The 51,894-nt window shown below is 62.2% G+C and carries 65 protein-coding genes and 1 pseudogene (1 of these 66 only partly in view); 49 read left to right on the top strand and 17 right to left on the bottom strand.

The window, feature by feature from the left end; genetic code table 11:
- The 8 genes from CAG33_RS09140 to CAG33_RS09105 all read left to right on the top strand — a co-directional run.
- Positions 1 to 480 carry the 3' portion of a hypothetical protein gene (locus CAG33_RS09140; protein ID WP_085637972.1) on the top strand. Its footprint begins 138 nt before the window's first position, so 480 of the gene's 618 nt are visible here — the last part of the coding sequence; its start codon lies off the left edge, out of view; it ends in the stop codon at positions 478 to 480.
- A 65-nt stretch (positions 481 to 545) separates the two neighbouring features.
- The gene (locus CAG33_RS09135) at positions 546 to 1,379 is read left to right on the top strand and encodes a Rha family transcriptional regulator (RefSeq protein WP_085637969.1); all 834 of its coding nucleotides are present in this window, start codon (positions 546 to 548) and stop codon (positions 1,377 to 1,379) included.
- Positions 1,379 to 2,161 (top strand): DnaT-like ssDNA-binding domain-containing protein, encoded by a 783-nt coding sequence (locus tag CAG33_RS09130; protein WP_085637967.1) that lies wholly within the window; start codon positions 1,379 to 1,381, stop codon positions 2,159 to 2,161. Before CAG33_RS09135 ends, CAG33_RS09130 begins: the two co-directional genes overlap by 1 nt.
- Positions 2,158 to 2,871: a replication protein P gene (locus CAG33_RS09125; RefSeq protein WP_085637964.1), complete on the top strand. Its 714-nt coding sequence runs from the start codon at positions 2,158 to 2,160 to the stop codon at positions 2,869 to 2,871. The genes CAG33_RS09130 and CAG33_RS09125 overlap by 4 nt, the downstream gene beginning before the upstream one ends.
- Positions 2,868 to 3,332, top strand: coding sequence for a hypothetical protein (locus tag CAG33_RS09120; RefSeq protein WP_085637961.1), 465 nt, complete (start codon positions 2,868 to 2,870; stop codon positions 3,330 to 3,332). Before CAG33_RS09125 ends, CAG33_RS09120 begins: the two co-directional genes overlap by 4 nt.
- Positions 3,329 to 3,799 carry a hypothetical protein gene (locus tag CAG33_RS09115; RefSeq protein ID WP_085637958.1) on the top strand — a complete coding sequence of 157 codons (471 nt, stop codon included), beginning with the start codon at positions 3,329 to 3,331 and terminating at the stop codon, positions 3,797 to 3,799. The genes CAG33_RS09120 and CAG33_RS09115 overlap by 4 nt, the downstream gene beginning before the upstream one ends.
- Complete coding sequence (locus CAG33_RS09110) at positions 3,796 to 4,380, top strand: recombination protein NinG (RefSeq protein WP_085637956.1); 585 nt, start codon at positions 3,796 to 3,798, stop codon at positions 4,378 to 4,380. The genes CAG33_RS09115 and CAG33_RS09110 overlap by 4 nt, the downstream gene beginning before the upstream one ends.
- On the top strand, positions 4,377 to 5,054 hold the full coding sequence (locus CAG33_RS09105; protein WP_085637953.1) for a hypothetical protein: 678 nt from the start codon (positions 4,377 to 4,379) through the stop codon (positions 5,052 to 5,054). The genes CAG33_RS09110 and CAG33_RS09105 overlap by 4 nt, the downstream gene beginning before the upstream one ends.
- A 159-nt stretch (positions 5,055 to 5,213) precedes the next feature.
- Here the strand turns inward: CAG33_RS09105 and CAG33_RS09100 are convergent, their stop codons facing one another.
- A complete protein-coding gene (locus CAG33_RS09100) occupies positions 5,214 to 5,639 on the bottom strand; it encodes a type II toxin-antitoxin system HicB family antitoxin (protein ID WP_085638272.1) in 426 nt (141 codons plus the stop codon).
- Between the two features lie 68 nt (positions 5,640 to 5,707).
- Positions 5,708 to 5,890, bottom strand: a complete 183-nt coding sequence (locus CAG33_RS09095) for a type II toxin-antitoxin system HicA family toxin (RefSeq protein ID WP_085637950.1) — start codon at positions 5,888 to 5,890, stop codon at positions 5,708 to 5,710.
- Between the two features lie 100 nt (positions 5,891 to 5,990).
- On the opposite strand from CAG33_RS09095, the gene CAG33_RS09090 reads away from it, so the two are divergent.
- From CAG33_RS09090 to CAG33_RS09065, 6 genes are all read left to right on the top strand, one after another.
- On the top strand, positions 5,991 to 6,329 hold the full coding sequence (locus CAG33_RS09090; RefSeq protein ID WP_085631545.1) for an MFS transporter: 339 nt from the start codon (positions 5,991 to 5,993) through the stop codon (positions 6,327 to 6,329).
- Complete coding sequence (locus CAG33_RS09085) at positions 6,326 to 6,673, top strand: hypothetical protein (RefSeq protein WP_085637947.1); 348 nt, start codon at positions 6,326 to 6,328, stop codon at positions 6,671 to 6,673. Before CAG33_RS09090 ends, CAG33_RS09085 begins: the two co-directional genes overlap by 4 nt.
- A gap of 53 nt (positions 6,674 to 6,726) precedes the next feature.
- Positions 6,727 to 6,942: a hypothetical protein gene (locus CAG33_RS09080; protein ID WP_085637944.1), complete on the top strand. Its 216-nt coding sequence runs from the start codon at positions 6,727 to 6,729 to the stop codon at positions 6,940 to 6,942.
- An 82-nt stretch (positions 6,943 to 7,024) separates the two neighbouring features.
- Positions 7,025 to 7,255 (top strand): hypothetical protein, encoded by a 231-nt coding sequence (locus CAG33_RS09075; RefSeq protein WP_004573849.1) that lies wholly within the window; start codon positions 7,025 to 7,027, stop codon positions 7,253 to 7,255.
- Between the two features lie 8 nt (positions 7,256 to 7,263).
- Positions 7,264 to 7,530, top strand: coding sequence for a hypothetical protein (locus CAG33_RS09070; RefSeq protein WP_085637941.1), 267 nt, complete (start codon positions 7,264 to 7,266; stop codon positions 7,528 to 7,530).
- Positions 7,527 to 7,955, top strand: a complete 429-nt coding sequence (locus CAG33_RS09065) for a proteasome subunit beta (RefSeq protein WP_085637938.1) — start codon at positions 7,527 to 7,529, stop codon at positions 7,953 to 7,955. The genes CAG33_RS09070 and CAG33_RS09065 overlap by 4 nt, the downstream gene beginning before the upstream one ends.
- Here CAG33_RS09065 and CAG33_RS09060 read toward each other — a convergent pair.
- A complete protein-coding gene (locus tag CAG33_RS09060; RefSeq protein WP_085637935.1) occupies positions 7,952 to 8,281 on the bottom strand; it encodes a hypothetical protein in 330 nt (109 codons plus the stop codon). The two genes, CAG33_RS09065 and CAG33_RS09060, sit on opposite strands and share 4 nt — an antisense overlap.
- Positions 8,282 to 8,354: 73 nt before the next feature.
- Here CAG33_RS09060 and CAG33_RS09055 point away from each other — a divergent pair, with 73 nt between their 5' ends.
- The 19 genes from CAG33_RS09055 to CAG33_RS08965 all read left to right on the top strand — a co-directional run bounded on the left by CAG33_RS09055 (position 8,355) and on the right by CAG33_RS08965 (position 24,339).
- Positions 8,355 to 8,978, top strand: a complete 624-nt coding sequence (locus CAG33_RS09055; RefSeq protein ID WP_085637932.1) for a putative metallopeptidase — start codon at positions 8,355 to 8,357, stop codon at positions 8,976 to 8,978.
- A 31-nt stretch (positions 8,979 to 9,009) separates the two neighbouring features.
- Positions 9,010 to 9,486, top strand: coding sequence for a DUF2280 domain-containing protein (locus CAG33_RS09050; protein WP_085631558.1), 477 nt, complete (start codon positions 9,010 to 9,012; stop codon positions 9,484 to 9,486).
- Entirely contained in the window at positions 9,458 to 10,759 is a 1,302-nt protein-coding gene (locus CAG33_RS09045) for a terminase large subunit domain-containing protein (RefSeq protein WP_085637929.1), read from the top strand. Before CAG33_RS09050 ends, CAG33_RS09045 begins: the two co-directional genes overlap by 29 nt.
- Positions 10,756 to 12,174, top strand: a complete 1,419-nt coding sequence (locus CAG33_RS09040; RefSeq protein ID WP_085637926.1) for a DUF4055 domain-containing protein — start codon at positions 10,756 to 10,758, stop codon at positions 12,172 to 12,174. The genes CAG33_RS09045 and CAG33_RS09040 overlap by 4 nt, the downstream gene beginning before the upstream one ends.
- Positions 12,149 to 13,237, top strand: a complete 1,089-nt coding sequence (locus tag CAG33_RS09035; protein WP_085637923.1) for a minor capsid protein — start codon at positions 12,149 to 12,151, stop codon at positions 13,235 to 13,237. The genes CAG33_RS09040 and CAG33_RS09035 overlap by 26 nt, the downstream gene beginning before the upstream one ends.
- Before the next feature lie 90 nt (positions 13,238 to 13,327).
- Complete coding sequence (locus CAG33_RS09030; RefSeq protein ID WP_085637920.1) at positions 13,328 to 14,092, top strand: hypothetical protein; 765 nt, start codon at positions 13,328 to 13,330, stop codon at positions 14,090 to 14,092.
- Between the two features lie 12 nt (positions 14,093 to 14,104).
- Positions 14,105 to 15,067, top strand: coding sequence for a major capsid protein (locus CAG33_RS09025; protein WP_085637917.1), 963 nt, complete (start codon positions 14,105 to 14,107; stop codon positions 15,065 to 15,067).
- 44 nt (positions 15,068 to 15,111) lie between these two features.
- Positions 15,112 to 15,705, top strand: a complete 594-nt coding sequence (locus CAG33_RS09020; protein WP_085637914.1) for a hypothetical protein — start codon at positions 15,112 to 15,114, stop codon at positions 15,703 to 15,705.
- 55 nt (positions 15,706 to 15,760) lie between these two features.
- Complete coding sequence (locus CAG33_RS09015) at positions 15,761 to 16,264, top strand: DnaT-like ssDNA-binding protein (RefSeq protein WP_085637911.1); 504 nt, start codon at positions 15,761 to 15,763, stop codon at positions 16,262 to 16,264.
- A gap of 16 nt (positions 16,265 to 16,280) precedes the next feature.
- A complete protein-coding gene (locus CAG33_RS09010) occupies positions 16,281 to 16,649 on the top strand; it encodes a hypothetical protein (RefSeq protein WP_085637908.1) in 369 nt (122 codons plus the stop codon).
- Entirely contained in the window at positions 16,646 to 17,299 is a 654-nt protein-coding gene (locus tag CAG33_RS09005; protein WP_085637904.1) for a hypothetical protein, read from the top strand. The genes CAG33_RS09010 and CAG33_RS09005 overlap by 4 nt, the downstream gene beginning before the upstream one ends.
- Positions 17,296 to 17,712 (top strand): phage tail terminator-like protein, encoded by a 417-nt coding sequence (locus CAG33_RS09000; protein WP_085637901.1) that lies wholly within the window; start codon positions 17,296 to 17,298, stop codon positions 17,710 to 17,712. The genes CAG33_RS09005 and CAG33_RS09000 overlap by 4 nt, the downstream gene beginning before the upstream one ends.
- A 70-nt stretch (positions 17,713 to 17,782) precedes the next feature.
- A complete protein-coding gene (locus CAG33_RS08995) occupies positions 17,783 to 18,439 on the top strand; it encodes a phage tail protein (protein WP_085637898.1) in 657 nt (218 codons plus the stop codon).
- 9 nt (positions 18,440 to 18,448) lie between these two features.
- Positions 18,449 to 18,835 carry a phage tail assembly chaperone gene (locus tag CAG33_RS08990; protein WP_085637895.1) on the top strand — a complete coding sequence of 129 codons (387 nt, stop codon included), beginning with the start codon at positions 18,449 to 18,451 and terminating at the stop codon, positions 18,833 to 18,835.
- Positions 18,805 to 19,152, top strand: a complete 348-nt coding sequence (locus CAG33_RS08985; protein ID WP_371857674.1) for a DUF1799 domain-containing protein — start codon at positions 18,805 to 18,807, stop codon at positions 19,150 to 19,152. The genes CAG33_RS08990 and CAG33_RS08985 overlap by 31 nt, the downstream gene beginning before the upstream one ends.
- Positions 19,149 to 22,478 carry a phage tail tape measure protein gene (locus tag CAG33_RS08980; protein WP_085637889.1) on the top strand — a complete coding sequence of 1,110 codons (3,330 nt, stop codon included), beginning with the start codon at positions 19,149 to 19,151 and terminating at the stop codon, positions 22,476 to 22,478. The genes CAG33_RS08985 and CAG33_RS08980 overlap by 4 nt, the downstream gene beginning before the upstream one ends.
- On the top strand, positions 22,478 to 22,816 hold the full coding sequence (locus CAG33_RS08975; protein ID WP_085637886.1) for a phage tail protein: 339 nt from the start codon (positions 22,478 to 22,480) through the stop codon (positions 22,814 to 22,816). Before CAG33_RS08980 ends, CAG33_RS08975 begins: the two co-directional genes overlap by 1 nt.
- Positions 22,817 to 22,825: 9 nt before the next feature.
- Positions 22,826 to 23,575 (top strand): phage minor tail protein L, encoded by a 750-nt coding sequence (locus CAG33_RS08970; RefSeq protein WP_085637883.1) that lies wholly within the window; start codon positions 22,826 to 22,828, stop codon positions 23,573 to 23,575.
- Positions 23,576 to 23,577: 2 nt separating this feature from the next.
- Positions 23,578 to 24,339, top strand: coding sequence for a C40 family peptidase (locus CAG33_RS08965; RefSeq protein ID WP_085637880.1), 762 nt, complete (start codon positions 23,578 to 23,580; stop codon positions 24,337 to 24,339).
- Positions 24,340 to 24,350: 11 nt separating this feature from the next.
- On the opposite strand, the gene CAG33_RS08960 is transcribed toward CAG33_RS08965, so the two are convergent.
- Complete coding sequence (locus tag CAG33_RS08960; RefSeq protein WP_085637877.1) at positions 24,351 to 24,641, bottom strand: HigA family addiction module antitoxin; 291 nt, start codon at positions 24,639 to 24,641, stop codon at positions 24,351 to 24,353.
- Between the two features lie 23 nt (positions 24,642 to 24,664).
- On the bottom strand, positions 24,665 to 24,943 hold the full coding sequence (locus tag CAG33_RS08955; protein ID WP_085638269.1) for a type II toxin-antitoxin system RelE/ParE family toxin: 279 nt from the start codon (positions 24,941 to 24,943) through the stop codon (positions 24,665 to 24,667).
- 604 nt (positions 24,944 to 25,547) lie between these two features.
- Between CAG33_RS08955 and CAG33_RS08945 the strand changes: the two genes are divergently transcribed.
- The 8 genes from CAG33_RS08945 (at position 25,548) to CAG33_RS08910 (ending at position 33,591) form a co-directional block, all read left to right on the top strand.
- Positions 25,548 to 26,156: a tail assembly protein gene (locus CAG33_RS08945; RefSeq protein ID WP_085637871.1), complete on the top strand. Its 609-nt coding sequence runs from the start codon at positions 25,548 to 25,550 to the stop codon at positions 26,154 to 26,156.
- Positions 26,157 to 26,213: 57 nt separating this feature from the next.
- The gene (locus CAG33_RS08940; protein WP_085637868.1) at positions 26,214 to 29,819 is read left to right on the top strand and encodes a DUF1983 domain-containing protein; all 3,606 of its coding nucleotides are present in this window, start codon (positions 26,214 to 26,216) and stop codon (positions 29,817 to 29,819) included.
- Complete coding sequence (locus CAG33_RS08935) at positions 29,819 to 30,115, top strand: hypothetical protein (RefSeq protein ID WP_085637866.1); 297 nt, start codon at positions 29,819 to 29,821, stop codon at positions 30,113 to 30,115. Before CAG33_RS08940 ends, CAG33_RS08935 begins: the two co-directional genes overlap by 1 nt.
- Positions 30,116 to 30,124: 9 nt before the next feature.
- Positions 30,125 to 30,850, top strand: a complete 726-nt coding sequence (locus CAG33_RS08930) for a hypothetical protein (RefSeq protein ID WP_085637863.1) — start codon at positions 30,125 to 30,127, stop codon at positions 30,848 to 30,850.
- 61 nt (positions 30,851 to 30,911) lie between these two features.
- Entirely contained in the window at positions 30,912 to 32,177 is a 1,266-nt protein-coding gene (locus tag CAG33_RS28215) for a hypothetical protein (RefSeq protein WP_139832998.1), read from the top strand.
- Between the two features lie 4 nt (positions 32,178 to 32,181).
- Positions 32,182 to 32,601, top strand: a complete 420-nt coding sequence (locus tag CAG33_RS08920; RefSeq protein WP_085637858.1) for a hypothetical protein — start codon at positions 32,182 to 32,184, stop codon at positions 32,599 to 32,601.
- 61 nt (positions 32,602 to 32,662) lie between these two features.
- Positions 32,663 to 33,088 (top strand): cell wall hydrolase, encoded by a 426-nt coding sequence (locus tag CAG33_RS08915; protein ID WP_085637855.1) that lies wholly within the window; start codon positions 32,663 to 32,665, stop codon positions 33,086 to 33,088.
- On the top strand, positions 33,088 to 33,591 hold the full coding sequence (locus tag CAG33_RS08910) for a lysis system i-spanin subunit Rz (RefSeq protein ID WP_085637852.1): 504 nt from the start codon (positions 33,088 to 33,090) through the stop codon (positions 33,589 to 33,591). Before CAG33_RS08915 ends, CAG33_RS08910 begins: the two co-directional genes overlap by 1 nt.
- A 40-nt stretch (positions 33,592 to 33,631) precedes the next feature.
- Here the strand turns inward: CAG33_RS08910 and CAG33_RS08905 are convergent, their stop codons facing one another.
- From CAG33_RS08905 to CAG33_RS08890, 4 genes are all read right to left on the bottom strand, one after another.
- A complete protein-coding gene (locus CAG33_RS08905; RefSeq protein ID WP_170929966.1) occupies positions 33,632 to 34,171 on the bottom strand; it encodes a DUF4145 domain-containing protein in 540 nt (179 codons plus the stop codon).
- 186 nt (positions 34,172 to 34,357) lie between these two features.
- Positions 34,358 to 34,702 (bottom strand): hypothetical protein, encoded by a 345-nt coding sequence (locus tag CAG33_RS08900; RefSeq protein ID WP_085637846.1) that lies wholly within the window; start codon positions 34,700 to 34,702, stop codon positions 34,358 to 34,360.
- Between the two features lie 79 nt (positions 34,703 to 34,781).
- Entirely contained in the window at positions 34,782 to 34,991 is a 210-nt protein-coding gene (locus tag CAG33_RS08895) for a hypothetical protein (protein ID WP_085637843.1), read from the bottom strand.
- A 354-nt stretch (positions 34,992 to 35,345) separates the two neighbouring features.
- A complete protein-coding gene (locus tag CAG33_RS08890; RefSeq protein ID WP_085577449.1) occupies positions 35,346 to 35,552 on the bottom strand; it encodes a hypothetical protein in 207 nt (68 codons plus the stop codon).
- 129 nt (positions 35,553 to 35,681) lie between these two features.
- Here CAG33_RS08890 and CAG33_RS08885 point away from each other — a divergent pair, with 129 nt between their 5' ends.
- Together CAG33_RS08885 and CAG33_RS08880 are read left to right on the top strand one after the other, a co-directional pair.
- Positions 35,682 to 36,908 (top strand): RtcB family protein, encoded by a 1,227-nt coding sequence (locus CAG33_RS08885; RefSeq protein WP_085634095.1) that lies wholly within the window; start codon positions 35,682 to 35,684, stop codon positions 36,906 to 36,908.
- Positions 36,909 to 37,032: 124 nt separating this feature from the next.
- Positions 37,033 to 37,362: a hypothetical protein gene (locus CAG33_RS08880; RefSeq protein WP_085577447.1), complete on the top strand. Its 330-nt coding sequence runs from the start codon at positions 37,033 to 37,035 to the stop codon at positions 37,360 to 37,362.
- A 54-nt stretch (positions 37,363 to 37,416) separates the two neighbouring features.
- Here CAG33_RS08880 and CAG33_RS08875 read toward each other — a convergent pair whose 3' ends face one another.
- From CAG33_RS08875 to CAG33_RS08855, 5 genes and pseudogenes are all read right to left on the bottom strand, one after another.
- Entirely contained in the window at positions 37,417 to 37,830 is a 414-nt protein-coding gene (locus CAG33_RS08875) for a VOC family protein (protein ID WP_085637839.1), read from the bottom strand.
- 156 nt (positions 37,831 to 37,986) lie between these two features.
- Positions 37,987 to 38,574 carry a hypothetical protein gene (locus CAG33_RS08870; RefSeq protein ID WP_256575770.1) on the bottom strand — a complete coding sequence of 196 codons (588 nt, stop codon included), beginning with the start codon at positions 38,572 to 38,574 and terminating at the stop codon, positions 37,987 to 37,989.
- A gap of 51 nt (positions 38,575 to 38,625) precedes the next feature.
- Positions 38,626 to 39,561 (bottom strand): alpha/beta hydrolase, encoded by a 936-nt coding sequence (locus CAG33_RS08865; protein ID WP_085577445.1) that lies wholly within the window; start codon positions 39,559 to 39,561, stop codon positions 38,626 to 38,628.
- Positions 39,562 to 39,673: 112 nt separating this feature from the next.
- On the bottom strand, positions 39,674 to 40,672 hold the full coding sequence (locus CAG33_RS08860; protein WP_085577444.1) for an NAD(P)H-quinone oxidoreductase: 999 nt from the start codon (positions 40,670 to 40,672) through the stop codon (positions 39,674 to 39,676).
- Between the two features lie 45 nt (positions 40,673 to 40,717).
- Positions 40,718 to 40,912: pseudogene (locus CAG33_RS08855) on the bottom strand (MFS transporter); the annotation flags it as partial.
- A gap of 108 nt (positions 40,913 to 41,020) precedes the next feature.
- Here CAG33_RS08855 and CAG33_RS08850 point away from each other — a divergent pair.
- Together CAG33_RS08850 and CAG33_RS28735 are read left to right on the top strand one after the other, a co-directional pair.
- Complete coding sequence (locus tag CAG33_RS08850; RefSeq protein WP_085577443.1) at positions 41,021 to 41,896, top strand: LysR family transcriptional regulator; 876 nt, start codon at positions 41,021 to 41,023, stop codon at positions 41,894 to 41,896.
- A 229-nt stretch (positions 41,897 to 42,125) separates the two neighbouring features.
- A complete protein-coding gene (locus tag CAG33_RS28735; RefSeq protein ID WP_256576724.1) occupies positions 42,126 to 42,896 on the top strand; it encodes a hypothetical protein in 771 nt (256 codons plus the stop codon).
- 44 nt (positions 42,897 to 42,940) lie between these two features.
- On the opposite strand, the gene CAG33_RS08840 is transcribed toward CAG33_RS28735, so the two are convergent.
- Positions 42,941 to 43,663 carry a pirin family protein gene (locus CAG33_RS08840; protein WP_085637836.1) on the bottom strand — a complete coding sequence of 241 codons (723 nt, stop codon included), beginning with the start codon at positions 43,661 to 43,663 and terminating at the stop codon, positions 42,941 to 42,943.
- Between the two features lie 214 nt (positions 43,664 to 43,877).
- On the opposite strand from CAG33_RS08840, the gene CAG33_RS08835 reads away from it, so the two are divergent.
- Together CAG33_RS08835 and CAG33_RS08830 are read left to right on the top strand one after the other, a co-directional pair.
- Positions 43,878 to 44,828: a GlxA family transcriptional regulator gene (locus CAG33_RS08835; RefSeq protein WP_085577441.1), complete on the top strand. Its 951-nt coding sequence runs from the start codon at positions 43,878 to 43,880 to the stop codon at positions 44,826 to 44,828.
- A 90-nt stretch (positions 44,829 to 44,918) separates the two neighbouring features.
- Positions 44,919 to 46,391, top strand: coding sequence for a winged helix-turn-helix domain-containing protein (locus CAG33_RS08830; RefSeq protein WP_085637833.1), 1,473 nt, complete (start codon positions 44,919 to 44,921; stop codon positions 46,389 to 46,391).
- On the opposite strand, the gene CAG33_RS08825 is transcribed toward CAG33_RS08830, so the two are convergent.
- Positions 46,353 to 49,247: a winged helix-turn-helix domain-containing protein gene (locus tag CAG33_RS08825; protein WP_085637830.1), complete on the bottom strand. Its 2,895-nt coding sequence runs from the start codon at positions 49,245 to 49,247 to the stop codon at positions 46,353 to 46,355. The genes CAG33_RS08830 and CAG33_RS08825 overlap by 39 nt on opposite strands.
- A gap of 321 nt (positions 49,248 to 49,568) precedes the next feature.
- Between CAG33_RS08825 and CAG33_RS08820 the strand changes: the two genes are divergently transcribed.
- The gene (locus CAG33_RS08820; RefSeq protein WP_085577438.1) at positions 49,569 to 50,138 is read left to right on the top strand and encodes a flavodoxin family protein; all 570 of its coding nucleotides are present in this window, start codon (positions 49,569 to 49,571) and stop codon (positions 50,136 to 50,138) included.
- Positions 50,139 to 50,145: 7 nt separating this feature from the next.
- Here the strand turns inward: CAG33_RS08820 and CAG33_RS08815 are convergent, their stop codons facing one another.
- Positions 50,146 to 50,547, bottom strand: coding sequence for a helix-turn-helix domain-containing protein (locus tag CAG33_RS08815; protein ID WP_085577437.1), 402 nt, complete (start codon positions 50,545 to 50,547; stop codon positions 50,146 to 50,148).
- A gap of 210 nt (positions 50,548 to 50,757) precedes the next feature.
- On the opposite strand from CAG33_RS08815, the gene CAG33_RS08810 reads away from it, so the two are divergent.
- Positions 50,758 to 51,681, top strand: coding sequence for a LysR family transcriptional regulator (locus tag CAG33_RS08810; RefSeq protein WP_085577436.1), 924 nt, complete (start codon positions 50,758 to 50,760; stop codon positions 51,679 to 51,681).
- Positions 51,682 to 51,894 lie beyond the last annotated feature (213 nt).

The following is a 51,894-nucleotide window of genomic DNA, read 5'->3' as shown; positions in this document are numbered from 1 at the left end:
GTGCCGGAGGTGAAGATCAAGGACGCCAAGGTTCCAGACTTCGCTGAGTTGGCGCGCTTGAACGACGTTAGCGAGTTCGTGAAGGCGACCGGCCGCTGGCTGAAGCGCGTCCAGCGCTGGCTGTCTGGCGAGCAGGAAATGCCGTCGTGGCTCGAGGAGTCCTGGGTGAATGCGCTGGAGCCCGAGTTTCGCGACCACTGCATCAACGAGCTGGCCGGCCGCCACGGCTTGACCGGCGCCCGCCAGATGCAGAGCGAGCAGTGCGCCAACAAGAGCTTCGGTGCGCTGATCCGCGCGCTGGGCGATGTGATCGACACCGGCAGCGAGGTCTTCGACGACCAGAAGATGTGTGAGGAGGACCTGCCGCACCTGCCGGCGTTCGCCAAGCAGTGCCGCCAGGTCGAGGCGCGGGCGGGTGAGCTCGGACGGAAGGCCGAAGCCCTGCTGGCGAAGCACAAACCGAATTTGAAGATCGCCTGAATCCCGGGCACAAAAAAGCCGGGATTGCGCCCCGGCTGATTCGTTAACACCTGATGAGGCCGATTATGCAGAGCCATTCCCAATTCAGCAATACCCCAACCAATGTCGCGACACGTTTTTCGGATTATGAAAACGTGTCGCGTACCACCATGTCCTCCCGCGAGATCGCCGAACTGACCGGGAAGCGTCATCCGGATGTGAAGCGAGACATCCAGTCAATGGCAAAAGACCTTCTGGAAGATGTGAGCAGTTTTGCTCACATCTATCTGGACGGGATGAACCGCCAGCAGACCGAATACCTCCTTGACCGCGAGCACACCGACTGCCTGCTGACCGGCTACAGCGCCGCGATGCGCATGGCGGTCATCAAACGCTGGCGGGAACTGGAGGAGGGGGCCGGCAAGGTAATTGCCACGCTCCCGAACTTCGCGGATCCGGTCGCCGCGGCCCGCGCTTGGGCTGATCAGGTCGAGCAGAAGCAGGTCGCCGAGCATGCCCGCCTGCAGCTCGCAATCCAGGTCGAGGCCCAGGCCACGAAAATCCACTCCATGGAGAACCTGTTCAAGGAGGGGATGACCCCGGCCCAGTTCTGCAAGGGCCTCAATGGGGTCAACGTCATGCAGGTCAGCAAGTACCTTGAGGGCCGCAACTGGCTCTACAACGAGAGCAAGAGCGGCCTGCGCTTTCGTGTGGCGTCCTACGCCCGCGACAAGTACATGACAGAGCACCAGCAGGAGATCACCCCGCACGGCCGGGAACCCTTCATCAGCTACACCCCTGTGCTGCTGCGCAAGGGAGCTGTGCGCCTGTACGACCTCTACCTCGCCGGCGAGCTGCCCATGAAGAAGACCTGGGACGGCCTGTTCACCCACGACAAAGCACTCAAGGGGGCCGCGTGATGGCTCGTATCCGTACTGTGAAGCCTGAATTCTGGTCGAGCGAGCAGGTGATGTCCTGCCGTCCGCTGGCTCGGCTGCTGTTCATTGGTCTCTGGAACTTCTGTGACGACGGCGGCAACCACCCTCTGGCGCCGCGCACCATCAAGGCGTTGGTCTTCCCGGGCGACGACATCACCGCCGACGAGGTGAGTGGATTGCTCGGCGAGCTGGAGGGGGCCGGCCTGATCCAGAGCTACTGGGTCGACGGCAAGAACTACTTCCACGTGCGCGGCTGGAAGCACCAGAAGATCGAGAAAAAGAACTTCAAATACCCTGGTCCGCCATCCGAATTCGACGACCAGTCGGCGAATGATCTCCAACCAGTCGTCGAGGAGTCGTCGACTGGTAGCCGACCGCTCGACCCCGTAAGGGAAGGGAAGGGAATAGGAGAAGATCAACACAACACTCAACGCGCAGGCGAGGAAAATTCGGCCGACCCAAAGTCTCCAACCGAGATGACCCTTGACTGGGTTCCCGACGAGAGGCTGCTGAAGGCCTACGCGACGCGCATGGCGATCCCCATCGACGCTTTCACCAGCGAAGCCACGGCAGCCTTCGTCTGCCACTACTCGGCCTCTGGCCGCTTCGAGACGCAGGCGTCCTGGGTGAGCCTCCTGGTGAAGTGGGTGAAGCGCGACCGAGCCTCGGAAAGCAATGTTCACCCATTCCCGCAGCGACGAACGCCTTCCGAGCCTGACTTCGACAGCACCGGTTGGGCCCGTGACCTTGTGGTGAGCCCATGAAGCCGGCCAACCAACTGATGGCGACCATGGGCAACCTTCCGCCAGCCAATCACGTCCAGCCGCTGCAAGTGACTCCGCAGACGGCCGAAGTGGTGAACGACCTGTTCCGTCGCCTGCGGGGGATCTTCCCGGCTTGGCGCCAGGCCTGGCCATCCACCGAAGCGTTGGACGCTGCCAAGGCTGAATGGATCAAGGAATTCGCCGATTCCGGCATCCGCTCCTTGGAGCAGATCGAGTTCGGTATCCAGAAGTGCCGCAAGCTCAAGAAGCCTTTCGCGCCGAGCGTTGGTGAGTTCATCGCCATGTGCGCGCCCAGCCCGGAAGATTTCGGCATGCCCACGCCGGCCGATGCCTGGCTTGAGGCGCTGATGGGCACCTACAGCCATGAAGCCGTGAAGCTCGCGGCGGAGGCTACCGGCCTGTTCGACCTGCGCGCGGCAAAGCAGGAAGACAAGGGGCTGCGCGCCAGGTTTGACCGCAACTACGAGGTCATCCTGCGTCGAGCCCAGGCGGGCCAACCCATTGACGGCAAGATCGCCACAGGCATCGGCCACGACAGTCAGAAGAGCGAACTGGAGCTCGCCGAGGAATTCGCCAGCCAGCGCCAAGCACGGCTGCTCGCCACTCAGGGCGTCCCAACCACTGGCGCCGCGGCGCGGGCGCAACTGCTGGCCAAGTTCGGCAGGAAGAACAAGGAGCAACGGACATGACCATCGACAAACAGAAACTCCAGTCCCTGCTGTGGAGCGAGGTCGCTTCCTGGAAGGCTGACTGCGCGGAGTGGAAGCGCAGCACCGAGGCCCTGCAGGAGTTCCTCGGGGAGAAGACCGTGGAGGAGGTGGCGCTGGAGCTGCTGGCCGAGAACGAACGGCTTACCGCTTCGCCTCAGCATCAGATCATCCGCGCGGCGGTCACTGAAGCCGTGAAGGGCATTGCTGATGCCGCGGCCGCCGATACCAAGGCTGGGACGCTCAAGGTGATTGAGCAACTCAAGGCCGAGAACGAGGCGCTGCGCAAGGACGCCGAGCGGTATCGGTGGTTGCGGGATGGGACAGCAGTGGGCCCGAACATCCAGGTCGCCGAATGGCATGGCCCTCATGAGTACCCGATGGCTGGTGTTGAGCTTGATTCTGCTATCGACGCCGCCTTGAGTGAGGCGGTGCGGACATGACCGACAAGATCAGCGTCAACTGCCAGGCCAAGCTCTCCGAGGCCATCACCAGGCTCAGCGCAATGTTCCGCGACAAGAAGTTCGTCGTGGTGTCGCTGCGCCCGGGCAAGGACCGCACGCTCGACCAGAACCGGTTGTGGTTCGCGATGTACAAACGCATCGCCGAGTCGACCCAGATCGGCGACGAGGCCGACGCCCGCCGTTACTGCAAGCTCCACATCGGCGTACAGATCCTGCTGAACGAGGACGCCGGGTTCCAGGCCGAATGGTACAGGGTCATGCGTCACCTGCCATACGAGACGAAGCTGGCCATGATGGGCGGCTGCCACCTGTTCGGCCCGGATGGCTTCCCGGTGACCAGTCTGTTCAATCGTGCCCAGGGCGTGGCCTACACCGACCGCATCGTGGCGCGCTTCGCACCTGAGGGCGTGCACTTCGATGACCTGCTGAGCCAGGAGGCCGCATGACCATTGAACGGAAGCCGCCTCGGCCCAAGAAGTGCCGCGTGCCAACCTGCAGGGCCTCATTCGTCCCTGAGCGCATGGGGCAAGCGGTTTGCAGCCCCGCATGCGCGCTGAAGGATGCGCCGCGGAATGAGCAGAAGGCGAAGAAGGCCATCGACCAGCGCGAACGCCGCGAGATCAAGGTGCGCAAGGAGAAGCTGAAGAGCAAGGCAGACCATGCCCGCGACACCCAGCAGGCCTTCAACGAATGGGTGCGCCTGCGAGACGCCGCGCTGCCATGTGTGAGCTGCGGACGCCATCACGACGGCCAATACCACGCCGGGCATTACCGGACGGTTGCAGCCAACCCAGAGATCCGGTTTGAGCCGTTGAACGTCCACAAGCAGTGCGCACCCTGCAACAACCACAAGTCAGGCGACATCCTGAATTACCGGATCGAGCTTCTGAAGCGGATCGGCGCCGAGGCGCTCGCCTGGCTCGAGGGCCCGCACGAGCCGAAGAAGTACACCACTGAAGACCTGAAGGCGATCACCGCCGAATACCGGGCCAAGGCCCGTGAACTGAAAAAGGGGCAGGCAGCATGAAATTGATCAACGCTCGTCAAGCGTGGACAGACGCACAGCATGAGTCGAACGCCTCAATCAGCGCGGCGGCGGCTGACCGGGCCAAATCCGCAACCGTCATCAGGAAGGAGAAAGCCGCGCTCCGGGAGATCATCTTCGCCGCCCAGGGCGAGGACAAGGAAGCGCGCATCATGGCTGTTCGCCAGAAGATCAGCATTGCCGAAACGCGCCGCACACCTATTGGTCGCTCGACACATCGAGCCGCTCACCTGGTCACCATGGGGAAGGTGCAGAAAGCAATCGAGTCGCTGCCATTTCAGGTGCAGCAGCTAGGGCACTACCTCTACCACCCATGCATGACCGTCGTGCACATGCTCAACGCCGAAAAGCTGATTTGGTCGGATACGGACTTTAGCTCGCTCACCGACACGAAGGCGGCGAAGGTACATTGCCTGATCACCTGCGCGCTGCAGTCCTACAAGGCCGAAGCGAACGGGGGTAGCGCATGGGGGCCGGCTCGGGTGTCCGACGCCATGATGAAGCTGTACGGCATCACCATCCAGCCCAAGCACTGGGATCGTGATTGGCTCGACATATGGAATTTCCTGCGCAAAGCGATCGAGGAAGTGGATATTCAGGCACAGCAGCCAGTTTGGCAGGTTATTCACGCAGAAAAATCAGAGGATGCGGCATAAAGGTGTTGCTATGGTGGGGAATTTGATGTACTTTTCCCACACTGCGCAACTTACCTCCAGCGCACGACAACATCGAAACCCGGCCACCGCGCCGGGTTTTTCGTTTCTGATCCTCGCTGCTCCGTGCTGCATTTGGCCGCCACCTGACGGCCCTTTTATTCACGCTGCCTCGACAGACACCTTAAGGCGTTTGCCCAGGGCGGCCAAAGCGTTCTCGATGGCTTCCATCTTCGATGTGTGCAGGAAGTCGACCAGGCGATCACCCTGGGTCTGAGCCAAGCCAAGAAGGCGGCACAAATCAGCTTTGCGCATATCGCGAGCCATCATCTCGTTCCAGAGAACGATCTTGGCGACGGTTACCGCCGGCAGGCGAACAACATGCTGGCCCGGTTTTGGTTGCGATGCTGGTGGAATTGCACGGCGTTGGTCGACATAGATGGACAGTGCCGTCTCGATGCCGTCCACCGACTCTCGCAGCGCATCGGCGATATCGTCGCCCGCGCTGTTGAATTCTGGTAGGTCGTCGCAGGTAACAGCGACACCTGGGTTTTCGTCTTCGTGAATAGTTACTGGATAGTCAAACATTTCTAGCCCTCCAATCGGCGGCTCTCTGTTGAATGTTTGGTGGGTGATGAATGCGAGTGAGCTGGGGCTCATTCAAGCCCCAGCTGTTTGATGATTCCTTTACGGGTTGGCTCTTTCATTTCTTTTGAGCCGTGGTCCGCAAAGACCGTCTGCTTGCCGTTGTAGTAGATCTTGAAGTGGCTACCACCTTTGCCTGCTTCGAAGATCACCCCTCGGGCCTTCAACCATCGCCTGAACTCGCTGTATTTCATCACCTCGCCTCGTTGCTTGGATGAGGCCAGTTTACCACTATTTTGTGGTAATACAACTAATTTGTGGTATTTCTCTAATCATGCCCACGGAGTCGAGCGCATGGAGTTATTGCAGCGCCTGCTCGACAAGATCGACAGGTTGGAATTGCTGATCGCAGGACTGGTCGGCGCTGTCGTCGCAAGCTGGTGGCACAAAGACGACCTGGCGGACTGGCGCGCCTGGCTGATCTTCCTGATCACCGGGATTGCCTGTTCGCTGTACCTGACCAGCATGGTCAGCGCCTACCTGGGCGTGACGGAGCCGAGGATTGTGGCCGGCATCGGCTTCCTGCTCGGCACCTTCGGTGGATCGCTGCTCGCCGCCATCAACCGGGCCATCAAAGCCGCCGACCTCTGGGCGCTCATCCGCCAGCGGTTCGGGGGAGGCAACCCACCATGAACATCGAACTGATCAACTCCATCGCTTGCGGCTTGATTGCCTTGTGGGCGACCTGGTGTGTCCTCAGCGGTCGAGTGCGGGACGGGATTGTCGGCAAGCTGATCTATTCGACGATCGCCATCAGCGGCTTCGTCGTGATGAACCGTGACCAGAACATCTTCATGATGGGGCAGACCACTGCCGGGATCACGCTGCACGTTGCCCTGGCGCTGGCCGGCATGCGCCACATCTTCATGGTCATCTGGTGGCAGCGGGTGAAGGCCTGGCTGTGCCGGACGCTGAACTGTGAACACTGCCTGCGCTGCGAGAAGGCGCCAGGCGGGATCGACCGGCGGGCCAAGTAAGGCGCGCCACTTAACCAACGCGCCGAACCGAGGCGCACATAAAGGGAATTTCTATGAACATCAACACAACCCAGATCCACTACAACGACATCAAGCTGAACCTGTCTGCAGATGACCTGAAGGCAGCGCTGGTCGCCAAGTACGGCGATGCGGCTTCGCAGATTCAGGGCCAGGACGTTGTCCTCGTGGCTGCCGGCTACGACCAGTTCTATCCGGAGTCGGGCGTGACGCTCACCTTCGCCCAGCCGCTGGAAGGCCATAACGGCTGATCGGTTCATCAACGAGCGGGGATGTCGCGACACGTTTGTCGAATCAGAAAATTGTGTCGCGACACGCGACGAGGAGAGCAGCATGGATAACCAGCACAAGAAGATCACCGGCTACCGCGATTTGACCCAGTCGGAAATCGACGGCATGAACTCGATCAAGGCTCTGGAAGCTGACGCCGGCGAACTTTTCAAGCAGATCGGTCAGATCGAGGGCGTTGATCCGCGACTGTTGGCGTTGGCCAAGACCAATTTGCAGCAGGGCTTCATGTGGTTCGTTCGCTCGATCGCCAAACCCGCCGACCCTTTCAGCTGAGGTGAGCCATGGCCGACGAATCTGGCGAACACGTCCATTCCTGGGATGATGGCCGTGGCTGTCGCGAAGTGATCATCGACGGAAAGCTCGCGACCCATGTGATCTGGTGCGACACGAAAGCTGGTGTCGCCGTGGTCGCCGATCAACCCCTCAAGGCATCCGATGGCGAGACCATTGACGTCCATCCTGTATGGGGGGAGATCCGGGTCATCTACTGCGGTGGCTACACGCGGGGCAAGCAAGTATTCCGATTCGGGGAGGCTCCAATCATATGACGACCATTGCCTACAAAGACGGCGTGATCGCCTACGACTCTCGCGTCACTCGCGGCTCACTCATCGACCACGATGACTACGAGAAGCTGATCTACAGAAATGGGCATCAGTTCCTGTTCACGGGTTGCAGTGCGGACTTTGCTGCCCTGATGGATGAGTTCTTCGGCGTGAAGGTCAGCGATAAGCCTCTCGACGCGAGCGGGCTGGTCGTCACCAATGGACGGCTTTGCCAGATTGGCCGGGATGCAGAAAGTGGATTCTGGTTGGACGATGTGTGGATGGAGCGCCCGTTTGCCATCGGCAGCGGACGCGACTTCGCGCTCGCAGCGATGGATATGGGGGCAACTGCCAAGGAGGCAGTTGAAGCCGCGGCAAAACGTGACACCTATACCGGCGGCACCATCAGGACGCTCAGAGTGATTTAGTCGCGGTAAGGCTCGATTGTTTGTCGCTTAACCGGGAACCAAAGCCACTCGCCTTCTTGTATCGGTGTGTGGAAGTTACGCTTCACCTCACACATGCAGTCCGTGCCCTTGTTGCCGGTAACCGAGAGAATTTGAGCCGAATACCAGCCATTGAAAGGCTCGGTTTTCAGTCCGAGCCATGCAGTGCCTTGGACTGTACCACCAGGCCCGTCGGCCCCAACGTAGAGAGAGCGCTCGCCGGGGTTGAAGAAGATTGGCACCGCAGTGAGCCTGATTTGGCTATCAGATCCTTGGTCAACATCAATTTCAGCTGTTTCGAAATCCACTTTACGGCTCCCGCGTTGAGTTGATCGTTACCAATACCGGCAGCGCTCCATTATTTCAAGCTCAAGGTGATCCATGGACAGGCCATACCCACCAGTGTCACTGCTTGATCTGTCCGACCTGTCCAACTTCGGCATCCGCCTAACGCCGGCGCCTGAGGTCTGGGAATGGCTCCAGGCGGAGATCCTCGCCGACACCGGCAGCATCCACAACGAAGAGCATGCCCATCTGATCGATGCGGACATTCGTGTGCTGTGGGCGTCTGCCGCCTTCACCAAGAAGGGACGGACAGTTGTCGGCCAGGCTGAGCAGGTGGCGTTCCGCGCCGGCGGTTGGCAGAAAGCCCGAATGGAGCAACAGATGCGTGACTGGTTCGGCGACGTGCCGGCCTACATCATCACCCTGGCCGCCGACTACTGCTCCCAGTGCTCCGACGCCGACTTCTGCGCGCTGGTTGAGCATGAGCTGTACCACATTGCACAGGCGACCGATAAGTACGGCCAGCCAGCATTCACCCAGGAAGGCTTGCCCAAGCTGGAGATGCGCGGACACGACGTTGAAGAGTTCGTCGGTGTCGTCCGCCGCTACGGCGCGAGCACGGCTGTCCAGGAGTTGGTGGACGCTGCAAACAATCCTGCCGAGGTGGGGAAAATGAACATTGCGAGGGCCTGCGGAACCTGTCTGCTCAAGTCGGCCTGATTCTGGACAGGCCCAGGACGGATGAAAATCTATGGCAGCCCTTCAAAGCGACGTGAAGGCCTTTATCGTTCAGGCCTTGGCGTGCTTCGACACGCCTTCACAGGTTGTTGAGGCCGTCCAAAAGGAATATGGGATCGCGGTGACTCGCCAGCAGGTGGAGACGCACGACCCCACAAAGACATCAGGGAAGGGCCTGGCCAAGCGCTGGGTGACGATGTTCGAAGATACCCGGAAGCGGTTCCGCGAAGAGACGGCCGAGATCCCGATCGCCAACCGCGCTTTCCGGCTCCGCGCCATGAACCGGTTCGTGGAGAGGGCTGAGTCGATGAAGAACATCGGCCTGGCCATGCAGATCCTGGAGCAGGCTGCGAAGGAGGTCGGTGACGTCTACGTCAACCGGCAGAAGAAGGTCGATGACGACGGCGAGCCCGTTGTGCCGACCTCAGTGCAGGTCCAAGTGATTGATGCGAGGAAGCGGGATGCCGAGCCTGAATGTTCCGCAGGCTGAGTTCCTCCAGCTTCCGCATAAGTTCCGCGGGTTCGTCGCGGGGTTCGGCTCCGGCAAGACCTGGGTCGGCTGCGCGGCGCTGTGCAAGCATGTCTGGGAATGGCCGGGGATCAACTCCGGCTACTTCGCTCCGACCTACCCACAGATCCGCGACATCTTCTTCCCGACCATCGAGGAAGTGGCCTACGACTGGGGCCTGAAGGTCAAGACGAAGGAGAGCGACAAAGAGGTCGACTTCTACAGCGGCCGGCAGTACCGCAGCACGACGATCTGCCGCTCGATGGAGAAGCCGCAGACCATCGTCGGCTTCAAGATTGGCCATGCGCTGGTGGACGAGCTTGACGTTCTCCCGTCGGTCAAAGCACAGCACGCCTGGCGCAAGATCATTGCCCGGATGCGCTACAACGTGCCCGGGCTGAAGAACGGCGTGGACGTGACCACGACCCCGGAAGGGTTCAAGTTCGTCTTCCAGCAGTTCGTGAAGCAGATCCGTGAGAAGCCGGCGCTGGCCGAGATGTACGGCCTGGTGCAGGCCAGCACGTTCGACAACGAGCTGAACCTGCCAGGCGACTACATCCCATCGCTGATGGAGTCGTATCCCGAGCAGCTGATCCGGGCATACCTGAACGGCCAGTTCGTCAACCTGACGTCCGGTTCGATCTACCACGCCTACGACCGCAAGCTGAACCAGTGCTTTGACACCGTGCAGCCTGGCGAACCGCTGTTCATCGGCATGGACTTCAACGTCGGCAAGATGGCGGCGATCACCCACGTCAAACGCGAACAGGGTCTGCCGCGCGCCGTGGACGAGCTCATGGACGGCTACGACACGCCGGACATGATCAAGCGCATCAAGGAGCGCTACTGGCGGCACAACGGCAACGACTTCGAGAAGACCTGCGAGATCCGGATCTACCCGGACGCCTCGGGCGATTCGCGCAAGTCGGTAAACGCCAGCGTCACCGACATCGCCATGCTCAAGCAGGCCGGCTTCACGGTCATTGCGCCGGCGGCCAACCCGCCGGTGAAGGATCGGATCAACGCCATGAACGCCATGTTCTGCAACGCGCAGGGCGAGCGGCGTTACCTGGTCAACCCATTCACATGTCCGACTTATGCCGACGGCCTGGAACAGCAGATCTGGGCGTCGAACGGCGAGCCGGACAAGAGCCAAGGCAACGACCACGCCAACGACGGCGGCGGTTACTTCATCCACCGCGAGTACCCGATCATCAAACCGGTCACCGCCATCAAAATGGGATACGCCCGATGAGCAACGACGTCTCCTTCAAGCGGGCGGATTACATCGAAGCCCTGGGACGCTGGGCCACTGTGCGCGATGTGTGCGCCGGACAGCACAGGGTTGTCGATCGCCTGCCGTACATCAACGCTCACGACTTGACGCAGGAGAACAAGGATCGCAACAAGGCCTACCGCGAACGGGCTGTGTTCAAGAACGCCACCGGGCATACGCGCAACGGGCTGTTGGGGTTGGCTTTCCACAAAGATCCGACGCTGGCCGTGGCGAAGAAGCTGGAATACCTGCAGGACAACGCCAACGGTTCAGGCGTGAGCATCTACCAGCACTCCCAAGGCACGCTTGAGAAGGTGCTGGAGGCTGGACGACACGGTCTGTATGTCGACTATCACCAGGACGACGGCGCCGGCGGCCACGCGGTGATCCTTTCGTACTGCGCCGAGGACATCATCAACTGGCGCACGGGGATGGTGAACGGTCATTCCGTGCTGAAGCTGGTGGTGCTGCGCGAATCGCCTGAAACCGAGGATGGTTTTGGGATCAAGACCATCGAGCAGTACCGAGAGCTGGCACTGGAGCCGGAAGGGTTCGTCTGTCGCGTCTGGCAACGCTCTGGTCCGAAGGGCGGTGGGCCGCTTAAGGTGGTTGAGGAATTCAAGCCTGCAGGCAGCTCCGGGCGCCTGAAGGAAATCCCGTTTACCTTCGTCGGCGCGCAGAACAACGACCCTAGCATCGATGAGTCACCGCTCTACGACATCGCCATGATCAATTTGGGCCACTACCGGAACAGCGCCGACTATGAGGACAGTGTCTTCTGGTGCGGGCAGGCTCAGCCTTGGATCTCCGGCCTGGATGAGCAGTGGGTCAAGCTGCTGGAGGAGAAGGGCGTTTACGTCGGCTCCCGGGCACCCATGCTGCTCCCGGTCGGCGGCCAGTTCGGCTACGCACAGCCCGTACCAAACACACTGGTCAAAGAGGCCATGGCCGACAAGAACCAGATGATGATCGAACTTGGCGCCCGGATGGTGGTGGCCTCCGTGGGCACCAAAACAGCGACAGAGGCCCGCGGTGATCAGTCTGCATCGACATCGGTGCTTGCCGGCTGTGTTGCCAACGTCAGCGAGGCTTACACCCGGGCGATCATGTGGTGCTGCACCTACATGGGGGTGGCAGATGCCAAGGTCGCGTACCAGATCAACCAGGAGTTCGTGGAGCTGACGGCCGATCCGCAGATGATTACCGCACTGGTCGGCCTCTGGCAGAACGGCGGTTTCGCCAAGGCAGACCTTCGGGCCTACCTGCGCAAACTGGGCCTGATTGCGCCAGAGCGCACCGACCAGCAGATCGATGGCGAACTGGCAGAGCAGGCCGACGGCCTGGGCCTGGATGACGAGGGCGGAATCGATGGCAGCAAACCAAGCAATCCTTGACGCCACGATCCGGCACGCAGTCTTCCTCGAAAAGCTGAAAGCTGGGGAGGTGGGCAAGTTCGCCCCCTTCCTCAAGGAGATTGACCGCTCGATCCGCGACCGGCTCACTCAGTCGAATCTGACCGAGTACAACGTGAAGCGTCTGGAGGCCTTGCTGAAGGACGTCGACAGCCTGCTGCTGGGCATCTTCGACCGATACAGCGATCTGCTGAATCTCGACCTGATCGACATCGCCAACTATGAGGCCGAGTTTGAGGCGACCAGCTTGGCGAGGTCGGCGCCGGTGGGGGTGTCGCTCGACGTGGTAGCGCCGACGGCAACGGCAATCCGCACGGCTGTGTTGACCAACCCGCTCAGCGTGCGCGGCACCGGCGGCGGAAAGCTGCTGAAGGCCTTCATCAAGGGTTGGACTGGCGCCGAGCGCGAGCGCGTCACCGGCGCAATCCGGCAGGGCTTCTTCGAGGGGCAGACGAACTTCCAGATCATTCGCAACATTCGCGGCACCAAGGCTGCGGGCTACAAGGACGGCATCCTCGCCACTACCAACCGCAACGCCAGTACGGTCGTGCACACCGCGATCCAGCATGTGTCGTCCCAGGCGCGCATGGAGGTGGCCAAGGCCAACACGGACATCGTGTCCGAGATCGAAATGGTCGCCACGCTGGACAGTAAGACCAGTCAGCAATGCCGGTCGATGGACAAGCGCCGGTTTCCGGTCGATTCCGGGCCCAGGCCGCCATTTCACCCAAACTGCCGAACGACCTTCGTGATGCTGACCAAGCTCAGCGAGATGTTCTCCAAGGGCGCCACACGGGCGGCCGTCGGGGCTGGCGGTGCGGGCCAGGTCAGTGCGAGCCTCGACTACTACCACTGGCTTCAGCAGCAGCCTGCGGCGTTTCAGGACGTTGCCATTGGGCCGGTTCGGGGCAAGCTGTTCCGGGAGGGCGGGCTGTCCGTGGAGCGTTTCGCGGAACTGCAGCTTGATCGCAACTTCGCACCGCTGACACTTCAGCAGATGAAAGGGCTGGAGCCTCTGGCCTTTGAGCGCGCAGGCATCAACTGATCCGCGCCACGAACACACTTCACGCCTCGGCACAGCCGGGGCTTTTTTATGCCCGTCAGGCGGGCCAACTAATCCCCAGGGGATCGCACCATGCCTTTTGATTTTGATCCGGCCGCCCATGGCCTGAACCTCGATGAAACCCAAGTTGCCGCACTGAAAACTGCCCTTGGTGGCGAGGTACAGAAGTACTTGGATGTCGAGGTGACGGGCCTAAAGTCCAAGAATCAGGAACTGATCGGCTCAAACAAGACCATCAAGGGCGAGCTGGACAAGCTGAAGGGCCAGTTCGAAGGCCTGGACATCGACGCGGTTCGTGGCCTGCTTACCAAGGCGGGCCAGGACGAAGAAACCAGGCTGCTGACCGAGGGCAAGGTGGACGAGGTCTTCAATCGTCGTACTGAGCGTTTGCGTGGCGATTACGACAAGCAGTTGAAGACCGTCACAGCGCGCGCCGAGAAGGCCGAAGCATTCGCCGCCAAGTTCCAGGGCAAAGTCCTGGGCGATTCTGTACGCGGCGCAGCACTGAAAGCGGGCGCTCTGCCGGAAGCAACCGACGACATCATCCTGCGCGCCAAGGGCGTGTTCTCGTTGAACGAAGAGGGTGAAGCGGTGGCCGTCGACGAGTCGGGCCAGGTCATCCTGGGTAAAGACGGCAAGACCCCTCTGACTCCGCTCGAATGGGCGGAATCCCTGCGCGAAAGCGCACCTCATCTGTGGCCCAGGGCCTCAGGAACAAATGCCCCGGGCGGGGGCGGCGGCCAGGCTGCACTCAAGCGCTCCGAAATGAATGCCGAGCAGAAGCGCGACTACCAGCGCAAGCACGGCCAAACCGCATATCTGCAATTGCCCAAGTAAGGGGATCCATCCATGGCAACGACTGTTAACAGCGACCTCGTCATCTACAACGAAGAGGCGCAAACCGCATACCTGGAGCGTGTCCAGGACAACCTCGAGGTGTTCAACGCCTCGTCCAACGGCGCGATCGTGCTCGACAACGAGCTGATCGAGGGCGACTTCCGCAAACGCTCGTTCTACAAGATCGGCGGTTCGCTGGAGCATCGCGACGTCAACTCCACCAGCAAGGTGACTGCGAAGAAGATCGGGGCCGGCGAGGCCGTTGGCGTCAAGGCTCCCTGGAAATACGGCCCGTACCAAACGACCGAAGAGGCGTTTAAGCGCCGCGGTCGCCCGGTCGACGAGTTCTCCCAGATCATCGGCGCCGACGTTGCCGACGCCACCCTGGAGGGCTTCATCCAGTACGCCACCGCCGCTCTGCGCGCCGCAATTGGCTCCAACGCGGGCATGGTGGTCTCCGCCAACATCGAGACGGACGGCAAGAAGACCCTGACTCGCGGCATGCGTAAGTTCGGCGACAAGTTCGGCCGCATCGCGCTGTGGGTCATGCACTCCAGCGCCTATTTCGACATTGTCGACGAGGCCATCACCAACAAGGTCTACGAGGAAGCCGGCGTCGTCATCTACGGCGGCCTGCCGGGCACCCTCGGCAAGCCTGTGCTGGTGACCGACACCGCGCCGGCCGACGTGATCTTCGGCCTTCTGCCCAACGCGGTGGTGATCACCGAGTCCCAGGCCCCGGGCTTCCGCTCCTACACCGTCGATGACGAGGAAAACCTGGGTATCGGCTACCGCGCTGAGGGGGTCGTGAACATCGATGTGCTGGGCTACAGCTGGAAGGACGCCACCGGCGGATCGAACCCGACTCTGGCGGCCGTCGGCTCCGCAGCCAACTGGGCCAAACACGCCGACAGCAACAAGGTCACCGCCGGCGTGATGATCACCCTGACTTCGACGCCGCCATCCGGCGGTTGATATCGGCCTTAAGGCGGCCAGCAATGGCCGCCACGGAGACTCGTATGAAACTGATTTACTCAACGCAAAATTCTGACTTCGATCCTGAAAAGCGCTACCGTAACCCCGTCCACTTTGATCGACCGGAAGCTGGCGTGAAGCAGGTCGTGGTGATGGGCGACTGGCCGAAAGTGGTTTCTGCCTATGAGGCGGTGGGTGTCGATGTTTCGGTGGTGAAGCCATTGAGCGATCCGGCGGTTGATACTGGAAGCACCGACTTCTCTGCCGAACTGCAGGAGGCGATCGATAAGCTGAATGCAGAGCGCGACGGAGTCGTTCGACTGATCGAGGCCGCCGAAGGCAAGTCGGAACTGGAACACCCGGGCGCCGGCGAACTGCCGATCCGCCTGTTCGATGCGCTGAACGCCATCCGCGAAAGCTTCGAGTCGCTCAAAGCCGAGCGCGGCAGCCTGGCGGGCGAGGCGGAGTCTCTGCGCGCCGAGGTGGCGCGCCTCAAGGCTTCATCCGACCAGTCGAACGACAGTGCCGACAAGATCGCTGCCCTCAAGGCGCAGCTCGACGCCGCCGGCGTGCAGTACCGGGCCAACGCTTCGGTGGAGTCGCTGGAGAAGGCGGTCGCCGATTTGCCGAAGGCGTGAAAGACGGGTGGCCGGGAAGCCGGCGCCCATCCCCAAATCAACAGCGAGCTGATTCATGACACTCATCATCGAGGACGGCACCGGCAAGCCTGACGCCGAAAGCTACGCATCCGCCGAGGATCTGGCCATGTACGCCGTGAAGTTCGGCGTGGTCATCCCGGCGGAAGTGCCGGCCCAGGAAGCGCTGCTGCGCCGGGCCGCCCTGACGATGGACGGAAAGTCCTGGAAGGGGCGCAAGACCAGCAGCGACCAGGCCCTGGCCTGGCCACGCCGCGGCGTCGAACTGGACTGCGAGATCAAGCCCGACAACTACCTGCCGGCGCGGATCCAGTACGGCCAGATGGCGCTGGCCGCCGAGATCCACCAGGACGACATCGACCCGCCGGAGAAGCGCAAGGGAGCGGTCACCCGCGAGCGTGTCGAGGGTGCCGTAGATCGTGAGTACGCGACGATCCCGAACACCAGCGGCCGACTGCTGCCGGCGGCGCCGGACCGGCCGAGCGCCACGCAGTTCGCCGACTATCTGCAGAAGCGAGGGCTGTTCGCCGTCCGCGCATAGCTGAACAGGAGCCACCATGGCCTTCTACGATGAAATGGCCGCGATGGCTCTGGAGATGATCACAGAGTTCGGCCAGCCCGTGCTCATCCGTGCAACGACTGTCGGCGAGTACGACCCAGAGACCGGATCGGCGGGCCCGGGCACCGTCACGGAGCAAACCGCCCAAGGCATCCTGCTCGACTTCACCGGCCAGGAGTTCCAGAACAACAGCCTGATCAAGCAGGGCGACAAGAAGCTGAAGATCGCTGCGAAGGGGCTGGCGTGGGTGCCTGATCTGCTGAACAAGGTCATCATCCAGGGCCGAACCTGGTCGATCGTCCCGCCGCTCAAGGAAATCAATCCCGCCGGCACGCCGATCCTGTACGAGCTGCAGGTGCGGTCATGAGCAAATACGCTGGCCTAAACGGCAGCTTTGCCGAGGACATCCGCCAGTTCGCCGAACAGGCTCAGGCCGGACTCGATGCCACCTTCCGAGAGATAATCATCGAGATCGGCAGCAGCCTGATCCGCATGTCGCCCGTGGGCAACCCAGAAATATGGGCGGCAAACGTCGCTCACCGACAGGCGAACACCCGGGCGGCCGACGACTACGACTTCAAGGTGGCCGTGCGGAACACGCTCATCAACCTGGACGAAAGCAATTTCACAAAGGCTGGGAAGCTGAAGCGGGGCGTGAAATACGCCAAGCCTCTGACCAAGACTGAGCGCGACCAGAATTTCAACGCGAACGGCCTGGTCGCAGGCAAGGACTACGTCGGCGGTCGATTTAGGGGAAACTGGCAGTTCTCGATCGGTACGCCGGCGGAAGGGGAGCTTGATCAAGTTGACCCGGCCGGCAACATTACACTGGCGAAGCTGAAGCTTCAGGTGGAGCAGCTCAGCATTGGCCAGACCGCGTACCTCGTGAACAACCTGCCTTACGCGGTGCCGCTGGAGTACGGGCATTCCAGGCAGGCGCCCGGCGGAATGGTTCGGATCACGCTCGCGCGTTTCCAGCAGATCGTCGATGAAGCAGTCCGGAGAAATCAGGCATGAGCCACAACATCATCGCGTCGATCTTCGAGACCAAGCTGATCGTCTGGGCGAAAGCACTGCAGGTGCCGCTGAAGGTGGTCGTGGAAAACGAGCTCTACGAGCCGGGCGACGGGGAAACGTACCTCAAGGCCTTCACGCTGCCAGGCGATACCGCGAGCAACACCCTCGGCGGCGATCACCGCCTCTACACCGGCGTGTTTCAGGTCAGCATCGTGACCCCGGCCGGGAAGTACCGCGGCGTCGCCGGCGCAATCGCCGACCAGCTCGCCGCTCTCTTCCCGTTGAACGAGCGCAACACGAAAGGTGCGCTGACGGTGGTGACCATGACGCCGGTTGACCAGGGGCCGGGCATACCAGGCGACACGAACTTCACCGTGCCGGTCTCGTTCATGTACCGGGCCGACACCAACTAATCCGCCCATTGGGCAAACCCAGAACCCGCCATCGAGCGGGTTTTGTCATTTCTGAGAAGAGGAAAATCCCATGGCCGGCATTCAAATGCCCAACGGCGCAACGTTCGAAATTGCTTCCGTTTACGGTACCGCTGTTCCATTCACCGCCCTGACCAACGCCAATCCTGCCGTGGCCTCAGCCGCCGCGCATGGTCTGGCGGAGGGTGACGTCGTCGCCGTCAGCTCTGGATGGACACGCCTGGATGGTCGTGCGGTGCAAGTCGGCGAAATCGCCAGTGGCACGTTCGCCCTGGACGGCATCAACACCACGAACCTTCAGCAGTATCCGGCTGGGTCAGGCGTCGGATCTGTGCGCGAGGTGACGGCGTTCGCCGAGATTTCGAAAATCACCGATCTCGGGTCGAGCGGCGGCGATCAGCAGTTCCTCACCTACGGTTTTTTGGCTGACGATGATGATCGCCAGATGCCGACCACCAAGAACCCGATCACGCTCACCATCACAGTTGCCGACGATCCGTCGCAGCCCTATGTCGCTGTCTGTGAGGCGGCGGACGATGACAAGCAGGCACGGGTGCTGCGCCTGAACCTGCCGGGCGGTAGCCGCATCATCTACAACGGCTACGTCTCCATCACGGCCACCCCAACCATGGGGCGCAACAACTTGATGACCCGCGTCATCAGCGTCGCGCTGACTGGTCGACCAACCCGCTACAACGCCACGGCGTAAGGAAGGATCATGGCAAAGTCAAAATTCTTGCTGGTTCCCAAACCGACCTTCAGTTCCGCCGTCATGCTTCCTGCCGTCGGCGGGGAGCCCGTGAAGGTCAACTTCGAGTTCAGGTATCGGGATCGAACCGAGCTGGCCAGCCTGTACGCAGAGTGGGGTGAACGGCACAAGGCGCTGGGCGAGAAGATCGAGGAGACAGGGCTGGAGCAGTTCACCGCGATGATGATCGATCTTCAGGTGGAACAGCTTCAGGCCATTGTCGTCGGTTGGGACATCGCTGAGACGTTCAACGAGGAGAATCTCCGAGTTTTGGTTCGCTCGCTGACTGCGGCACCCAGTGTGGTTCTGGCTGCCTATTCCGAAGCATTCCAGAACGCACGCCTGGGAAACTCCTAAGCGTCTCGCGCGCCCTGTATGAGCCCGGGCCGTCGGCCGAGGCGCTGGCAGCCTTCGGGCTCTCTCTGAATGACATTCCTGAAGTTAACTGCGAAGTCTGGCCTGATGTCTGGCCGGCCTTCAGGGTCTTTGAGGCAATGCGAACTCAGTGGCGTATAGGGATGCGCGGGGCTACCGGGCTGGATTACACATCAATTCGCCATGTTGCCAGCTTTCTCGGAATTTCCCGGGCTCAAACTGCCGACATTTTTCCGGACATCCGCGTCATGGAAATTGAAGCGCTCAGGGTTATGGAAGAGCAGGGAGACAGTCAATGAGCACTACCTTTTCGTCCCTTGGCATTGAAGTGAACTCCTCATCCGCAGCCAAGGCGGCAGATGACCTCGACAAGCTCGTAGATTCCGCGGTCGATGCCGAGAAAGCGATTGATGATCTCGGGAAGTCGGGCGAGGAGTTGGCCAACACTGGGAAAAAGATCAGCCAGGCCGAGAGCGAGGCTGCCCAGGGTATCGACAAAGCCACAGGCGCGAAGGAGCGCCAGGTCGATGCCAGCCGCAAGGCTGGCGCCAGTGCTGCCAGCGAAATCGCCATCATCAGCCAGCTCGACAAGGCGATGTCCGGCAACATCGGCAGCATGGAGCAACTGATCCAGGCTGAGGGGCTGCTGGAGCGGGCGCGCAAGGGTGGCCTTGTCACCGTCGAACAGGAAGAGGCGTACCAGAACCGGCTCGGCAAGGCGTATGAGCGGATCGAGAAAGCTGAAGCCAAGGAAATGGCGCAGAAGCAACGGTTGGTCGAGGCCGAGAACCGCCAGATCGAGGCACTGAAGCGCACGGTCAACGGGATCGATCCGCTTGTGGCGAAGTTGGCCAAGCTGGAGGCGCAGGAGAAAGCGCTCAACGACTTGCACAAGGCCGGCGGGATCGATGCCGACGCCTATGCCGATCGGCTGGCGAAGATCGGCAAAGACCGTGATGGCCTGACCGCGGCAGAAACTGCATTCGACAAGTTGAAGCTCGGCACCCGCCAGGCTCAAGAGAACGTGATGCAGCTGGCAAACGCGCTTCAGTCGGGCGACTGGGGCAGCGGGGCGAGGGCAGTCGCGCAGCTCGGCGCTGGCGCCGGAGCGTCGGCCAAGAGCCTGGCTGCCGCATTGGTTCCGGCCGGATTGCTGGCCGGTGTCATCGGGGCGCTGGGGTATGCCTACCTTGACGCTGTGAAGCAGGCGCGTGAGTTCAACGCTGCAATCAACGGCGGGTCGAACGATGCCGGGCAGAGCATTGCCAGCCTCAAGTCAATGGCTGACGCCGCTGGTGCGCTAACTGGCAACCTGACCGGCGCCCGTGAAGCTGTGATTGCCTTGGCTTCTGGCGCCGCCACCAGCGGTGTCCAGATGCAAAATTTGGCGGAGGCTGCCGCTGCCATCGGTGAGGTTACAGGGAAGGGGGCGGATGACATCGCCAAGTCGCTTGCCAGCGCGGGCGATACCGCGACAGATGCTGCCGAGAAGATCAGTGATCAGTATGGGTTGCTCACCTACGAGCAGTACCAAGTCATCAAGGCGCTGGACGAGCAGGGCGAGCATCAACGCGCGCTGGATACCCTCAGCGAAGACCTCAACCACTCGGCGCAAGAGCGGCTGAAGAATTACCGCGAATCCCTTTCGGACATCGAGCGGGACTGGGATCGGGTGAAAAAGGCTATCAAGGGCGCCTACGCGGAGATCCGGTCGGAAATCTTTCCGGATCTGGCAAAGCAGATCGAGATCACCCAGCGAGTTCTGGACACCAGGAAAGCCGGTGGCATTGCCGGCGCGGTGTCCAATGGGCTGAGCTCGCTCAATTCGTTCCTTGGGCTGGACGAAGGCGATAACGACGACTCGACGCCGGCGCTGGAAGCGAAACTAGTAAGACTGAAGGCTCTCCAGTCGGCAAGTGAAAGCAATACTGCTGCCACGGGCGAAGCGACAAAGGCAAACAAGGAGCTGATTGCCGTCCAGAAGGATTTGGACAGGCAGTTGGATAACCTGAATCCGCTGGCGAAGCGTCAGGAGGCCTACAAGAAGCTGAATGACCAGTTCACAAAGCTCTACCAGAATGCCGACAAGACCGGGCAAAAATCGCCTTTGCTTGATGGGGTGACCTTTGACGGCCAGAAGTTCGCCGGCGGAGCCTACGACAAGCTGCGCGGCAAGATCGACAAAGACAACAAGGATCCCAAGGCTGGAGCCGGCAGTGTCGACCTCTCGGGCTTCAACAACGCCAAGAACAACCTGGCCGCGATCAGCGAAGAGTACAAAAACGCCCAGAAGGAACTGGACGCAGTCCAGAAAGCCGGCCTGGTCTCCCAGGCCGACTACGCCCTCAAGCGCGAAGCCCTGATCGGGAACGAACGGGACGAGGTCACGGCCGCCCACGAGGCCGAAATCGCCGCGCTGGAGGCCGCCAAGGCCAAGAAGTCGACCACGGCCGAGCAAAGCATCCAGCTCGACCAGAAGATCGCCGACGCCCGCGCCGCGATGGTCAAGGCGCAGAAGTCTGCCGACAGCGAGCTGGAAGTCCTGGCCACGAACGAGAAGGGCCGCCTGGCCCAGCAGGAACGGTCGATCACGACCTACGTTCAGGCGCTGGCCCAGCAGCAAAGGGCGCTTGAGCTGGCCGGCCAGCGGGCAGTGCTCGGCGTAGGCCAGGGCGATCGCCAGAACGCGCTGAACAGCGAGCTGAACAACCAGCAAGACCGGTTCGCCCAGCAGTCGCTGGATCTCGCCAACCAGAAGTCCGATCCGTCCCGGAACATGTCGGAGGAGGAGTTCCAGCGCAAGTCGCAGGCGCTCGCCGACGCGAACAAGGCTGCCACCGACCAGATCCGGCAGAACTATGCGGATGTCGAGGCGGCGCAGGGCGACTGGACGAAGGGAGCGACGTCCGCTTGGGCCAACTACCTGGATTCGGCGCGCAACATCGCCGGCCAGACCAAGTCCTTGTTCAGCAACGCCTTCAGCTCGATGGAGGACGCGGTCGTCAACTTCGCCATGACCGGCAAGCTGTCGTTTGCCGACTTCGCCAAGTCGGTGCTGGCAGACATGGCGCGGATCGCGACCCGGCAGGCGAGCTCTTCCGTGCTGAGTTCGATCTTCGGCATCGCCTCGTCCGCCGCGGGTTCCTACTTTGGCGGCGGCACAGCGTCTGCCGGTTCCACCACCGCCGGCTACACCGGATCCGACTTTTCCAACTGGGTGACCACCCAGGCGGACGGCGGCGCCTGGCAGTCCGGCGTGCAGATGTTCGCCAACGGCGGGGCCTTCACCAACAGCATCGTCAGCACGCCAACCGCCTTCGGGATGGCCGGCGGCCGGGCGGGCGTGATGGGAGAGGCCGGGCCTGAGGCGATCATGCCCCTGACCAGAACCTCCAGCGGCAAGCTGGGTGTCATCGCTGCCGCCGGCGGCTCCGGCACCTCGATCAGCATCAGCGCGCCGGTGACGGTGGTGACGCAGGATCGCAGCGGCGAGGGGATGCAGATCGACCAGCAGGCCCTGTCGAAGAGCCTGCAGTCGCAGATGCAGGTCGTGGCCGAGAAAGCCGTCTCCGATTCTTGGAGACCCGGCGGAACCAGCTTCCGAAACGCAAATGGGAGGGCCTGATGGCCATAGAGACATTCACCTGGCCGACCGAGCGCGGGGAAACCCCCGACATTAATTATCGGGTGCGCACCTCGAAGTTCGGCAACGGCTATGCGCAGAGCGCCGGCGACGGCCCGAACAACAAAGAGGACTCCTACCCAGTCACCTGCGTCGGCCAGAAGGCCGTGGTGGTGAATATCATGAAGTTCCTCGACCGTCATGCCGGGGCAAAGGCGTTTCTCTGGACAACGCCGCTCGGTGAGCTCGGGCTGTTCACCTGTAAGAATCCCGCTCCCACACCGATGGGCGGCGGCGTCTTCAAACTCACCGCGACGTTCGAGCGGGCATTCCAACCATAAGGGGTAGCCATGCCGCTAATCAGCGACATCCAGGTGCTCGAGCCGGGCAGCGAGGTGCTGCTGTTTGAGCTGGACGGCACCGACTACGGCGCGGACGTACTGCGCTTCCACGGGCATTCGATCCCGCACACGTCGGCCGAGCTGATCGCCGCCGGCGCCAACGCGGACCAGCTGCCGGCGAAGGCGATCTACTGGCAGGGCAACGAATACAGCGCCTGGCCAATGCAGATCGACGGAATCGAGTCTAACGGCGACGGCACGGCGGTACGGCCCACGCTGTCGGTCGGCAACGTCAACGGGCGGATCACTGCGCTCTGCCTGGCATTCGAGGATCTGGTCGAGTTCAAGCTGACCATGCGCCACACGCTGGGCACGTACTTGGACGCGGACAACTTCCCGGCCGGCAACCCGACGGCAGACCCGACCCAGGAGACGATCGAGGTCTGGTACATCGACCAGAAGACGAACGAGGACGGGGAAACGGTCAGTTGGGAGCTGGCCAGCCCGGGCGACGTCGGCGGCGAGACCGTCGGCCGCCAGGCCACGACCCTCTGCCATTGGTGCCTCACCGGCGGTTACCGCGGGCCCAACTGCGGCTACACCGGCGGCTACGTCACGAAGGACGGCGTGCCCACCGACAACCCGGAACTGGATGAGTGCGACGCAACGCTGGGCAGGGGCTGCATCCCGCGCTTCGGCGATGGCAATCCGCTGCCGTTCGGCGGGTTCCCGGCTGTTTCACTGATCGCACGGAGCTGACCATGCGCAAACACATCCTGAACGCGGTCCAGGCCCATGCCGCCGCCGAGTACCCGAAAGAATGTTGCGGGCTGCTGCTGGCCGTGGGCCGCAAGCAGCAGTATTACCCATGCCGAAACGTCTCAACCGAGCCGAACGAAGAGTTCCGGATCGATCCGGAGGAGTACGCGGCGGCGGAGGACGTCGGCGAGGTGATCGGCGTGGTGCACTCGCACCCGGACGCCACCAGCCGGCCTTCGCCGCGCGACCTGGCCATGTGCGAGGCCACCGCGCTGCCCTGGCACATCCTGAGCTGGCCGGAGGGCGACTTTCGCACCATCACGCCGTCCGGCGAGGTGCCGCTGCTCAAGCGTCCGTTCGTGCACGGCGCCTGGGACTGCTGGCAGGTCTGCGCTGACTGGTACAAGCGCGAATGGGGGCTGGAGTTCGAGGCCTTCAAACGCGCAGACGGCTGGTGGGAGAGCAGGGAGAACATCAGCCTGTACGAGGCCAACTACGAGGCCGCCGGCTTCTGCCGGGTCGACCAGCCGCAGCGCGGCGACATGATCGTGATGGAGGTGGGGCGGACGGTTTACCCTAACCACGCAGGGATCTTCCTTGGCGCGGATCCGGCGCTGCCCGGTGAGGATGCGGAAACCTTCGGGCCTGGGCCGTTCTTGCTGCACCACCTGTACGGCCGGCCGTCGGAGGTGATCGTGTTCGGCGGGCCTTGGCTTGATAGAACGCGCCTGGTGCTGCGCCACAGAGCTTCTGCGCATAATTAGCTTGAGCGGATTTATGCGAGCTCGGGAGCGCGTTGAACTTGGTGGGCTATGTCGACGCCATGATCGATCTCGGCACGACGCAGGTCATATGTCGCTTGCAGATTGACCCAGAACTGAGCGCTGGTACCCAAACAGGCTGCCAGCCTCAAAGCTACGTCTGCTGTGATTCCGCGTCGCAGGTGCACAATTTCGAGAACGGTAGGCGGGGAAACGTGGAGCATTCGGGCCAAAGCTGTTGGCGTAATGTCCAGTGGGTGGAGGTACTCTTCCACCAGAATTTCGCCCGGGTGGACGGGGCGCATGCCGTTATTAAACACAAGTCACCTCAGTGGTAGTCTACAATTTCAACGTTTTCAGGCCCTTGAGCATCCCAGGTGAAGCAAATGCGGTACTGATCATTAATTCGGATGCTATGTTGACCCTGTCGGTTCCCTTGTAGCGCTTCCAGCCGATTGCCTGGGGGCGATCCTAAATCGTGCAATGTGGTCGCCGAGTTCAGCATCGTCAGCTTCCTCTGAGCGACAGATGATATCGCTTGCCAGCGCCTGCAGGCACCGGTCGTGTATAGCGACTCAGTATCGGGACAGCGAAAACTGATAATCATCATTAATGCTTAACGTTGTTCGTTAACGGTGATTGTAGGTCTGCCGAAAATCATAATTTATGTTTTCGACGAACGGCTTTCGCTTGGGGTTTTCGTCACGCGACTGTACCTTTTTCAGTTTTCAGGATGAGAATCGATTATGCGTGTACTTTTAGGAACGTTGGCTGTGGCGCTTTTGGCGGGGTGTGCGACGTCGCCGACGCCGTCCAGTGAGGCTCGGCAAGCCCCTGCAATTCAGTTATCTGCATACCAGAGCAAGCCAACTGGTGCCTTCGGCACACTCCAGGTCATTCGGGATGTGGGCCACACAGGCAGTCTTTGCTCAATGGCGGTTTTCATTGACGGCAAGCAAGTCGCTAAGCTTGATCCTGGCCAGAAGGCGTCTTTTTATCTTCCGCCTGATTCCGTTTCGGTCGGGGCCGCTTACACAGGGTCTGGCCTTTGTTCTATGGGGGCAGACCGGATTGAGCGAGAAGCAGTCGTGAAGGATGGTGTGATCAAAAAATATCGAATTTTCACTGGCGGCGATGGGCAGATAGACATACTCCCAACGACGCTTTGAACTGACCGCCTCCGGGCGGTTTTTTTACGCTTGGAGAAAGGTATGTGTTCAGCAATTACTTACACCCCGATGACCAGGGTTTTGCTTTCCGGGTCGCTTGCGAAGAAGTTTTTCCGCAGCAAACACTTTCTCCTTGATGGCGGCTCAGCCGGGGAGGTCTTCCGAGCGCTCAATGCGACAGTCGATGGGTTTTCCGAGGAAATAAGGCGGCTTGAGCGGCTTGGGTTGAAGTTTGTCATTTTCCGGAACCGATCGAACATCGGCATGGAAGGACTCGACATTGGCGGCACTCGTGAAGTTAGGATTGTTCCGGTGATTGGTGGTAGCAAGCGCGCCGGAGGGTTGCAGACGATAATCGGCACGGTGATGATCGCGGCAGCTTACGTGCTGTCTTTTACCCCGTTGGCGGCAGCATCTCCTTTTTTGTATGCGGCCGGCACTTCGATGGCGATTGGCGGCGTCATCCAAATGCTCAGCCCCCAGGCCTCGGGCCTTAAGCAAAGTGCGTCCCCAGACAACGCCCCGTCCTACGCCTTCGGCAGCGCCAAGAACACCACCGCCAGCGGCAACCCGGTACCGATCTGCGTCGGCGAGCGCCGGTGGGGCGGCATCATCATTTCCGCCTCGATCTTTGCCGAAGACAAAGTCTGATCAGGCCAGCAGCACAGCAACCGCCATTGGGCGGTTTTTTTACGCCTGGAGGAAAGCATGGGCGCAGCAGAAAGGATCGAGATCTACGGCGAGAAGGGCGGCAGCAGCAAGCCGAAGGCGCCGTTTGAGGCCAGCGACAGCCTGCGCTCGACGAACCTAGCGAAGCTCCTGATCGCCGTTGGCGAGGGCGAGTTCGACGGCACGCCGACCGACTACGACATCTACCTGGACAACACGCCGATCCGCGATGCCAGCGGCAACTACAACTTCCCGAACGTGCGGTGGGACTGGCGGCCGGGTTCGGTCGATCAGACCTACATCCCGGGCATTCCGTCGGTGGAGAACGAGACGTCGCTGAACGTGGAGTTGCGCAGCGATACGCCGTGGGTGCGCGCGATCACCAATACCCAATTGTCGGCGGTGCGCATGCGCTTCGCCTGGCCCGCCCTGCAGCGGGCTGACGACCAGGGCAACGTGGCCGGCTACCGCATCGAGTACGCCGTCGACGTGGCCACCGACGGCGGCGCCTATCAGCAAGTGCTGGTGGACGCCGTGGACGGCAAGACCACCACTCGCTACGAGCGCTCGCGGCGTATCGACCTGCCGCCGGCGACCACGGGCTGGCAGATCCGCGCGCGGCGGCTGACGCCGAACCAGAACAGCAACAAGATCGCCGACACCATGCTGATCGCCGGCTACACCGAGGTGATCGACGCCAAGCTGCGCTACCCGAACACCGCGCTGCTCTACATCGAGTTCGATGCCGAGCAGTTCACCAACATCCCGTCCGTGACCGTGAAGTGCAAGGCCCGGCGCTGGATGGTGCCGAGCAACTACAACCCTGAGCTTCGCACCTACACCGGGACGTGGGACGGCAGCATGAAGTCGGCGTGGACGAACAACCCGGCCTGGATCACCTACGGGATCTGCACCAATGACCTGTTCGGCCTGGGCAAGCGCATCAAGCCGTGGATGGTCGACAAGTGGGAGCTGTACCGGATCGCCCAGTACTGCGACCAGCTGGTGCCGGACGGCCTGGGCGGCGTCGAGCCGCGCTACCTGTACGACATGAACCTGCAGGGCAAGGCGGATGCCTGGTCGCTGCTGCGGGATATCTCGGCGAGCTATCAGGGCATGACCTACTGGGCCCAGGGCCAGTTGGTGATGCAGGCCGACATGCCGCGGGCCCAGGACTTCGACTACGTCTTCACCCGGGCCAACGTCATCGACGGCAAGTTCACCTACGGCAGCGCATCGGCGAAAACGCGCTACACCCGGGCGCTGGTCAGCTACGACAACCCGGCCAACAACTACGACACAGACGTGATCCCATTCGCCGATCCCGACCTGCAGCGCCGCTATGGCGATCGCCTGATCGAATTGAGCGCTATCGGGTGCACCCGTGCATCCGAGGCTCAGCGTCGCGGCAAGTGGGCAGTCCTGAGCAACAACCAGGACCGCACCGTGTCGTTCAAGACCGGCATGGAGGGCGTGATCCCGCTGCCCGGGCACATCATCCCGGTGGCGGACTCGCTGCTGGCTGGTCGTGAGGTCGGCGGGCGCATCTCGGCCGCCGCTGGGCGCGTGGTGACGCTCGACCGCGACACACAGGCGAAGGCCGGTGACCGGCTGATCATCAACCTGCCGGGCGGCCGCGCCGAGGGCCGAACCGTGCAGAGCGTCAGCGGCCGCGCCGTCACCGTGACCGTGGCCTACAGCGAGCCTCCGATCGCCCAGCTGCAGTGGGCGCTGGACGCCGACGACCTGGCGATCCCGCTGTACCGGGTGCTGCGCACTCGGCGCACGGTAGAGGGAGACTACGAGATCAGCGCCCTGCAGTATGAGCCCAGCAAGTTCCCGCACATCGACACCGGCGCCCGCCTGGAAGAGCGGCCGATCAGCGTGATCCCGATCACCGTTGTTCCGCCGCCGGCGAGCGTCACCGTCGCGTCGACCTCGTCGGTAGTGCAGGGGCTGGCCGTGGCCACCATGAACATTAGCTGGCCCGCCGTGGAAGGCACCGTCGGCTACGACGTGGAGTGGCGCAAGGACAGTGGGAACTGGATCAAGCTGCAGCGCACCGGGACGACCAGCGTGGATGTCGTCGGCATCTACGCCGGCGCCTATGTGGCCCGCGTCCGCGCGGTGAGCGCGTTCGACATCTCGTCGATCTGGCGCAACTCGGTTTTGACCAACCTCAGCGGCAAGCAGGGGCTGCCGCCGGCACTGGCTTACCTCCGAACGACCAGCAAGGTTTATGGCATCGGCCTGGAATGGGGATTCCCAGAAGGGGCCGGCGACACTCAACGTACAGAAATCTGGAATAACAAGGTCAATGACCTGTCCAGCGCCGTCAAACTGTCGGATTTTGCTTATCCGCAAGCGAACCACGAAATGCAGAACATCGTGCCAGGAACCAGCCTCTTTTTCTGGGGGCGCCTGGTAGACCGAATTGGCAACGTCGGGCCGTGGTTTCCTGCAGTGAATGGCGTGAACGGGCAAGTCAGCATCGACGAGGGCGAGTACGAGCAGTATTTCCTCGGCAAAATCCAGGAGTCTGCACTGGGCAAAAATCTTCTGGAGGAGATCGGCAGGATCTCCGGTGACGGTGAAGGTTCTGTCAACGATCGTATCGAGCAGGCCAAGCAGCAACTGGAAGACCTAATCGGCGAAATCGCCGATGCCATGGTGTATGACCCGACAAAGTCCTATGGAAAAGGGGAAGTGGTTCGTTTGGAGGGTCGGCTGTACTCGGCGATCAAAGCAGTGCCTATCGGTACTTCGCCGCCGAACGCCGAGTTCTGGTATGACATAGGGACGATTGCCGAAACGACCAACGCGCTGGCGTTACAGGTTCAGCAGCACACCACTCAGATCGATACCATCGACGGAAAGGTCACCGCCCAGGCATCAAGCATGCAAGCGCTGCAGGCTGCATGGCGTGAGGATGACGGCCATGGAGCAATGGCGGATGCGCTCCAAGGCTGGAGCAATACCGCGTCTATTGCCACCAACGACAGGGTTCGCGCTGAGGAAAATCTGGCCTCGGCCACCCGCATCACCACGCTCGATGCAGCGGTCGGGACGAATGCCGCGAATATCACATCACTCGCCACGACAGTCGCAACAGACAAGGAGGCGACGGCGCAGAAGATCGACACGCTGACAGCGAAAACAAGCGATGCAACGGCCAAGGCCGAAACGGCTAGCACTGTGGTCGCAGGGCTGAACGGCAAGGTGTCGGCGCTGACCACCATCAAGACATCTACAACAGTCGGCGGTCGCACGGTCATGGCGGGCCTGGCCATTGGTGTGGAAGGGGAGCAGCAGGAGTCACAGATCCTTGCGTTCGCCCAGCGCTTCGCGATCCTGGACGAGGTCAGCGGGCAGATGATTGCTCCGTTCGTAGTGCAGGGCGGTCAGGTGTTCATGAACACCGCGATCATCAGCCAAGCCTTCATCAAGGAACTGGTGCTCGGGATGACGCTTCGGTCTGCAGCTTTGAACAATCAGGGATTACCACTGCTGGAGATCAATATTCCGGCAGGGACATTCACTCTGCGAGGTCAGTCAGATAGCGGCTACACACTGCTGAACAACAACGGCATCTATGTCTACGACCTTAACTACATCGAGCGCGCGGCGCTCGGGAAGATGACGTAATGGATTACTACGGCGCGAGGACGAAGGACGCTGCGGGGCGCGTGACACTGGAAACGTCCACCATGACCATTCGATCGATTGTGACGAGACAGGTCACCGTCCCTCCCATCACCAGCAATTTCACCAGCTACATCAATATGCCGGAGATCACTGCGCAGTCGTTCGTGTGTGTGACCTTACCAAATCCAACAGATGAAAACTCCGTCTTACCTGCGGTCTTCTGGTCGGCGGGACAGCTCAGAGTTCGGCGCGGGCAAGGGATGGTGCTCAACGTTTTTATCCTGAGTTACCAATAGGAGAGGAGCATGGACTACGGGTTCAGGTCACGTAACGGACAGAACTTCTTTCAAATCGATAGTGAGAACAAGGTGCTGAACGTCGCTGCATCGGGTAGCTACACGATCGGGAAGCCGCCGAATGCACCCGTGACGATCACCCAGGCGGTCATTACTTACCCGGCCCCCATAACCACCGCCGAGGCGCCGCACGTTTTCCTCAATCCAACCAACCAGGGCATGTACCACTCGTTGGTGCAACTGGGGGGGGCGGGCAACTGGACAGGGTTTCGTTTTCAGCTGCACTTGATGGCGCCGTTCAATGCGTCCGACTGCAGCGGTCGCTGGCTTGTCGCGACGTTCCGGTCCACGTCGCGCGCAAGCGAGTACGACTTGCGTCTGCGCAATGCCGCTAACGAGCAGATCTTCGTGGGCGCCGACAATCTCCTCGTGATGACAGGATTTCCAATCAACGAAGGCTGGAGTCTGGACAATCGGGGTAGTGAGGTTTCCGGTATCTACTGGAGCGGTTACCAAATGCCTTGGACGGGCTCCTACGATGATTACTTTCTCGCCTCCACGCTGCTTGGCGGGAAGATCTACAACGGCAATACAACGCTTCAGACACCTTGCGGATTCCATGCGGGAGTGCGCTCAACACTCAATGGTTACGTGGGGGCAATGGTGAGTTCAGAAGGGGGAACCGCTAAAAATGGCCGAACCACTTTCGCGGCCAGACCCATGCGGCCCTTGTGATCACGACCAAAAACGACCCGCCGCTGTGCGGGTTTTTTATTGACCAAATTTAGGATATTCCATGCCTTGGCTCAGAGGTGGAACAGTAGCTGTCACCGCGGGATCAACCACAGTCGTTGGAACCAATGCGGATTTCGCAGCCAACTCACGAGTCGGAGACGCGTTTGTAGGCCCGGATGGCTTTAACTATGAGATCGGAAACATCGCCAGCCAGTCTGTGATCTCTATCATTCCGGCTTACAAGGGGCCGACAGTAAGCGGCTCGGCCTATGCAATCATGCCAGTGCAGGGCTATCCGAAAGCGTTGGCTGACTCGTTCAATACATTGAAAAACCAGTTCGGCGGCGTGATCGCGGTGCTTGGCAGTGATCCGACGCAATCCGGTGTCCGATCGGCGCTCGGCCTTTCCAATGCTGATGGATTGACCGAAGGGGTAATGAACAAATACTTCTCAGAGGCCCGGGTATGCGGTACTCCTTTGACTGGTTTGAGCCTACCAGGCAATCCCACTGCTGTAGTGGCCACTGACACGGTTCTGGCTGCGCTGGCCAAGCTCCAGGCCCAGGTAGTCGCCCGGGCGGCTAGGGGCGAAAACTCGGACATCACTTCGCTCACCGGGCTGACGACACCGCTGTCGAGGGAGCAGGGTGGTCTCGGCGGTGCTCAGGGCTTCATTGAAGGCCTTGGCTTGGTCTGGCTGTCGGGTACTACTATTGCGGTTCGTGCGGGCAGCGCTTTTGTGCCGTCAGTTGGAAAGGTCGTGACCTACGCCGGGGGCAACATCACCCCCATGGGCGTCGGGGCGGTGAACACCTTCATTCACCTGTACCTCACCTCCGCCGGCGCCATCGAGCAGTCCACAACGGCAGCGCCGACGCGCTACTACAACCAGGCCCACCAGAAGACGGGGGACGCCTCCCGGCGCTACATCGCGTCGATCCTGATCAATACCAACGCGGCCGGGGCCTATCAGTTTGTCCATAGGCTCACCGACAGCTCGATCATGTACACGGTGGCCAGCCCGGAAACCACGACCTTTCGGCTGCTCAACGGCGGCACGTCGGCAGCGGCATTCAACACGCGAACCGTCACACCGGTTACGGCGCACACCCTGGAGGCAGCCTGGCAGAACGTCGGTAGCGCTTCGGTGAGGTTCACCCCCTCCGACGCAGGGACACCGGTAGCGTCAGGCTGGATGGTGTTCGTTCCTCCAACTGCCATTTTTAACGGCCGTTGCCCAATTGCTGGGGACGGCACCATTACGTACAGCGCAACCGGCGGCGGAAGTGCCAACTGCTACGCGCTCGGCTACTACTTCGACAGGTGACGAAATGCCTTACGCAATCACCGCCGCGGGTTGGCGGGCCATCAACCCAGACATGGAACTGCTGGAAGACGAGACCTACGTCGAGGAGATCCCCCAGTCATTGCTCGACGCCATTGCCGCACAGGATCTCCTGCGCGAAACCACGGCCACTCTGAATGCCCGAACCCGCCTGGCGACGGCTCAGGTCACGGCCCTGCAAAGCCGGATCGACGCCATCAACGACGCGATCGACGGCGAATACGCGCTTCCCGAGGAGGTCGACGAGAAGCCACAGCGGGTGGCGGCGTTGGCCGACTGGAAGAAGTACCGCGTCCTGCTGGGCCGAGTGACCGGGCTCCCGGTCTGGCCGACGGCGCCGTCCTGGCCTGAGCAGCCCGAGCCGTACAACGAAGAAACCACCGTGGCCCGCGCGACTTCGGCATGAGCCGATCGCCGCGCCTGAGTCCGCCCGCCCAGCGCGGGCATTTTTTTGCCTGGAGAAAAGCATGACAGTCACCGAACAAGACCGCGACGTCCTTGCGCGTACGCTGTGGGGCGAGGCCCGCGGCGAGACCCAGGCCGGCCAAGTGGCCGTGGCCTGGACGATCCGCAACCGGGTGTTCGACGGAAAGCCCAATTCCTGGTGGGGCGAGGGCTACGCCGGCGTGTGCCAGAAGCCGTACCAGTTCAGCTGCTGGAACAAGGACGACCCGAACTTCGCCTACCTGTCCGGCGCGAAGCCGATCCCGGCCCGCGAGCTGTCCCAGGCCAGGGCGGCGGCGGACCAGGTCATCGACGGAAAGGTGCCTGATCCCACCGGCGGGGCGACGCACTACTACGCCCTCAGCATGAAGAAGCCGCCGGCCTGGGCCGCGAAGGCGAAAAAGACCCTGCAGCTGGGCGGGCACGTCTTCTTCAAGGACGTGCCGTGATGGCCGTCCCGTGGAAGGCTGTCGCCGCGGTGGTGCTGGTGCTGATCGGCGCCGGGGCCGCCTGGCTGTTCCAGGACTGGCGCTACGGGCAGCAACTGGCCGAGCAGACCCGTCAGCACGCCGAAACCCTCAACCAACTCACCCAGGCCGCCGCCGGCGCCCAGCAGGCTGAGCAGGACAAGCGCCTGGCGCTCGAGCAGCGCCTGTCGGCCAGCGAGCAAACCCACTACAAGGAACTCAGCGATGCCCAAAAAGACCAGGCGCGCCTGCGCGATCGCCTTGCCACTGCTGATCTGCGGCTGTCAGTCATCCTCGATGCGGGTTCAACCGATGGCTGTTCAGTGCCTGCCACCGCCGGCGCCGGCGGCGTGGTTCATGGCCTCGTACGAGCCGAACTTGACCCAACGCATGCTCAAAGAATTGTCGCCATCACCGACGAAGGCGACAGGGGATTGATAGCGCTGCAGGCCTGTCAGGCGTATATACGCGCACTGGCGCCGTGACCTACATTCGTGGTCAAAAAAATTAGCATCGCTTTTGATGCTAATAAACAGTTTCGAGTCGCTTATTGGTCTTTTGAATCGCATTGAGGTCCATAATGGTTTGCGCGAAATAGTTGTTGAATCTAACACGAAGTTTTATTGTCTCTGCACTGGCTTGAATCTCTACATTGTATTTCTTGAGTGCCTCGTTTATGTTGCTTGACCAGTGCTCTATGAACCTTGCGTAGTGTTCTGGAAGGCATTTAAAAATTGCTTCCGTCTTAGTTGCTACGCTTGGGGTTTCAAAGTCGGATATGATTTGGTGAGCGAATATATTTCTTATATCTCGCAATCCGTGCAATAAGTTAGCAACGCCTTCAGGAATTATTCCTAATCTAAAAGAAAGATCTATTTTGGCGGCGAAATTGTTAACAGGGAGCTTTTGCTTTCCTGAGTTTGGAATTAACCTGTCAAGTATCAAGCTCTCAAGTGCTGCCTCTGCGAATACTGCTGCAAGTAGTGCAGCACCCCTATCATTTTCAGCTTGAATCAATTCAAAGCATTTTGCGTGAACTTCTGTATCTGTCATGCCGCTGAACATAAGCATCTCCTCAGGGTCTCCAGATGAGATTATATGATCTTAAGGATGACGCTATAGCTCGTACCGTTTTTTGTACCATTCCTGCGTTTTTTAGGGGGTTTTAGGGGGTTGAATGCCCCCTGAAGCCCTTTAAAACCCCCAGACCAAAAACGCCAGCATTTACGCGCCGCTGGTGAATTCTTGAAGTCAATAGATCGTTTTAGATGGAGGAGAAAGGCCGGCAAGAATTCCGCGAAGGCTATCAGCTTCACGTTTGTAGGCATTCTCCGAGCCGCGCATGTCGTGCATTTTTCTGCGGATCTTTGCTGTTTCTGCCGCCTTCTCGCGGAGGGTGGCCATGGCCTCGTCCCGCTGCCTGATGGCTTCGGCGTGCATCTGGACAAGCTTGAAGATCCGCTCCCGCTGCTGGCGCAGCTGCAGGGTCAGTTCCTCGAACTCGTTCTCGTAGATCTTGAGCTGGTGCTGGCAGGTTTCGAGCGGCGTCGGGCAGCCGAGCCAGTCGTCGGTGTTTTCGATTTCGGAGGGGTCCACGGTAGGGGCCTTGATGTGTACTGTTTAAATACACAGTAATCGAGGTGGCCCCGGCCGACGAGAACCAGGCGACGAGCTGTCAGTCGGGCGTCATCAGGACGGCGAGGGTCATCTTGATGAACTCCTCGTTCTTGTCGATCGCCCAGAGCGCGCCGCGCACGTTGTCGGCGACTTCGGCGGATCCTCGCTGTTCAACCCAGTTCGAGAGCTCCAGGATGGCGGCCTCCAGGGCGAGCTGATTTTCGTTGATCTTGAAGAGCAGGGAAGGGAGCAGGTCGGCATTTGGCATGGGATTTCCTCGGCAGAAGAAATCAGCGTAGCAGGGGATGTGTTCGGTTGGCAGAACGCCGGAATGCAGGGACTTTCTGGCCGAAAGCCTGTAGGGACTTTTGCGGGGAAACGTGAATTACGGTAAAGCACGGTACGGCATCGATTGCAGTGGGCGCCGTTCCAAAAGACTGATCCGTATAGCTTTTTATGGCCCCTGCAAGCATGGGGTGCTAGGGGTCGAGTGTTCGAATCACTCCGTCCCGACCATTATTCCTGAGTAAAATCAGACACTTAAGCCGATCAGTCAGATCGGCTTTTTTGTGCCTGCGCAAAACGCGCGCAAAATGTCACTGTCACCCGACAAACCTTCATTTCAGTGCAACGTCACCACCTTGCGACTTTCTCCGATCCTGATTCGATCCAAGGCACGGTTCAGCGCATCCAAGGCATCCAGAAGGGCCTTTGCCTCAGCTTCCCGACCCTCCCCCCAGAGACGCTCAGCCATTTTGTTCAAGGCCTGGATAGAGCGTTCAATCTCGGCAGCGGTGGCTGCTTTGCTTTCCGGGTGTTTCTTAAGCATTGATACAACTCTGTATGCATGAAGGTGTCTGGAGCAGTCTATCTTAGCCCATGCCGAAGGGAGACTCCTGCTTCTGGGGGGTGAACGAAGCCTGAGCCCGACCGGGTGACGAAACGAAGAATAGAGACGATGAAAGAACCTACCTACCAACTGCTGGAAGTCGCTGACGGCAAGCCGATCAAACTGTGGACCGAGGGCGTCCCGGTGGAAGAGGAAGCGCGGCGGCAATTGTTGAACACCGCCAAGATGCCGTTCATTTTCAAGCACCTGGCCGTGATGCCGGATGTGCATCTGGGCAAGGGCTCGACCATCGGCAGCGTGATTCCCACGGTCGGGGCGATCATTCCGGCGGCGGTCGGGGTGGATATCGGTTGCGGCATGATCGCTGCGCGCACCTCACTGAGGGCTGCCGATCTGCCCGACAACCTGCATGGCCTGCGCAGTGCCATCGAGCAGGCCGTCCCTCACGGCAGAACCCTGACCCGCTCAAGGCGCGATACAGGGGCGTGGGATCAGATACCGCCACAGGCAGACCAGGCCTGGGCGGCGCTGTTTCCGCGGTTCAAGGCGATCACCGACAAATACCCGAAGCTCGCCGACACGAACAACCGCAATCACCTCGGCACGCTTGGCAGCGGCAACCACTTCATCGAGGTGTGCCTGGATGAGGCCGACCGGGTCTGGTTCATGCTGCACAGCGGTTCCCGCGGCGTGGGCAACGCCATCGGCAACCTGTTCATCCAGATGGCCCAGAAGGACATGCGCCAGCACATCGCCAACTTGCCGGATCGCGATCTGGCGTACTTCGAAGAGGGCAGCCGGCACTTTGACGACTATGTGGAGGCAGTCGGGTGGGCGCAGGACTTCGCCCGGCAGAATCGGGTCATGATGATGGACGCGGTGGTCCGTGCGACCCGGACCGTCATCCGCAAACCGTTCGAAGTGGCCCTGGAAGCAGTGAACTGCCATCACAACTATGTGCAGAAGGAACAGCATTTCGGTGAGGACGTATTGATCACCCGCAAGGGGGCCGTGTCGGCGAAGAAGGGCGAGTTGGGCATCATCCCAGGGTCGATGGGGGCCAAGAGCTTCATCGTGCGCGGTCTGGGCAACGAAGAGTCGTTCTGCTCCTGCAGCCATGGCGCAGGCCGAACCATGAGCCGCACCAAGGCCAAGAATACCTTCACCGTAGCGGATCAGGTTCGCGCCACCGCTCATGTCGAGTGCCGTAAGGATGCGGACGTGATCGACGAGATCCCGATGGCCTACAAGGACATCGAGAAGGTCATGCACGCGCAGCGTGAGCTGGTGGAAGTGCTGCATACCTTGCGTCAGGTGGTGTGCGTCAAGGGATAGGCAGCGTCGGACGGCGCTGACCGTACCGCCTGCCTTCAAAGTGCCAGCAGACGGCAAACTGCTGGCCCCCGGATGATCTCCGTATCGGCAAACTCGCCTTTTTTCAAAAGGTTAGGTGGGCTATATGCGGACGATTGTCATCACCGTTGCAACGCTTTCCCTGGCTGCCCTTGCGCTGGGGGCTCAAGCGAAAGAACTGAGCAAGAGCCATCGTTTTGCATGCGCGTGGGGCTCGGACATCGCCGCAGGCGCACAGCAATCGAAACTGTCGGGGATTTCCCTGTATGGCGCGCGCAAGCGCTTGCAGGTTCGCAAGTTCCAGCAGCCATGGATGCGCATGACGGCCATGGGCATTACCGAGCAGACCTACAACAGCACTTCCCGGCTCAAGCCGGCGGCGGTCAAGCAGACCTATTACGAGCAATGCGTGCGGCATGAGCTGGCGCAGCGCTGAGCACAAGGCCCGCCCTCAGGGGTGGGCTTTTTCATGCCTGGCGCCCGTGCTAAGTCACTTGTCGCTTTCGCAGTTGACCATCCAGGACACGCCGAAACGGTCCGTCAACATGCCGAAACGAGCGGCCCAGAAGGTCACCTCCAGCGGCATGTCGATGCGTCCGTCCTTGGCCAGAGCGTTGAAGACCCGTTCCGCCTCGGCGACGCTGTCGACGTTCAGGGACACCGAGCAGCCGCTCATGCCCGGGGTCGGGCGGTCGGGAGTGGTGTCCGAGGCCATGAGCATCTGGTCGCCGACCTTGAGGCACGTATGGATGATCAGGTGGTGATGGTCTTTCGGTACGTGTTCGGCGGCAGGCGTTTCGCCGAATGACATCATCGCTTCAAGCTTGCCTTGCAGGCATTGCTCGTAAAACGTGAAGGCGGCTCGGCAGTCGCCGTTGAAGATCAGGTAAGGGTTGATTTTCATGGTAGTGCTCCCGGAAGTCGAAACGCGGGCGGCGGCGATTGTTCACCCGGCAGCGCGTTCGACGCATGAACCATAGCAAAGCGTTGGACATCGGGAGCGGCGGTGTTTTTCCAGATGTTTTGCGCATGGTTGGCGCCAGCCTTATCCCTGAAGCGGTCAGTCCACGATCACCCGCTCATCTTCGTCGCCCAGGCACACGGTCAGTTGCTGCCCGTCCTTGTCGAATGCGCAATACGGCAGCGAGCGTTGCTTGGCGACCATCAGTGGCGCGCTGATGAAGAGGAGCGACAGCAGAATCGCTACCCCACTGCGGACAATCAACTTGAAGCGGGAAAGCGATGGGGCGCGCCGTGAGCGCTGGAACGCGCCCAGCAGCAAGAATCCCACGCCGATGAGCATGGCGATTTTGATTTCCTGCGGGCTGGTGCTGTAGATGAGGTTGTCGGAATCTTCAGGGTAGTTCGCCAGCCACCAGGCGCCGATGGACAGGGGCAGGAGTCCGGCGCCGATGCAGGCGGCGGTCGAGCCGGGCAGTCGCAGCAGCACTGTCAGCAGCAACCCGGAGGTTGCGATCAGCCAGCCGGTGGCGAACAGTTGCCCACCCAAGCCACCCATGAAGGTGCCGGTGACGTCGATGGGCGTGATCAGGCTCCAGTCATAAAAGGCGATGTGCGCCATCAAGGCCAGCAAGGCGAGCCAGCAGACGGGATAGTAAAACCACAGGGCAATGGGGCGGGGCAACACACGCGATCCTTTTCGTGACGTTCGGGGGGCGGCAGTATGCCCGGTCGGACGTCAGGAGTCCCGGGCGATTTGCCCTGGCGCCGAACCGGCCACCCTAGGCGCACGCATCAGGGCATCGATGGCCTTGCGATAGCTCTGCCCGCCCAGGGCCATGCTGTTGTTATGCGTCCCACCGGGCACCAGCAACAGCCGTTTGGGCTGCCGGGCGGCAGCGAACAACTGCTCACTGAACCGGGGCGGCACGAACGCATCTGCCTGGCCATGCACCACCAGCAGCGGCATGTGGATATCGGCGATCTTGTCGATGGAGTCGAATTTCTGCGACAGCAGCCAGCGCACCGGCAATGAGGTGTCGGCCACGGCGGCGGCTACGTCCGCCAAGGAGGTGAAGGTGGACTCGATGACCAGCCCGCGCACCGGCAGGGGGGTATGGTCCCTGGCGGCGTTGCGGCCCAGTTCGGCGGCCAGGTCGATGGCCACCGCGCCTCCCAGCGAGTGGCCGTAGATCAAGCGCTTGCCCGGATCGGGCTGCAGTTGTTGAAAGCGTTCCCAGGCCACTCGGGCGTCTTCATAGACGCTGCTTTCCGACGGCAGGTCGCCCTGGCTTTTGCCGAAACCCCGATAGTCGATGGCAAGCACCGAATAGCCGGCCGCGCGCAATTGTTCGATGCGGAACAGTTGGCCCGTCAGGTTCCAGCGAACGCCGTGCAGATAAAGGATGGCCGGAGCGTTGGCCCGTTCCGCCGGCCACCACCAGGCGTGAATGCTTTGCCCGGCTCTGAAGCGCTTCGGCTGCAGGTCGAGTTCTTGCACGCTGTCGGGCAAGCCGTGATACCAGCCTGCGGTGCCGGGTTCGATGCGAAACAGCAGCTTGCGCTCGGCATGCTCCAGCACGGCGCAGCTTGTCGGCAAGCCGATGATCAGGGCAGCCATGCAGGCGAACGTCAGCCGACGGCGTCGCAGACGGGTCATGAAAGCGGGGAGCATTAAGCGTTTCACCGGAGCGCGGACAAAGAACGCTTTGTACCAGAAGCCTTCGTCCGCGCGCGAGATTTTCGACCGCCGCGCACCAGCAATGATTGCAAGATGCGACGGTGGCTCAGTCCACCGTCAACACGATTTTGCCGATGTGGTTCCCCGCTTCCATGTGGGCGTGGGCCAAGGCTGCCTCGGTGAGCGGGTAGACCTTGTCGATGATCGGCAGGCAGCGCCCGGCCGCCAGTGTCGGCCACACATGTTCACGCAGTTGCGCGGCGATGGCCGCTTTCTCGTCGCCGGTGCGGGCGCGCAGCAGCGAGCCGGTGACCACCGCCCGTTTCGCCAGGATCGCCAGCAGATCGACGTCGTTGGCCCGGGCGCCCCCGAGGAAGCCGAGCATCACCAGACGTCCGTCCATCGCCAGTGCCTGGAGGTTGGCGTTGAGGTAAGAGCCGCCCATGATGTCGAGAATCACGTTGACGCCCTGGCCAGCGGTTCTTTCGGCGATGAGCGCGGAAAATTCCTGCTCGCGGTAATTGATCGGTTCACCGCCGAGTTCGCGGATGGCCGTGCACTTGTCGGCGCTGCCGGCGGTGGCGAAGGCCTCGATGCCGAATTCGCGGCAGAGCATCAGCGCGGTAGTGCCGATGCCGCTGGTGCCGCCGTGGATCAGGACTCGCTGGCCTGGCCGGGCGCCGCCCAAGCCGAACAGGTTGGCCCATACCGTGAAGAAGGTTTCGGGAAGCGCTGCCGCCTGCACCCAGTCCAGCCCCGCAGGCATCGCCAATGTCTGGCCGGCAGGCACGCTGCAGTATTGGGCGTAGCCTGCGCCATTAGTCAAAGCGCAGACCCTGTCGCCGATGGCGAACGTATCCACCCCGGCGCCGAGGGCGACGATCTCTCCGGCCACTTCCAACCCGGGGATCGGGTTCATCCCGGGCCTCATCGGATACAGGCCGGCCCGTTGCAGGGCATCGGGGCGGTTGATGCCGGCCGCGCGTACCCGGATCAGCACTTCGCCTTCCGGCACGGTCGGCAACGGCACGCGCCGGGGTTGCAGGACGTCCGGACCTCCGGGGCGGGTGATCTCGATTCGGGTCATTTCAGTGGGCAGGGTCATGTTCGGTGCCTCGCAAGGTGTGGTTCGGTGATGAAAACAGGTCGGTCAACTCAGGCAGCGGTGTCGCGCAAAGGTGTAAGGCAACCCTATCGCGGCCAGTTCCAGCAGCAGCGCCACCGCCAATGAGCCGGCGGCTGTCAAACACAGCAGCGCATGGTTGCCTCCGCTGGCCTCGAACAGTGCCGATGACGCGAACCCGGCCAGCGCCTGAAACGTGGCGAACGAAACGGTCGCGCGGTTCCTTTGCTCAAAAGGTTTATGGCGCTGAGCATATCGACTAAGGTCGCTGCACATGCGCAGCGATTTTGCTGAGTGATGATGCATTTGTGCATCAGTGGGGGAGGCAATATGAACTGGGATGATGCCAAGGTGTTTCTGGCGGTTTGCCGCGAGTCGACCTTGCGTGGTGCGGCGCGGGTCCTGGGGGTTGATCAAGCCACGGTGGGACGGCGCGTCACGGCACTCGAGCAGTCGTTGGGCGCCAAGCTGTTCCTGCGTACCTCCGATGGCTATGCGTTGACGACGGTGGGTGAGGCTGCGCTCTTGTCCGTGGAGAAAATGGAGCATTCGGCGCTGGAGTTGGAGCGCCGGATCCAGGGCATGGACGAGCGGCTGAGCGGAAACGTGCGGGTCAGCACCACCGACTCTCTGGCCATCGACTTTCTGATTCCGGCCATCGCGCGTTTGCATGAGTTGCATCCTGACGTGCGTGTGCAATTGGACGCCTCCACGCAATTCTCGAGCCTGGCCAAACGCGAAGCGGACATCGCGGTGCGCAACGCTCGGCCTGACGATCCCGACCTCATCGCGCGCCGCATCGCGCACTGGCCGGTGGGGCTGTTCGCTTCGCAGGCCTATGTCGACGCGCGAGGCGTGCCGTCGCCGGGCACTGCATTCGAGGGCCATGACCTGGTGGTGTATCAACCCTATGTGAAGGCCGGAAAAGAGGTGACGCTGGCGTCCGAACCGGTGGGGCGCGGGCGTATCGTGGCAGGTCTGAGTTCTAGCCTGTTGGTGCGGCGTTCGATTGCCGCCGGCATCGGTGTAGGAGAAATTCCCGTCTACATGGGGGAGCGGGACGGGCTGGTTCGGCTCTGGCCGGAGCGCACGCGGCCACAAGCCTATGAAGTGTGGCTGGTGACCCATGCGGATCTGCGTCACACGGCGCGGGTCAGGGCGGTGATCGAGCAGATCGTGGACGCGTTCGCACCGGAGAACGGATAGGCCAGACGCGCTGAATGCGTGGACTTGGCAAGGCTACGTCGGGTGGCGACATTGCCTACATTAAGGGCGGAATTCGCCGGCTTGTGGGTTTTCGGGCCGGGCTCTATCGTTTTCCAGACCTCGGACGAGACAAACCCCTCGTTCTGAAGGGATCAATCAGGGACGAATTGATAGCCGCAGAGGTGTGGAATTGATTGCAAGGGAAATCAGCCCGTTTCAGGAATGCGACATGTCCAGAGCCACCGACAAGACCGAATCCATGAACCACGTCAGCCGAGAGGAATTCAACGCCAGGATCGAGACCATCGAAGTCAGGATGGATGCCCGGATCGAATCCATGTCCGCGAAACTGGATGAGTTCGTCGCGGTGCAGGCGGAACGGGACAAGGCGTTCCTGGAGCGCGAAAGGGCCCGGGAGGAAACCCGTCTGGAACGTGAGCGGCTTCAGGAAAAAGCCCGGTTGGAGCGGGAGCGATCCTGGGAGCGCGCACGGCTGAGGTGGGAGCGATCTCAGGAAAGGGCTCGGCAGGAGCAGGGCGCAGCACAGGATAAAGCACGGCAAGAATGGGAAGCCGCTCAGGAAAGGGCCCGGCAAGATCGGGAGAAGGCGCGGGAGGTCGCACAGCGGGAACGAGACAAGGCACAGGAGGTCGCACAGCAGGAACGAGACAAGGCACAGTTGGAGCGGGACAAAACGCAGCTGGAGCGTGAAAAGGTCCAGCAGGAGAGAGACAAGCGCCTGGAGCTGATCGCGGAGCAAACGCTCAAGGCTGCCGAAGGGGCCCAGCAAGCGGCAAGGCAAGTGATCAATTTCAGAACCAGCTATTGGGCAGGTGTTGCCGTGCAGTTTCTGGCAGGAGTGGCCATTCTGGTGGGGGCCATCTACACCAACCAGGCCAACGTGATGGTCGCGATACAGACGACCTTGGCGGCGGTTCAGTCGGTCAAGGAGGCCAGCGCACCCGTGCCTGTTGCCACGCCGGTCACCCTGGAACAATGAAAACGGCCTTCAAATGAAGGCCGTTTTTGGGTGGTGCGTTTGTCTCAAGGCATTTCTGGCAATTCCTGGGGCCTCAAGTCAAACACCAGCACTTCGGCATCAGCACCGTTGCTCAAGGTCAGCGCCTGTTCCTCACGAACCCGCACGCCGTCGCCTTCCTGCAACTGCACGCCGTTCAGCTCAATTCTGCCGCGAGCGACATGCACGTAGGCATAGCGATGGGTCGGCAGTTCCAGCGTGGCGCTTTCGTGGCCGTCGAACAGCCCGGCAAACACCCGTGCATCCTGGCGCACCTTCAGCGAGCCGTCGGTGCCGTCCGGCGAGATGATCAGTTGCAGCCGGCCGCGTTTTTTCTGCGGGCTGAAATGCTCCTGCTGATACCGAGGCTTGGCGCCGCTCACATCGGGCACGATCCAGATCTGCAGAAAGTGCACGGGCTTGCTCGTCGAATGGTTGAACTCGCTGTGGGCCACGCCGCTGCCGGCGCTCATCAGTTGCACGTCGCCGGGGCGGATCACCGAGCCGGTGCCGAGGGTGTCCTTGTGTTCCAGTGCGCCTTCGAGCACGTAGGAGAAGATCTCCATGTCACGGTGCGGGTGCTGGCCAAAACCTTTGCCGGCGGCGACGCGGTCGTCGTTGATCACCAGCAGGTCCGAGAAACCCTGTTCGCGCGGGTCACGGTAGCTGGCGAAGGAAAAGGTGTGGAACGACTTCAACCAGCCATGGTTGGCGAGCCCGCGGTCGGAAGCTTTGCGAAGGGTCAGCATGATGGAATCTCCTGTCGGGACGTTGATTCGTCCGCTTGAGGAGAAGATTAATATTTACCGGTTTGAGCAATAAGTAGGTGAAAATTGAAATACTGTCCTGCTCAAGTTGACAGTTTTGTGCTGCGGATCACGGCGTCTTTCGGGCCGCTCGTGGTGTACTGCGGCAAAATGCGGCAATTTATGCCGAATCATAGATTTCAGTGATGTGTCTCCCATGAAAAGCGTGGCAATGGTGCTGTTTCCCGAGTTTCTCCTGCTGGACATGGCAGGCCCCCTCGAAGTGTTTTCGGTGGCCAACCGCTACCTGAAGCCCCAGAACCATTATCGGTTGACCACCCTGGGCACCGAACGCGGGCCGTTGCGTGCATCCAATGGCGTCTTGATGCACACCGACCGGTGCATCGAGGACGACAACGAGCGTTACGACCTGCTGCTGGTGCCCGGCGGGCCCGGCGCCTACAACGAAAGGCTGCCGTCGCTGCAGGCCTGGCTGCCGGGGGCGGTCGGTCGGGCGGGGTGTTACGGTTCCATCTGCACCGGGGCATTCGTGCTGGGGCATGCCGGGCTGATCGACGGCTATCGCGTCACCACCCACTGGAACTACACCGAGCGGCTGATCAAGGGGTTTCCCAAGGCCATCGTTGCGACAGACCGGATCTACGTCGAGGATCGCAACCTCATCACCTCCGGCGGCGTCACCGCCGGCATCGATCTGGCCCTGGCGGTGGTCGCCCGGGATCACGGCAAGAAGCTCGCCCAGGACGTGGCCAAGGTGCTGCTGGTGGTGATGAAGCGTCAGGGCGGACAGGCTCAGTTCAGTCCGCTGATGGCGGCGGTGGCCCCTCAGGAGACGCCGGTCACGCGGGTGCAGAACCATGTGCTGGAACACCTGGAGGAGGCCTTCAGCGTTGAGCGGATGGCCGGGATCGCGAACATGAGCCCGCGGCACTTTGCGCGGGTGTTCGCCCGGGAGGTCAGCATGACGCCCATGGAGTTCCTGCAGAACGCACGCATCGACCGTGCGCGCAATCTGCTGGAAACCAGCGACCTGCCGCTCAAGACCGTGGCGTTCAAAAGCGGTTTCGGCAGCGTGCGCCACATGCGCTTTCTGTTTGGCGAAAAGCTGGGCCTGACGCCGCTGCAGTACCGCGAACAGTTCAGCTAGAGCGTTTCTGTCCGTCCCGGGCACCCGGATGTCCGTGCTGCGCCCCGTGTGGCGGTTGTGCCGTCATGGGGGCCTGCCAAGATAGCGGGCATGAACAGCCTCGTTGATTTGAGCACGGCATCGGTCCTGCGGTTCGGCCCGTTTGCCTTTCACCTGCGCCAGCGGCTGATCCTCGAAGGGGATCGGCAATTGCGCATGGGCGGCCGTGCGCTGGACATCCTGCAGGTGCTGGTCGAGCGCGCCGGCCGCGTCGTCAGCAAGGAGCAGCTGATCGCGCTGGTGTGGCCGACGTCAGTGGTCGAAGACATCAACCTGCGGGTGCACATCGCCGCCTTGCGCCGGGCGCTGGGCGACGGTGAGAAGGGCCAGCGCTACATCGTCAACGTGCCGCAGTGCGGTTACAGCTTCGTCGCCCCGGTGCAGGGCGACAGCGTTGCGCAGGTGGTGTTCGAAAGCCTGCAGGCCCCCCAGCACAATCTTCCGGCGCGGCTGACCCCGGTGACCGGTCGGGATTCACTGGTGGGTGGCCTGGTCCGCCAATTGCCGCTGTGCCGGCTGATGACCGTGACGGGCCCCGCCGGCGTCGGCAAATCCACCGTGGCCTTGCGCGCGGCCGAGCTGCTGCTGCAGCACTTTCGCGACGGGGTGTGGCGGGTGGATCTTTCGCTGATCGACGCCAGCGCCCCCTTGCTCGACGCGTTGCTGCAAGCCCTGGACACCGACTATCGCACCCTGACCGCCCGCCACGCCCTGCTGGTGCTGGACAACGCCGACCATTGGCGTGAAGCCTGCCGCGAGGTGCTGGAGACGCTGTTGGCGGCGGCCCCGCGGCTGGTGATCCTGGTCACCAGCCGCGAAGCGTTGCAGGTCAACCTCGAAACCGTGCAGAACGTGCCGCCGCTGGCCGTGCCCGGTGTGTCGGCGTGCTGCCATGTCGCTGAGGCCATGGCGTTTTCGGCGGTGCAGTTGCTGGTCAGCCGGGCCCGGGCACGGCAGCACGGCTTTGCGCTGCGTGAGCAGGATCTGCCGGCGGTGCGCGAGATCTGCCAGCGGCTCGACGGCTTGCCGCTGGCGATCGAACTGGCGGCTGCGCAGATCGATGCGCTGGCGCTGGTCGGGCTGCACGCCCAGCTGGACAACGGCCTGCAATGGCTGAGTTTCGGCAGGCGCACGGCGGTGCCGCGCCATCAGTCCATGAGCGCCGCGCTGGACTGGGGCTGCCGGCACCTGAGCGACCAGGAGCGGCGCGTGCTGCAACGCCTGGCGGTGTTCAAGACTGCCTTTACCCTGGACGCGGCGATGGCCGTGATCAGCTGTGCGCAAATGCCGCCGTCGATGCTGGCGGCGGCGGTTGAACGGCTGGCGGCCAAATCGTTGCTGACGGTGGAGCGGGGCAGCGGGGTGGTGCGCTACCGCCTGCTCAACACCACCCGGCGCTACCTCGGCGAACAGCCGGCGGACAGCGGCGACTTGGCTGAACTGGAGCGGCGCCATGCCCGCTACAGGGGGCGCACGCACGATGCCTCAGACGTCCGTCTGGCTGCGCAATTCGTCCAGCAGTAGGCGCACCTTGCGCAGATCCGGCGTCGCGTAGCCCTCGGTGAAGCGCCGATAGACCGGGTCGAGAAGCGCCAGCGCCTCGTGGTGGCGCGCCTGACGCTGCCACAGCCGGGCCAGCGACGTGGCGCTACGCAGTTCCCAGGCCAGCGCGCCCTGGTTTCGGGCGATGTCCAGCGCTTGCAGCAGAACGGCTTCGGCGGTTTCGGTTCTGGCCGTGTCTGTCTCGACGCCATCGCCAGCAGGCTGGCTCCCACAGGGTTGTGCATACACCGATCCCCTGTGGGAGCGAGCCTGCTCGCGATGGCGTCCGTCCAGCCGCAGCGGTTCTTCAGGCAACAGCTGCTCGGCCCGGGCCCGCAGGATCTCCGCCGTGCTCCATCCCGCCGCGCCGCTCTGCGCGCGCTCCAGCAAGGCATCGTCAATGAAGCCGCTGTCGAGCGTCACCATGATCTCGCGGACCAGCCCGCTGTCGGCCGGCGGCACGGCGACGGCGGTGTCGGCGTCGATCACTTGCGCATACTGCCGGGCCCAGGTGTGGAACAGCAGCACCGAATGCTTCTGCGCCTGTTCGTGCAGCTGGCGCAGCAGGGCGCGGGCGTTCTGCCGGTCGCCGTTGTAATGGGCGATCAGGCAGGTGGCGAGGGCCAGGGTGTAGCAGATCGACGTGCCATGGTCGATCTGCACGGCGATGTCCAGCGCCTGCCGGGCCGTGCGCCACGCCTGTTCGGGAAAGCCCTGCAGCCACAGCACCCGGGCGAGCACCGTCAGCGAGGCGACGCTCTGGTCGTACTGCACGCCGAAACCATGGGTGAAACGGTTGCGGTGGCCGCTCTGGGCCATGCGCTGGATCACCTGCTCGGCATGGATCCGGGCCTGCGGCTGATCCCCCGCGTAGTGCAGCGCCAGCACCCGCAAGCGGTGCGTGCTCAACGACAACAGCGGATCGCCGTGCAGGCCCAGGTTCTCGAACTGCTCGCTCTGCTCCAGCGCCATCCGGTAATGGCCGCAGCTGAGGTTGACCGCCATGTGCCCGGACACGGCGCGCAGTTGCCCGGCGATGTCGTCGTGCTGCCGGGCCAGCGCATGGGCGCCGACGAAGGCGTCGATGGTCTCCGGCGTGCCGCCGAAGGTGTGGTAGCAGGCACTGCCGAGCGCCAGCTTCAGGGCGATTTCCAGGCGGGGGCAGGGCGAGGCGGCAGACGCCAGCAACTCAAGGGCCCGACGCACATGGCCGCCGTATTCCTTGAGCAGCGAGAGTTCTTGCCACAGCGGCGCCGAGGTCGCGGTCAGGCGTACGCCCAGATCCTGCGGGCCTTCCCCGTTCAGCGCCCAGCCCAGCGCCGCGCGCAGATCCTCAAGGCCACGGGCGTAGCGTTCGATCCACAGCACGGTGGGGGTCATTTCCCAATCGGCCTGGGCCTGGTGCATCAGCGCCAGGCAACGTTCGGCGTGGCGTTCGCGGGTCTGGTCGAGTTCCAAGGCGTGGTCGAGCTTCTCCAGCGCATAGCGGCGGGTGGTGTCGAGCAGGCGGTAGAACACTTCTTCATCGCCGACCTCGACGCTGAGCAGCGACTTGGCCACCAGTTGCGTGACCGAACCGAACACGTGGTGCGGTTCGATGTGCCGACCGACGATCACGGCTGCTGCCGACTCCAGGGTAAAGCCGCCGCGGAACACGCTGAGGCGGCGCAGGCAGGCCTGTTCGCAGGCACTGAGCAGGTTGAAGCTCCAGTCCAGCGTGGCCCGCAGCGTCTGGTGCCGGTTCTGGCCGATCCGCTCGCCGGCGGGCAAGCGGCCTTGCAGTTGCATCAGCAAGCCTTCCAGTCCGAGCGTCGCGACCTGCGCGGCCGCCAGTTCCAGCGCCAGCGGAATGCCGTCCAGCCGACGGCAGATCTCGATGGCCAGCGGCAGGTCGGCATCGCCCAGTTCAAAGCTGTCGTGGCCGGCCATCGCCCGTTCGGCGAACAGTTGCAGCGCCGAAAAGCTCATGGCCTGGGCAAGGTCGGGCACGGCGATCGGCGGCGGGCAGTCGAGGGATTCCAGACGCTGCACGAACTCGCCTTCGATCCTCAGGCTTTCGCGGCTGGTGGCCAGGATGTGCACCTGGGGCGCACCCCGCAGGATGCCTTCGCTGAGCAGGGCCACGGCGTCGATCAGGTGCTCGCAGTTGTCGATCACCAGCAGCATGTGCCGGTCGCGCAGGCTGGCGATCAGGCAACTCAACGGATCATTGTCGTGCAGCGACAGGTCCAGCAGATTGGCCAGGTGCGAGCCGATCAGTTGCGGATCGTTGATCGGCGCCAGGTCCAGCAGGCGGATGCCGTCCCGGTAGCGCCCGATCAATTGTTCGGCCACGCGCAGGGCGACGGTGGTCTTGCCGATGCCGCCGGGCCCCACCAGGGTGATGCAGCGCTGGCGCGGCAGCTGGGCCATCAGGTTGTCGACCAGCGCCTGACGCCCGATCATCCGCGTGCGGCGCAACGGCAGGTTGTGCCGGCCGGTCGCGCTCGGTGATGGCGTGTGCTCGATGGCCTGCAGGATGATCGGCGCGACGAAGCTGTAGCCGCGCTGGGCCACCGTGACGATGTAGCGCTGCCCGGCCTGGCCGTCGCCCAGCGCCTTGCGCAAGGCGGCCATGTGCACCCGCAGGTTGATGTCTTCCACCACGCTGTCGGGCCAGACCCCGGCGATCAGCCGCTGCTTGCTCACCACCTCGCCGGCGTGGGCCAGCAGGATCAGCAGGATGTCCAGCGCACGCCGGCCCAGGCGCAACGGCTGGTCGCCTTCGAGCACCAGCCGCTGGCCGGGGTGGATCCGATAGGGGCCGAAACCGATGGCCTGATCCGGGGAAAGACTCAACCGCTCACTCCTGTACCGCTTTCTTGTGATCCCGGCCGCACGCGTTCACGGGGCGAGGGCCGGGGCGGACGGTGGCCGGCAGGGTCTGCCGGGGCGTCTAGTCCGCTGTTTCCGGGCATATTCCCCATGATTGCCCGCGAGCGCAATGTGCTGGCGAAGGGCTCCGGCGGCGATCCGGGGTCGCACCCACTGTATTTAAAGGCCGAAACCTGCACCGGCCCGTCCGACGACCGGAAAAAATTAACAACGATTAACTCGTCCCTGGCCGGCCTCGCCCCAACACTGCGGGCGAAGGAATGCATACGTCCGGAGGACGCTGCGATGAGCGAAGTGGTGGTGGTCTATCACAGTGGTTACGGGCATACCCGGGTCATGGCCGAAGCGGTGGCCCTGGGCGTTGCGCGCCACTCGGGCAGCACCTGCCGGCTGATCGCCGTGGAGGACGTGGACGCGCATTGGGAATGGCTGCACCGCGCCGACGCGATCGTTTTCGGTGCGCCGACCTACATGGGCAGCGCGTCGGCGGCGTTCAAGCAGTTCATGGAAGCCACGGCCGCGTTCTATCTGGCCAGGCCCTGGCGCGACAAGCTGGCGGCGGGCTTCACCAACTCCGGCAGCCTGTGCGGCGACAAGCTCGGCACCCTCCAGCAAATGGCCGTGTTCGCCGCGCAGCACTCGATGATCTGGGTCGGCCTGGACCTGTTGCCGGCGCGTTCGTGCCAAGGATCGTTCGACGGGCAACTGAACCGGCTCGGCAGTTCGTTGGGCGCCATGTCCCAGTCGTGCGTCGAACGGCCGCCCGGGCAGGTGCCGCCGGTCGAGGATCGCCGCACCGCCGCCCACCTGGGCGAACGCGTGGCGCGCCTGGCTCAGCGCATGGCGCTGCGTTGAGCAGGGATCAGAGCCCTTTGACCACCCGGCAGCGCCAGGCGAACGGATTGATCCCTTCGCTGCGGGTGAAGATGTGGCAGAAATGCGCCTGGTCGCAGAAGCCGCATTCTAGGCTGATCTGGGTCAGGCTCAGGTCCGTGTGCTGGATCAGCAGCTTGGCCCGGGCGATGCGCTGGGCGCGGATCCAGTCCTGGGGCGAAAGCCCGGTGCTGCACTTGAAGGCGCGGGAAAAGTGGCTGCGCGACAGCGCACAGGCGCGGGCCAGTTCGGTGACTTCGAGGCTTTGGTCCAGGCGTTCGAGAATCAGCTGTTTGACCAACCGTTCCCGCTGCGGGCTGAGGCCGCCGGTCTGAGGTTTGGGCGCATCGCCGGCAGGCATGCGGGCGAGCGTTTGCTGTAGGTGAGCCATGGCCAGAATCCGTGTCGGGGGGAACGCACGGTCAGCGCCTTCCCTCAGGTCGAAAAAACAACGCTGCGCAGAGGGATTCATTGTTCGGCGGCGGGGCGGAGGCTTGCGAGTTAAACGTTGTTAATTCCGCCGCAAACGCGCATGGCCCGTCACCGTCGTTCGGGTAAAGTGCGCAGCACTTGCGCCTGACTCCATAAGGAAAACACGTCCATGAACCGTAACGATCTGCGCCGCGTCGACATGAACCTGCTGGTGATCTTCGAAGCGCTGATGTTCGAAAGGAACCTGACCCGCGTCGCCGAAAAACTGTTCATGGGCCAACCGGCGGTGAGCGCCGCGCTGGGTCGCCTGCGGGATCTGTTCGATGACCCGTTGCTGCTGCGCAACGGTCGCGGCATGGAGCCCACCGCCCGGGCCCTGGCGATCCTGGACGAGCTGCAGCCGGCCATGGACGTGATCAGCGGCGCGGTCAGCCGGGCCAAGGCCTTCGACCCGGCCACCAGTTGCGACGTATTCCGCATCGGGATGTCGGACGATGCCGAGTTCGGCCTGTTTCCGCCGCTGCTGCGCCAGTTGCAGGAGGAGGCTCCGGGGATCGTGGTGGTGGTCCGCCGCGCCAACTACCTGTTGATGCCGACATTGTTGGCCTCCGGGGAAATCTCCGTGGGCGTTAGCTACACCACGGATCTGCCGGCCAACGCCAAACGCAAGAAACTGCGCGACATTCCCTGCAAGGTGCTGCGCGGCGACGACCGTCCGGGGCCGCTGACCTTGGACGAGTACTGCGCGCGGCCCCACGCGATGGTGTCGTTCTCCGGCGATCTGAGCGGCAACATCGACCTGGACCTGGCCAAGGTCGGCCGCACCCGCCGGGTGGTGCTGGGCGTGCCGCAGTTCAGTGGCCTGCGCGCCTTGCTGGCCGGCACCGAAATGATCGCCACCGTGCCCGACTACGCGGCGTGCGCACTGGTGGAAGGCTGCGCGCTGCGGGCCGAGGATCCGCCGTTCCCCATCGACGCGGCGCAGCTGTCGATGGCGTGGAGCGGGGTGCACGACAACGACCCGGCGGAACGCTGGCTCCGGTCGCGGATCAGCCAGTTCATGTCGGCGGAGCTGGACATTCCGGTGGCGTAGGCGCCGTTGCCCGGTCAGTGGGGGGCAGCAGGGCAGGGCCAAGACAGTTGCTCCCGCCCGTCGAAAAGGGCGCGCGATCTTTCAATCCGGGTATGCGCCATCGCAGACGGCTTGCAAACGAGCTGCGCTGCCGCTCATCGGAATCCCGCCCCGATGAGCGGCAGCGCAGCTCGTTTGCAAGCCGTCTGCGATGGCGCATACCCGGATTGAAAG

The sequence above is a fragment of the Pseudomonas sp. B3(2017) genome (genome assembly GCF_002113595.1).
GTDB lineage: Bacteria > Pseudomonadota > Gammaproteobacteria > Pseudomonadales > Pseudomonadaceae > Aquipseudomonas > Aquipseudomonas ekonensis.
The sequence above is the reverse complement of the archived record's forward strand: the minus strand, read 5'-3'. Positions and strand labels throughout refer to the sequence as shown.

Bases quoted from the DNA above. Each gene is read 5' to 3' on its own strand.
- CAG33_RS09005 (WP_085637904.1), top strand. From the start codon at position 16,646: ATGAGCAAATACGCTGGCCTAAACGGCAGCTTTGCCGAGGACATCCGC.
- CAG33_RS09070 (WP_085637941.1), top strand. From the start codon at position 7,264: ATGGCCGACGAATCTGGCGAACACGTCCATTCCTGGGATGATGGCCGT.
- CAG33_RS08905 (WP_170929966.1), bottom strand. From the start codon at position 34,171: ATGTTCAGCGGCATGACAGATACAGAAGTTCACGCAAAATGCTTTGAA.
- CAG33_RS08935 (WP_085637866.1), top strand. From the start codon at position 29,819: ATGGATTACTACGGCGCGAGGACGAAGGACGCTGCGGGGCGCGTGACA.
- CAG33_RS09065 (WP_085637938.1), top strand. From the start codon at position 7,527: ATGACGACCATTGCCTACAAAGACGGCGTGATCGCCTACGACTCTCGC.
- CAG33_RS08885 (WP_085634095.1), top strand. From the start codon at position 35,682: ATGAAAGAACCTACCTACCAACTGCTGGAAGTCGCTGACGGCAAGCCG.
- CAG33_RS09030 (WP_085637920.1), top strand. From the start codon at position 13,328: ATGCCTTTTGATTTTGATCCGGCCGCCCATGGCCTGAACCTCGATGAA.
- CAG33_RS08830 (WP_085637833.1), top strand. From the start codon at position 44,919: ATGAACAGCCTCGTTGATTTGAGCACGGCATCGGTCCTGCGGTTCGGC.
- CAG33_RS09115 (WP_085637958.1), top strand. From the start codon at position 3,329: ATGACCGACAAGATCAGCGTCAACTGCCAGGCCAAGCTCTCCGAGGCC.
- CAG33_RS08860 (WP_085577444.1), bottom strand. From the start codon at position 40,672: ATGACCCTGCCCACTGAAATGACCCGAATCGAGATCACCCGCCCCGGA.
- CAG33_RS09015 (WP_085637911.1), top strand. From the start codon at position 15,761: ATGACACTCATCATCGAGGACGGCACCGGCAAGCCTGACGCCGAAAGC.
- CAG33_RS08835 (WP_085577441.1), top strand. From the start codon at position 43,878: ATGAAAAGCGTGGCAATGGTGCTGTTTCCCGAGTTTCTCCTGCTGGAC.
- CAG33_RS08895 (WP_085637843.1), bottom strand. From the start codon at position 34,991: ATGCCAAATGCCGACCTGCTCCCTTCCCTGCTCTTCAAGATCAACGAA.
- CAG33_RS08940 (WP_085637868.1), top strand. From the start codon at position 26,214: ATGGGCGCAGCAGAAAGGATCGAGATCTACGGCGAGAAGGGCGGCAGC.
- CAG33_RS08970 (WP_085637883.1), top strand. From the start codon at position 22,826: ATGCCGCTAATCAGCGACATCCAGGTGCTCGAGCCGGGCAGCGAGGTG.
- CAG33_RS08930 (WP_085637863.1), top strand. From the start codon at position 30,125: ATGGACTACGGGTTCAGGTCACGTAACGGACAGAACTTCTTTCAAATC.
- CAG33_RS09000 (WP_085637901.1), top strand. From the start codon at position 17,296: ATGAGCCACAACATCATCGCGTCGATCTTCGAGACCAAGCTGATCGTC.
- CAG33_RS09105 (WP_085637953.1), top strand. From the start codon at position 4,377: ATGAAATTGATCAACGCTCGTCAAGCGTGGACAGACGCACAGCATGAG.
- CAG33_RS09125 (WP_085637964.1), top strand. From the start codon at position 2,158: ATGAAGCCGGCCAACCAACTGATGGCGACCATGGGCAACCTTCCGCCA.
- CAG33_RS09110 (WP_085637956.1), top strand. From the start codon at position 3,796: ATGACCATTGAACGGAAGCCGCCTCGGCCCAAGAAGTGCCGCGTGCCA.
- CAG33_RS09035 (WP_085637923.1), top strand. From the start codon at position 12,149: ATGGCAGCAAACCAAGCAATCCTTGACGCCACGATCCGGCACGCAGTC.
- CAG33_RS09075 (WP_004573849.1), top strand. From the start codon at position 7,025: ATGGATAACCAGCACAAGAAGATCACCGGCTACCGCGATTTGACCCAG.
- CAG33_RS08995 (WP_085637898.1), top strand. From the start codon at position 17,783: ATGGCCGGCATTCAAATGCCCAACGGCGCAACGTTCGAAATTGCTTCC.
- CAG33_RS09055 (WP_085637932.1), top strand. From the start codon at position 8,355: ATGGACAGGCCATACCCACCAGTGTCACTGCTTGATCTGTCCGACCTG.
- CAG33_RS08965 (WP_085637880.1), top strand. From the start codon at position 23,578: ATGCGCAAACACATCCTGAACGCGGTCCAGGCCCATGCCGCCGCCGAG.
- CAG33_RS09080 (WP_085637944.1), top strand. From the start codon at position 6,727: ATGAACATCAACACAACCCAGATCCACTACAACGACATCAAGCTGAAC.
- CAG33_RS09100 (WP_085638272.1), bottom strand. From the start codon at position 5,639: ATGTTTGACTATCCAGTAACTATTCACGAAGACGAAAACCCAGGTGTC.
- CAG33_RS08920 (WP_085637858.1), top strand. From the start codon at position 32,182: ATGCCTTACGCAATCACCGCCGCGGGTTGGCGGGCCATCAACCCAGAC.
- CAG33_RS08910 (WP_085637852.1), top strand. From the start codon at position 33,088: ATGGCCGTCCCGTGGAAGGCTGTCGCCGCGGTGGTGCTGGTGCTGATC.
- CAG33_RS08975 (WP_085637886.1), top strand. From the start codon at position 22,478: ATGGCCATAGAGACATTCACCTGGCCGACCGAGCGCGGGGAAACCCCC.
- CAG33_RS09040 (WP_085637926.1), top strand. From the start codon at position 10,756: ATGAGCAACGACGTCTCCTTCAAGCGGGCGGATTACATCGAAGCCCTG.
- CAG33_RS28215 (WP_139832998.1), top strand. From the start codon at position 30,912: ATGCCTTGGCTCAGAGGTGGAACAGTAGCTGTCACCGCGGGATCAACC.
- CAG33_RS09010 (WP_085637908.1), top strand. From the start codon at position 16,281: ATGGCCTTCTACGATGAAATGGCCGCGATGGCTCTGGAGATGATCACA.
- CAG33_RS08840 (WP_085637836.1), bottom strand. From the start codon at position 43,663: ATGCTGACCCTTCGCAAAGCTTCCGACCGCGGGCTCGCCAACCATGGC.
- CAG33_RS09090 (WP_085631545.1), top strand. From the start codon at position 5,991: ATGGAGTTATTGCAGCGCCTGCTCGACAAGATCGACAGGTTGGAATTG.
- CAG33_RS09095 (WP_085637950.1), bottom strand. From the start codon at position 5,890: ATGAAATACAGCGAGTTCAGGCGATGGTTGAAGGCCCGAGGGGTGATC.
- CAG33_RS08810 (WP_085577436.1), top strand. From the start codon at position 50,758: ATGAACCGTAACGATCTGCGCCGCGTCGACATGAACCTGCTGGTGATC.
- CAG33_RS08875 (WP_085637839.1), bottom strand. From the start codon at position 37,830: ATGAAAATCAACCCTTACCTGATCTTCAACGGCGACTGCCGAGCCGCC.
- CAG33_RS08960 (WP_085637877.1), bottom strand. From the start codon at position 24,641: ATGCGCCCCGTCCACCCGGGCGAAATTCTGGTGGAAGAGTACCTCCAC.
- CAG33_RS08980 (WP_085637889.1), top strand. From the start codon at position 19,149: ATGAGCACTACCTTTTCGTCCCTTGGCATTGAAGTGAACTCCTCATCC.
- CAG33_RS08890 (WP_085577449.1), bottom strand. From the start codon at position 35,552: ATGCTTAAGAAACACCCGGAAAGCAAAGCAGCCACCGCTGCCGAGATT.
- CAG33_RS08945 (WP_085637871.1), top strand. From the start codon at position 25,548: ATGTGTTCAGCAATTACTTACACCCCGATGACCAGGGTTTTGCTTTCC.
- CAG33_RS09020 (WP_085637914.1), top strand. From the start codon at position 15,112: ATGAAACTGATTTACTCAACGCAAAATTCTGACTTCGATCCTGAAAAG.
- CAG33_RS09050 (WP_085631558.1), top strand. From the start codon at position 9,010: ATGGCAGCCCTTCAAAGCGACGTGAAGGCCTTTATCGTTCAGGCCTTG.
- CAG33_RS08880 (WP_085577447.1), top strand. From the start codon at position 37,033: ATGCGGACGATTGTCATCACCGTTGCAACGCTTTCCCTGGCTGCCCTT.
- CAG33_RS28735 (WP_256576724.1), top strand. From the start codon at position 42,126: ATGTCCAGAGCCACCGACAAGACCGAATCCATGAACCACGTCAGCCGA.
- CAG33_RS09120 (WP_085637961.1), top strand. From the start codon at position 2,868: ATGACCATCGACAAACAGAAACTCCAGTCCCTGCTGTGGAGCGAGGTC.
- CAG33_RS09085 (WP_085637947.1), top strand. From the start codon at position 6,326: ATGAACATCGAACTGATCAACTCCATCGCTTGCGGCTTGATTGCCTTG.
- CAG33_RS09045 (WP_085637929.1), top strand. From the start codon at position 9,458: ATGCCGAGCCTGAATGTTCCGCAGGCTGAGTTCCTCCAGCTTCCGCAT.
- CAG33_RS08865 (WP_085577445.1), bottom strand. From the start codon at position 39,561: ATGCTCCCCGCTTTCATGACCCGTCTGCGACGCCGTCGGCTGACGTTC.
- CAG33_RS08850 (WP_085577443.1), top strand. From the start codon at position 41,021: ATGAACTGGGATGATGCCAAGGTGTTTCTGGCGGTTTGCCGCGAGTCG.
- CAG33_RS08955 (WP_085638269.1), bottom strand. From the start codon at position 24,943: ATGATTATCAGTTTTCGCTGTCCCGATACTGAGTCGCTATACACGACC.
- CAG33_RS08990 (WP_085637895.1), top strand. From the start codon at position 18,449: ATGGCAAAGTCAAAATTCTTGCTGGTTCCCAAACCGACCTTCAGTTCC.
- CAG33_RS09135 (WP_085637969.1), top strand. From the start codon at position 546: ATGCAGAGCCATTCCCAATTCAGCAATACCCCAACCAATGTCGCGACA.
- CAG33_RS09025 (WP_085637917.1), top strand. From the start codon at position 14,105: ATGGCAACGACTGTTAACAGCGACCTCGTCATCTACAACGAAGAGGCG.
- CAG33_RS08915 (WP_085637855.1), top strand. From the start codon at position 32,663: ATGACAGTCACCGAACAAGACCGCGACGTCCTTGCGCGTACGCTGTGG.
- CAG33_RS09130 (WP_085637967.1), top strand. From the start codon at position 1,379: ATGGCTCGTATCCGTACTGTGAAGCCTGAATTCTGGTCGAGCGAGCAG.
- CAG33_RS08820 (WP_085577438.1), top strand. From the start codon at position 49,569: ATGAGCGAAGTGGTGGTGGTCTATCACAGTGGTTACGGGCATACCCGG.
- CAG33_RS08815 (WP_085577437.1), bottom strand. From the start codon at position 50,547: ATGGCTCACCTACAGCAAACGCTCGCCCGCATGCCTGCCGGCGATGCG.